Source organism: Gluconobacter albidus (assembly GCF_002005485.1).
GTDB classification, from domain to species: Bacteria; Pseudomonadota; Alphaproteobacteria; order Acetobacterales; family Acetobacteraceae; genus Gluconobacter; species Gluconobacter albidus.
On sequence record NZ_CP014689.1, the window covers coordinates 1,084,115 to 1,141,785 of the forward strand.

The window sequence follows — 57,671 nt, forward strand, 5'->3', positions numbered from 1 at the left end:
CTGGATCTTTGCCGAAAGTGTGCACCGTCTGGCGGCAGTGATGAAAACAGTCTGTCCGAGAACATGGCTGCGACCAGCCATGGGCGGGATTGCGACCATTATTCTAGTCATGGTCGTTGGAAACAGGGATTATCTTGGGTTGGGGGTTCTTCCGGCAGAACCCGGCGGAGCGTCCATTGTCAGTTTTTTCGGACCTGCATTCTATCCGTGGTCCTGGCTCTGGAAGCTGGTGTTTACGGTCGTCGTTCTGGCGAGCGGGTTCAAGGGCGGCGAGGTGACGCCGTTGTTCTTTCTGGGGGCTGCGGCGGGCAATGTTCTGGCCCATGCACTGCATGTGCCGGTGGACCTGTTCGCTGCCGTGGGCTTTGTGTCGGTCTTTGCCGGAGCTGCGAACACGCCTTTGGCCTGTACCCTCATGGGCGTGGAGCTGTTTGGTGCCGCGGATATCGTCTATTTCGCGATCGGATGTTTCGTGGCCTGCGTCTGTTCGGGCAAAACCGGGATTTACCTCTCGCAGCGGGTCGGGACCATGACGCTGCGGGAGGCACGGAGCAGGATCAGAAACTGATTGTGGTCTGTGGGTCTATACTTTCCGTGAGCGCTGCGTGAGGGCCATGACAAGGGCTGCGATCCATCCGATGATCGTCCAGCCCAGCAGAACCGTTATTATCGCAATTTTTCGCTGATCGACAGTATCGCGTCTGTAGGCGATCAGCATTGGAAGAAAATAAAAAACCAGACCAAGACCTGCGAGAACAGGGAGCAGCACACTGGATTTCGTGGATCTGAGCGAGGGAGAGAAAGCCGTGTCCGTTTCTGGTGGTCGAGCCAGTGCGGATGATGAAGACGTCGGGTTCCCTGTTTCGGGGACTGTGGGAGGCAACGCTTGCGCCTGAGAAGCAGTGCTCGGGTCCTGAGATTTTCTGACCGAAGCAGCCTGTTCCGGCGTTATGTAGCCGCTCTGGACAAGAAACGCCGAAAGGGCCTCTGGAAACGGAAGCAGCTCTTTTTCTTTGATCGAACAGCCATGACCGTTCTGTTTTTCTGCGGCGGGTTTAAGGTCACAAAGGGAAAGACCAAATCCAGACTCTTTCGTGGATTGTGCATGAGCCAGCATATCGCGCCAGCCTTCGGGGAATTTGCCCAGATTGGCCATGGTCGCGACCTCATAGGCCAGAAAGCCGTTAGGCTCGAAACGGCCGGAGCGGGTCCAGTTACGGAGCCTGTCTGCAAGATCTTTTGCAAGATAGTCCCGATAAACGGGATCACGCGTCACGTTCTCCAGAACACCATCGTGATAGCGCGAAATTACAACAGGCGCTTCTGAGCCGGCATGGGATGCAAAAGCATAGAGAAAGGACTGGTCGGAAGTCAGGATTTCCTGCTGTCCATTTCCCACAAGATCCACGACCTCCGGTTCGCCATCGCCGTCCATCCCCCCCAGTTCGAGATGCTGCCAGTGTCCGTTGGAACGCAGATCAAAAATGGAGGTGAGAGAGCAGCAATGCGCGCCCCCCGTATAGGCGGAGACCATGACTTGGGGAAACGGTGAAGACGCGTCGAGCTGCCGGAAGGACATCCTGAGTTGCGCCATGCCGTCATCTTCCGTCCCGTAGGGCGTCAGGGGAAAAGAAGATGCATGAGCCTGTGTGTTGCCGGGCGTGCGCAGGGTCAGGAATGCCATGCTGCAGGGAGATGTCGGGCTGGAATCCGCATCGGTCCAGACGATCGGCACAGTGCATCGTGTCGTATGTCTGACATCCAGCTCTGCGACAATTCCGTGCGTGGAAAGGGCAGCGTGAGCTCCCTTTTCCAGTTCGGCATGCGCAAGGGGAGGGAGCGCAGGTGGCGCAGCTTCCGCTCGGGGTAAAATTCCGGTTAAGGCGGCCCCCATCAAGGCGCTTGCGAACAGGCGGACGGTCATGGTGGCAGGTCGTTTCCTTGTCGTATTGTGCAATGTTTGGTTATCCCCTCAGCCAGACAGTCCTGAAGTATTGCCAGTAACGTTCTCAAACAGTTGCAGTTTTTCGCAGATATTCTCTCAACAGCAAGGAAACGTGATCAGTCACAAAAGAAATAACAAGAACCTGTTGCTGAAAATAGCCTTCTGAATCCGGTTTAGGGCGTCTGGATGGTTCTCCATTCCGGAAGGGAGGCGGTAAAGATGTCGATCAGAACAGAAATACTCAGGTTGCTGGGGGCAGTCACATCAGCCTCCTCCCGTTTCCCGGGGGCGTCGGCAGTGGGAGCACATTCGCGAAGCTGCTGGGCGGATGAAAACCCCATTCGGGCAGATCTGTTTGGACTGGACCGGATGCGTGCGCATGCTTGCAGTCTGGCAGTTTCCCATGCCCGGACCATTTTTGGCACTCATGGCAGCCCGCTGATTGCCCGTCTGAACGACAATGCGCGGGTGTTGCAGGATATCAATATCGTTCTGTCCCACGCCTCGGAGCAGGGAAAGCAGCTGACGCCAGCGGCTGAATGGCTGATCGACAACTATTATCTGATGGATATGCAGATCCAGACCATCAAGGTCGAACTGCCTGTCGGATATTACCGTGATCTTCCAAAACTGGTGGATGGTGCATTTTCCGGCCTGCCTCGCGTGTTTGAAATCGCCTGGGCGCTGGTGGCGCATACTGATAGTCATATCAGCACGGAAACGATCCGGGAGTTTCTCGAGACCTATCAGCAGACCCAGCCTCTTCTGATCCGGGAACTCTGGGCGGTCCCGATCAATATGCGCATCGTCCTGATCGAAAATCTGCGGCGCATTTCACAAAAGATCAGTGATGACCTGAAGGCACGGGAGAAGGCCGACACTCTTGTTGATGCACTGACGGAAAACGGGGGTGCCAATGGTCCACAGACCATGCAGGTTCTCGCCAGGGTCGAGACCCCCATGCTCTCCCGCGCTTTTCTCGTTCAGTTTGCCCATCGCCTGCGCGGGCATGATCCACAGAAAGACCCCGCTTTTCTGTGGCTTGATGGGGTGCTTCAGGAAAAAGGAACGGATCTCGAAACGATCGTTCATGAGGAGATGCAGGAACAGGGGGCCCTGAACGCGACAATCCGCAACATCATCAACAGTATCAGGCTGATGACGACGACGGACTGGAACGATCTGGTCGAGGATGTCAGCCTAGTCAGCAGGACGCTGGCGGCCCATGGCGAATTTTCCGGGATGGATCTGACAACCCGCCATCTGTACTGCCGGGCTGTCGAAAAGCTTGCGAAAGGATCGCAGTTTTCAGAATGCGACATTGCCAGTCTGGCGGTCGCAAAAGCACAGAACGCACGGATTGAGCAGTCTGCAGAACCGCGGCGCGCGGACCCCGGATATTATCTGATTGCGGAAGGACGCCCGACTCTGGAGAAAGAGCTGGGCTTTCGCGCACCCTTGCGGGTCCAGGTCGGGAGGATCTGCCGACAGCTTGGCATTACCGGATACAGTATTGCCGTAACGCTGCTGACGCTGCTTCTGCTGTCAGGGTTTCTGTCGCTCATGAACGGCTATTTGCCGGGCCGTGCGTTTCTGCTGCTGCTTTTTCTGGGATTTATTCCGGCCTCTGATGCCGTGGTTTCCGGAATGAACCGTTTTCTGATGTGGGCCATTACGGTTTCGGAACTTCCGTCACTGGAACTCAAGCAGGGCATTCCAACGGATCTGCGGACGATGGTCGTAGTGCCGACCTTGCTGACGCATCGTCAGGCCGTTGGAGAAATGGTTGACCGGCTTGAAAAACATTATCTCGCCAGCCGGGACGGGGATATCAGTTTTGCGCTGCTGACGGACTGGACGGACTGGTCTTCCGAACATCGTGCGGGAGACGAGGACCTGCTGGAGCAGGCCGTGCAGGGCATTGCGCGGCTGAACCGTATGTACGGGCGAACTGATGGAGCGGCTGATGGGGCTTCGGAGCGTTTCCTGCTGCTGCATCGCTGCCGGAAATGGTCGGAAGGTGAAGGGAAGTGGATCGGCTGGGAGCGCAAGCGCGGCAAGCTGCATGAGTTGAACCGCCTTCTGCGCGGAGCACAAGACACGAGCTTCATGCTGCTTCCGGGGCAGCGGATTCCAGAAGGCGTACGATATGTCGTGACGCTCGATAGCGACACGCGGCTGCCTTACGAAGTGGTACGGCGCCTGGTCGGTAAACTGGCCCATCCCCTGAACAGGGCGAGCTTCGATCCAGGACGTGGTGCCGTCGTGGAAGGCTATGGGATCCTCCAGCCGCGCGTGACGCCCTCTCTGCCCAAGACGCGGAGTAGTACACTGTTTCAGCGCGTCTTTTCCAGCCCGAATGGTATCGAGCCTTACACGGCCGCTGTTTCGGACCTGTATCAGGACATGTTTTCCGAAGGATCGTTTGCCGGCAAGGGAATTTACGACATTGATGCCTTCGAGGCTGCGCTGGCCGGTCGTGTACCTGAAGGAACGCTGCTGAGTCACGATCTGTTCGAAGGTGTTTTCGCCCGTGCCGGACTTGTGACCGATATCGAAGTCATCGAGGAATTCCCGACGGACTATCTCGTTTCGGCATCCCGCCTGCATAGATGGGCGCGAGGGGACTGGCAGCTTCTGCCATGGATTTTTTCATGGATGGGACGTTTGCCGACGATCGGCATACGCTCGACACCCATGACAGGCATTGCGCGCTGGAAAATGCTGGATAACCTGCGGCGCAGTCTGTCCGCGCCCATGGCTGTGGCGGCATTGTTCGCAGGATGGATGCTGGGAGGGCATGATGCCTTTGTCTGGACGGCATGTATCGTTGCAACCGTCGCCATTCCAGCCGTTCTTCCTCTACTGATTGACGCGTTTCGCTTCCGGCAGGGGGAGACGCTTGACAGTTACCTTGCCCTGCTCGGAACGGATCTGAAACGGACTGTTCTGACGACCGCGCTCTGTCTGGTGTTTCTGGCCGATCAAGCCTGCCTGATGGGCGATGCGATCGTCCGCACGTTTGCGAGAGTGTTCGTTACCCGAAGGCATCTCCTGCAATGGGTGACAGCGGCGCAGGCCGCCGAGGCGCCGCGTGAAAGTCTGATGGGATACGTACGTCAGATGGGAGGGGCCATTCTCCTCGGTGCTTTCGCATTTGCTCTGATGTCTCTGATGGCACCTCTGGTGTGGCTTGTGATGCTGCCCTTTGCATGTGTCTGGGTGCTGTCGCCGGTCTTCGCGTGGAAGGCGAGCCAATACAGTGTTTCCGCGCGCAGACTTGAGGCAACAGTGGACGAAACAATGGTCCTGCGCCTTCAGGGAAGAAGGACATGGAAATATTTCGAGACCTTCGTCACGGAATCGGATCATTTCCTGCCGCCTGACAACTTTCAGGAAGAGCCCGCCGCCCTCTTGGCACGCAGAACGTCGCTTACAAATATGGGGCTGTATCTCCTGTGCGTTGTCGCCGCGCATGATTTTGGCTGGATCGGTATGGCCGAGGCTGTGGAGCGGGTACAGGAAACGCTCGCGACGATGGCCCGGCTGCCACGCTACCGGGGACATTTCTACAATTGGTACAGCACGGAAGACCTGTCCGTTCTCACGCCGGTGTATGTCTCGACCGTCGATAGCGGCAATCTGGCAGGGCATCTGATTGCGCTGGGCCGGACCTTTATGGAATGGGAACACAAGGGCCGCTCGCCTGACGGCTGGAGACGGGGCGTGCAGGATGCGCTGGCTCTGGCGCAGGCAGACCTGACCGCAGCTGGCGACGCTTTTCGCTCGGTCAGCATCGCGCAGGATATCCGGTCGCTGTTGCACGAATTGCTGGAGAATGCTGCCGGGCAGATTTTTGTCGAGCAAAGACTGATGGCTCTCGTTGCCCGTGCCGGTGAGGCCGTGCAGTCCCTGAACGGAACGAGAGCACGGAAGGCCGGTGACAGGGATAGCGTTCCGGCAGGAGGAGCGGAAAGTGTCCTGTTCTGGCTGCACGCTGCCCAAAATGCCATTCGCAGCGACCAGAGAGACGGCGCTGCCGGCCTGCAGACAGCCAGACTGCTGAAGGAACTGGCAGAACAGGCCCGGACCATGGCGCTTGATATGGAATTCGGCTTCCTGCGTAACCGTGAGCGCGGTCTGCTTTCGATTGGGTATGTCGTCAATGACGGCGTTCTGGACGATAACTGCTACGATCTTCTGGCGTCTGAAGCGCGCCTCGCCTCATTTTTTGCAATTGCGAAAGGCGATGTTCCTGCCCGGGACTGGTTCCGGCTGGGGCGGCCTGTCGCTGCTGTGGCGCGTGGTGAGGCGCTCGTATCGTGGTCAGGTTCCATGTTCGAATATCTGATGCCATCTTTGGTGATGGCGGCGCCATTCGACAGTCTGCTGGAAGGAACCAGCCGACAGATCGTCAGACGCCAGATCGAATATGGGCAGGCGCGTGAAACGCCCTGGGGCATCTCGGAATCAGCCTATAATGCCCGGGATCTGGACTATAATTACCAGTATTCCAATTTCGGCGTCCCGGGTCTGGGAATGAAGCGGGGCCTTGCACAGAACCTCGTAATTGCGCCTTATGCGACGGCGCTGGCCGCCATGGTGAATGCCCGCAAGGCCGTGGCGAATTTTGCCCGTCTGGAGGCACTCGGCGCACAGGGAGCATTCGGCTTTTACGAGGCCCTGGACTACACGAAAGAGCGCCTGCGGCCGGGAGAAAATCCTGCGATCATCCGCTCCTACATGGCGCATCATCAGGGTATGTCCATTCTGGCTTTCGCAGATACCATTCTGGATGGGATCATGCGCAGACGGTTTCATGCGGAACCCATGATGGGCGCTGCCGAGCTTCTGCTTCAGGAGCGCGCGCCGATCGGAGGGGCCATAACGCGCCCGCTGAAGGAAGAAAAACTGCTTCCGCCTCCGGCTTCGACGGGACAGGCTCCCGGAGGGCGGCAGGTCATGCTGGATGTGGATGCCCCTCCGGTGACGCATCTTCTCTCCAATGGTCGTTACAGCGTCATGCTGACCGCCGCAGGGTCGGGTTACAGCCGCTGGAACGGGCAGGCGGTAACGCGCTGGCGGGAGGATGGGACGCTCGATAACTGGGGATCTTATGTCTATCTGAGGGATACTGGACGTGGCCGTGTGTGGTCCGCCGGTTTCCAGCCCTGCGGGGTTCCGGCGGATCATTGCAGCGTCGAGTTCCGCGAAGACCGCGCCACCTATCTGCGTCAGGATGGTGAACTGACGACGATGATGGATGTCCTGGTCTCTGCGGAGGATGATGCGGAACTGCGTCGTGTCTCGGTCAGGAATACAGGTCTGGCGACTGTTGAGATCGAAGTGACTTCCTATGTCGAACTGGCGCTTTGCCCGCCGGAGACGGACCTTGCCCATCCCGCTTTCGCCCGGATGTTCGTACAGACGGAATATCTTCCATCGCAGCGCGCCATTATCGCCACGCGCCGTCGCCGCAGTCCGGGGGAGCAGGAAATCTGGGCCGCCTGTCTGGTCGTCGGGGGAGGACCTCTTTCCATAGAAACTGACCGCGCCCGGTTCGTTGGACGGGGCCGTGATCTTCGGGCACCACTCGCGTTGCAGGGAGCTGCGGAACTTTCAGGGAGCACCGGTACGGTTCTGGATGCGGCCTTTGCCTTGCGGTGCAGACTGGCTGTCCCGCCACGGGCCACACGTCGGCTGTCGTTCTGGACGATTGTGGCCTCAACGCGAGCCGCTCTGATGGACAGCATCGAGCGGCATCAGGATGCAGCGGATCTTGACCGCGCCCTGACGCTGGCATGGACGCATGCACAGGTTCAGTTGCGGCATCTCGACATCCGCCCCACTCAGGCTGATCTGTTTCAGAAGCTGGCGGGGTTCCTGCTTTACGCGGGTCCGACGCTGCGGGCCTCTCCTGAGCAGATCAGGCGCGGAGCGGGGCGCCAGACCGATCTGTGGGGGCAGGGCCTGTCGGGCGATCTGCCGATCCTGCTTCTTGTCGTGAGCGAAAGCGAGGACTTTGAGCTTGCCCGCACGGTTCTGAGGGCACAGGAATATTTCCGGATCAAGGCGCTGGCCGTGGATGTGGTCATCCTGAATGAACACCCGACATCGTATGCGCAGGATCTTCAACAGGCACTTGAAACGCTCGTCAGGTCGTCTTCGATGGGAAGCGGTGCCGGGGGTGTTCATCTGCTGCGGGGCAGCCTGATGTCGGGGGGCGTGAAGGAGCTTCTGTTTTCTGCTGCGCGCGTGGTTCTTCCCGGGAAGGGCGGGAGTCTGCAATATCAGATCACCCGGGCGGAAACGATCCGGCTGGACAGGGCAGGTTTGGGGAAGGAAACGTTCTTCCGGCCTTACCGGGCTTCAGGAGAAACTCCAGAACTTCCGGAACTCGAACTTTCAAACGGGTATGGAGGATTCACGGCGGAGGGAACAGAATATGCCGTAATTCTGCGGGGACGTCGCACCACGCCGGCGCCGTGGATCAACGTGATCTCAAATCCACATTTTGGGTTTCAGGTTTCAGCGGAAGGCAGCAGCTATACATGGTCTGAAAACAGCCGTGAGAACCAGCTCACGCCCTGGAGCAACGACCCTGTCAGCAATCCGCCGGGAGAGGCTTTTTATCTGTGCGATGAGGAGAGCCGGGTTTTCTGGTCGCCCTTGGCGGCGGTCTGCCCTGATGAAACGGCGGTCCATGTTGCTTATCACGGGCGCGGTTACAGTCGGTTCGAGCGGGTTGCGGACGGGATTGCCAGTACACTGGTGCAGTATGTGCCGCAGGAAGATCCGATCAGGATTTCAAGGCTGCGTCTGGTGAACCAAACCTTCCGCACACGGACTTTGCGTGCGACAGCCTATGTGGAATGGGTTCTCGGGCGCTCCCGGATGTCTGCGGCGCCCTTTGTGTTCTCGGAAACCGATGCTGAAACGGGTGCCGTATTCGCCCGGAATGTATGGGGAGATACGTTCGGCGATCGTGTGGCATTTGCGGATTTCGGCGGGCATCCGGTTTCGGGTATGGATGACCGGACGGCATTTTTGGGACGTTACGGGAGCCTGTCCGCGCCTCGGGCGATTGTTCGGGGTGGTGATCTTGCGGGTTTTGTCGGCGCAGGTGTCGATCCCTGCGCGGCCTTGCAGACGGTCCTCAGTCTGGCGCCGGGTGAAGAGACGGAAATCGTCTTCCTTCTGGGGCAGGGACAGAATGTCGAGCACGCCCGGAAATTGATTGCGCAATACCGGGCCGCGGATCTCGATGTTGTTCTGGAGGACGTGAAGCAGGGCTGGCGTTCTGTTACGGAAGCCCTTCAGGTCCGCACTCCGGACCGGTCGATGGACATCATGCTCAACGGGTGGCTCCTGTATCAGTCCCTGTCGAGCCGCATCTGGTCGCGGGCCGGCTTCTATCAGGCCAGCGGTGCGTACGGGTTCCGTGACCAGCTTCAGGACGGGATGTCGCTTGTAACCTCCGCGCCTGCACTGGTCCGCGAGCATCTGTTGCGCGCCGCGTCGCGGCAGTTTGTAGAAGGCGATGTCCAGCACTGGTGGCTGCCCCAGAAGGGCAACGGCGTGCGGACGCGCATTTCCGACGACTGCGCATGGCTGGCATTTACAGTCGCGCAATATGTGCGTGTCAGCGGGGACCGCAGCGTCCTGGATGAGGAATTATCCTTCCTTGCGGCGCCTGTGCTGGCGAATGACGAGCATGAACGCTTCCTTCAGCCCTCAATGACGGAACAGCGCGCTTCGCTTTACGAACACTGTGCTTTAGCGCTCGACCACAGCCTGACATGGGGGGCTCATGGCCTGCCGCTCATGGGGACTGGCGACTGGAATGACGGGATGAACCGCGTCGGCGAGGCCGGTCGGGGAGAAAGCGTTTGGCTTGGCTGGTTCCTGTCCTCGGCGTTGAAGGCGTTTATCTCTCATGCGGAGGCGCGGGGCGACCAGGCCCGTCTTGAGAAGTGGCATCGTGCGCTTACGGATCTCAAGGCAGGACTTGAAAATGCCTGGGACGGGGAGTGGTACTGCCGAGCCTATTTTGATGACGGGTCGCCGCTGGGCAGTCATCTCAACAGGGAAGGGCGGATTGATGCGATCGCGCAGTCCTGGGCCGTGATTTCCGGGATTGGAGACCCTGAGCGAGGCCGCCTGGCCATGCAGGCAGTGCGGGAGCAGCTCGTGCGGCTTGACGACGGCATTATCATGGTCCTGACGCCGCCCTTTGATAAATCCGAGCCTGACCCGGGCTATATTCGCGGCTACCCGCCCGGCGTTCGGGAAAATGGCGGTCAGTATACCCATGCTGCTCTCTGGACCGTCATGGCGACGGCCCTGCTGGGGGACGGAGCTGCGGCCCATGCAATGTTTGCCACCATCAACCCCGTTCATCATGCCCGGAACGAAGCTGCTGCCGGGCGGTACAGGCTGGAGCCTTATGTGGTGGCGGCGGATGTCTATTCCGCAGCACCCCATGTCGGGCGTGGCGGTTGGTCCTGGTATACTGGTTCGGCAGGATGGATGCAGCGTGTTGGTACTGAGATTTTGCTGGGTGTGCGGATCGAGGACGGCGAACTATTTCTCTCGCCCTGCATTCCGCCGGAATGGCCGGGGTTTGACGTGGTGCTCCGCTGGAAAACAGCGACCTACCGGGTTGAGGTGAGAAATCCGGATCAGATCAGCCGGGGCGTGGTGGACGTCTGGGAAAACGGAAGCCACCTCGAAAATGAAGCGCCGGTTGTGCTCAAGGATGACGGAGCGGTACACCTGATCAAGGCTGTCATGAAAAGAAATTGAAAAATCAGTCAGTTGCGCGGAGCGTCCTGATCCATTAACACCGGGCGCTCCCGGAACTGACCCCGTGAGACCGGGCGTGCGAGACGCTGTTGAAATATTTTCTGTATTTTCCTGTATTGGCCCTGATCTTTTCCACCTCGGCTCTGGCGGAGACATGTCCAGCCCTTTTTGCGGAGGGCCAGCCCCCCGCGATCCTGCGGGAAACCGCGCGGATCGGCACGGTTCAGCTCTGTAATTCCGGTTATGCCGTTCTTGTCTCGGAAGCGAGTAAAGGCCCACTCTGGTCTGCCGAGGACCTGACGGAAGAAAACCTGGAAATTGCAGACCGGACGCGCCGGCAGGGGAGTTTTTCCGCTGATGGGCGTCTTCTTTTCCGTATGCAGGCTACTCTGAACGATTACAGGGCATCGGGTTATGACCGGGGACATATGACGCCCAGCGGAGACGAGGCGGGCCTGAGGGCGCAGCAGGAGTCATTCCTGCTGTCCAACATTATCCCTCAGACAGCGGAGTTGAATCGTGGTCCGTGGGAAGGTGTGGAAAGTGCTGTCAGGGGCTGGGCGCGTCAGGAAGGCGAAATCTTCGTCGTAACCGGGCCGGGTTACGACCCGGATGACGTCCGGACGATCGGGAAGGGCCGTATTCCGGTTCCTGCGGTGACCTGGAAGGCTATTTATGATCCCGCAGTCAACGGCACAGGGGCGTATGTGTGTCTGAATACACATCGGCCGACCTGTCGCATTACGAGCGTGGCGCTGCTGACGCAGTTGGTAAATATTGATCCTTTCCCGGCACTTCCGTCCAGCATCAAGGATCATGTGAGTGCCATGCCACCAATCAGGGAAACGCCTGAAGCGCTTTCGAAACAGCCACAGGCTCGTGAACTGTTGCGGGAATGGGGCTCCAAAGCCGCACAGAAGGCTCTCAAGGCGCTCATAAAAGCACTTGTGCCCTGAGGAATGCGATACAGGCCGATAGAAGGCTGATGGCGCATCTTATACTTTATGTGTCTTATGCTGTTACTATGAAAGTTTTATGAAAAGCAGAAACGTCATAACTAAAAATTTATTAAATGGATTAAGGCAGGAGGCAGAATAACGGAATCCGGGATTTATGTTTCATTTTGACCCCTCCTCGGCTGTATCGCTTGTCGCGTTATGCCTCTGCTTCGTTCTGGTCTGTGTGTTTGAATTTGCCAATGGCTTTCATGACACGGCCAATGCTGTTGCAACTGTCATCTATACCAATTCGCTGAAGCCGACCGCGCGGTCGTCTGGTCCGGATTGATGAATCTTCTGGGCGTAATTCTGGGCGGCATTTCCGTCGCTTACGCGCTGGTGGAACTTCTTCCGCCGGATGTGCTTTCGCCGCCGAGCGGTAATCCGGCTGTCCCTATGCTGGTTGCTCTTTTCGGAACGGCTCTCGCCTGGAACCTGATGACATGGTGGTTCGGGATCCCGAACTCTTCCTCCCATTGCGTTATCGGCTCGCTGGTCGGCATTGCCATTGGTGACTCCTTCGTTCACGCCCGTGAACTGGGGCACAGCGTGGACTGGAGCCAGATCTGGAAAGTGCTCCGTGCCCTGGCCGTGTCGCCTCTGCTGGGTTTTGTAGGCGCGCTTTTGCTGTATTTCCTCATCCGTTCGCTCGTGAAAATGCCGGAAATGTATAAGGCGCCGACGCCGGAGCAGAAGCCGAACCCGATCGTACGCGGTGTTCTGGTTCTGACCTGCACGCTCGTCAGCTTCTCGCATGGCAGCAACGACGGTCAGAAGAGCATCGGCCTGATCATGCTGACGATTATCGGCATCATGCCCGCGACTTTCGCACTGAATCCGGCCGCTCCTGTCAGCATTCAGCAGATCCGTCAGGACGCACAGCAGGCGCTCCCGCTGGTGACGCAGTATGACCGGTATTCCTTCAAGGAAGATGCCATCGCATCAATCAACCGCCTTTCGCAGACGGACGGCCCTTCAGAGGTACCGGCTGAACTGCGTGGCGATGTGTATCAGGTTCTGTCCGGCCTGCGGTCTGTTGCCGCAAATCCCGCTGCTTCCGATGCCGAGAAAAAGCAGGCTTCCCGCCTTGCATCCGAACTGCGGCCGACTGTTGAATACGCTCCCGGCTGGGTACGTCTTCTGAGTGCGCTCTGCCTCGGCATCGGAACGATGGTCGGCTACAAGCGCATCGTCCGGACGCTGGGGGAAGGCATTGGAACGACGCATCTGACACCGGCACAGGGTGCGGCGTCGGAAGTCGTGGGGGCGGGCCTCATTATGACGGCAGGTTATACTGGCCTTCCGGTTTCCACGACGCATATCATCACATCCGGCGTGGCCGGAACGATGGTGGCTGCGGGCTCTGGCATTAACAAAAAGATGCTGAGCAAGATCGTGATGGCCTGGCTTCTAACGCTGCCTGTGACGGTCTGTGTTGCGGCGACGGTATTCTACCTTCTCGCCTGAGACATCTTTATCAGAGGCTGGAGCGTGTTTACGCTTTGGCCAAGACGACAAAGGGACGCGGTGTCATCGCGTCCCTTTGTCGTTTTAGGAGTGCTGTTTTACAGCACCCGTTCCGGCATCGAGAAACAGGGGCTCCGGTCTGGGTGCGTGACTGAAATCGAACAGGTCCTCGAGAGAATTGGCATCCGCATCGAAAGAGCCTTTGCCTAGTCTGTCGCCCTGAAGCCAGTTGTCTTCGATGAAGCGGGGGATGGAGGACTGGGTCAGGAAAACATGGCTGACATAATTCGTCCGTGCCCAGGGTGACAGCACCAGAAGGGGGATCCGTGTCCCCGGTCCGCACCGGCCGTTCACTTCAGAGCCGCCCACACCTTTCGGACGCGCTGCGGTTCCGCAATGTCCCGGTCCGTCCAGCTGATCGACTTCGGGATCGGCGGACCCATGACGGGGAGGGACGAAGGCGTGATCGTACCACCCGTCTGAATCGTCATAAGCAATGAAAATGGCGGTATCGCGCCATTCCGGGCGGGTCTGGATAAAATTGACGAGTTCAACTACGCCCTTCTGTTCATCCAGCGGGTCCGAATACCCCGCATGGGCGTCCTGCCAGGCGGGCATTTTTACAAAAGAAACGGCGGGGAGATTTCCTGCTTTTGTCGCAGCAAAGAAGTCCTGAAGATCGTATTCGTGGTTGGCGGGGTCCGGCTGGCCGTTGTCCGGGCGCATACTGTGTCCGATGGCGGCTGCGGAAGACGGCCGTGCATGTGTCGGATTGGCCGTGCTGGCGTAATACTGGAACCAGTTATGATGGGGGATGTAGTCCGCCACGGTCTGGCTGACGGTCGGGGAGAGCGTCTGGCGCTGGCATCCTGTCGAGCCATCGGGATTGTGGATTGAAAGGTTGAATCCCCCCATGAAGCCACCCCAGGTGATTCCATGTCTGTTGAGCAGATCCCCGATATTCGGCCCGGTCATCCGCACCTGATTGTTGGGCGTGGAGCAAACGTCGTCTGCGGGATCAATGTCATTGATCATGGTCCAACCGCCCTGTCCGTCTCCGACATAAGGCGATGCGGCATGCAGTGTTGAAGGCTTCTGGGTCGTGGTTTTGATCTGCAGACCGTTGGTCTGGCCGGAAACCACTTCCAGTGCGCCGGGCGTGGAGGGGCCGTATGTGTCTGTATAGGTCGCATCGCTCATGGCGAAACGTTGTGCATAGCGCCATATTGCCGTGACGGTATTGCCGTCGAAATAACCCATGACCTCCCCTCTGGTGCCGAACGCACCGACCCCGCCGGGCAGCCCGCGACCGGTATAGCGTGGGAACAGGTCGGATCGTCCGTGGTCATAGGCCCGCTGTTCGGCTGTATAGCCATGGTTCTGGTCAGCGGTGGCGGCCTGTGTGCGATCCAGCCTGAAGGGCAGAGAGGCGTCCCGGCCATTGGCCAGGATCGTGTTGGGGTTGTGCCTCAGCAGGTCTGCCGTAGCGAGCGTATCCACGCGCGGTGTGTCTGCTGACGGGTGGAATTCAGGCTCGCCGGCAAGGTTGGCAGCTTTCGGATATGTTCCGAAATAGTGATCGAACGAGACATTCTCCTGATAGATCACCACCAGATGTTTGATCGGGGTTCTGGTCGGAGGGGTCGTGTCGGCTGCGTGAGCTGCGAGAGGCCACATCAGGCACAGACCGATCGCCGCAACAGGAAGACGCAAAGGGAGGTTCGTCATCAAAGTGGTCCGCCGCTGAGAAATCCGGAATTCGGAGCTTTCCTAGCGGCAACACCGACTTCCGATGAAGAAATTTATTTGAAGATCAAGGCCCTGAGTTGAGACGTTTCGTCTCAGACCCCGGCGATCTGCAGAGCCAGCTGGGCCATGCGGATGGCCCCTTCGCGGCTCATTGCACCACAGATGAAGCGGGCAGGATGGGCAAATACGGCGTCGGAAACGCCAGAGACGGAAGCCAGCGTGTCCCGCTCCAGGCCGCCCCAGGCTTCCGGCAAGGAGACGCGCTGCCCAAAATCGCCACGCACAGGCGGAACGGCTTTGACGTTCCACTGCTCCGGCCCTGCCGGAGAGACGACATACACCACCGGCAGGTCACGCTCGAAAATGACCTTTTCCGTCGGCATGCCCGTTTCCATGACGAGAATGCGCTTGTCTTTGGCGCTCTCATACGCCGCGATCACGCGGTTCGTCGCTTTGAGGCTGGCACGGATGCGGTCCACGACATTGAGCAGATGCGAGGCGACGGCTGTGGCGGCATTGGCGAAACCGAGGGATTCCCGTGCGCGGGCTTCCTGCGGTCCGTAAAGTTCAGCCGTATCCCATGGCGGGCTGCACGCCGAGACGATGTCCGCCAGCGAGAGCTTGCCCATCTTGACCACACCATTGTCATCCTGGTCGATTGGCAGGATCAGGGACTTGTCGAGGCTCTGCCAGATCAGGTCCACGGTGGCGTCATCGGCCGGCGTGTTCAGGATGTTGCGAATGGCCGCGTGACCATAATCCTTCCACAGGAGGCCAGCCGCGCTGTAGGGCGTGCCGTCTTCACGAAGGGGCTTGTCCTTCATGTGGTGGTCGTAACGGCCATGCGGCGGATCGTAGAGGCCACCGACGTCGAAAACGATATCGGCCGACTTGATGATATCCGGATTGCGCGTCCGGATGAAGGTCAGGCGGTCGGCGGATTTTCCTTCGAGAACACGCGCACGAAGATCTCCCTGCGGCGCAAGGGCATAGTGCAGGATGACATAACCCATGGTCTCGTCGACATGAAAGTTTCCCGAATGGGTGAGGGCCGTGACAGGCGCCGAGCCGTTTTCGAGACCAATGGGGGTATGGTTAGACATCTTGGGAACCTGCCGACAGGGAAAAGGGACGTGTTGGCCCCTTTCATGCCGCAGGCCAGCCCGGCAGACAACCTCGCTGCCGGGATTGGTTTCTCAGCCGACCCGGTGCAGGGCGCAGAGCTTGTTGCCGTCCGGATCGCGCAGATAGGCGAGGTAGAGGTCGCCCATTCCGGTGTGGCGGATGCCTGGCGGGTTTTCGATGGCTTCACCACCGTTTTCAACGCCGGCTTTGTGCCAGGCGTCCGCCTGTTCGGGGCTGCTCATGGCAAACCCGACAGTCCCGCCATTCGCACCAGTGGCAGGTTCGCCGTTCAGGGGCTTCGTGATGATAAGACGACCGCCGGAATGGGCATAGACAAGCCGACCCTTGGCGTCGGGTTCGGCGGCCGTACAGCCGATGACACCAAGCGTTGCATCATAGAATGCCTTGGAACGGGCAATGTCGTTGCTACCCAGCATGATGTGGCTGAACATGAAAAGACCTTCCTTTGTGAGGGGCTGCGGGAATACGAAACTGTTTCCGCGACGGATCAGTCGATATTGATGTTGCGGATGCCGCCGGGAATTTTCGTCCTGGAATCGCGCGGCACGAATGCAAGTCCGGCGGTATTGTAATCCGGGTTTTCCGCCATGGCCTGAAGGGTCATGTCGTCACGCACGTCCAGCGGGCGCCCATGTCCCTTGTTTTCCCTGCGGATGGCGGCGGCACAGAAGCCTGCGGCCGCTGCGAAGGGGCGGGCATTGCCAGTGGCCCCACTCACAATCTGTTCGCGGATGCATTTGCTGTCGGTATGTCCTGTGACCCACGGGGCAGAAGAACAGGACGCAAGCAGAAGAACACTGGAAAGAATGACGTAACGCATGAAGCAGAGCCTACTCGTGGCAGGGAACGGGATAAAGCATAGGCCCGGTAGAACCTGGGTGCTTATTGGAGCGCTCCTTGCGGAAAGGTCAATGCCCTGTTTTGCCCTGACCCGTTTGACATCGGTCAGGGCAAAATATTCGTTCACCGTGTCGCTGGCAGGCCAGTCGTCAGGTTTTCGAACTGTTCGGGATGCTGTGACGTCGTGACGTCCCCGACGGGTTTGGGATGGTGCAGATTGTCGTACTGCAACGGCGTAATGGACAGGGTCTGGTCCATTGTCGGCAGGTCGCGGATGGTCCAGCCGCCGCCAAGGCTGCGGATCAGGTCCACGTCCGCGTGGTACAGACGGGTTGCGATCTCGACCTGGTGGATGCGGCTTTCCAGCGTGTTTTCCTGACTGAAAATGGCCTCAAGATAGGTTCCGACGCCGCCCTGATAGAGCGTCATGGTCATGTTCTGCGTGGCGAGATTGGCTTTGACAGCCTGTTCCAGCGCCGCGTTTTCCTTGGTCAGACGTTCGGTCAGGGACAGCCCGTCTTCCACTTCGCGGAAGGCCGACAGAACTTTCATACGATAGTCGTCACGCGTTTCACGATAGGCCGACCATGTTCTCTGAAGTTCCGCCCGGCGAAGTCCGCCATCAAAGAGCGGCATGTCGAGCGTCGCGCCATAGGTCCACAGCGAGTTGGCCAGATTGGCCAGATCGAAGCCATTGGCGGAGAACCCACCATTCAGGCGCAGGGCGATATGCGGATAGAAAGCCGCACGTGCGATGCCGATTTCACGATTGGCCTGTGCCATTTCGCGCTCGGATGATGCGATGTCCGGACGACGCTGGAGCAGGGTGGAGGGAACGTCCGTAGGGATCGTCGGCTGAACAAAATGAAACTGCGGACTGGCCGGGATGTGGAAGCTTGACGGCGAACTGTTGGTCAGCACCGCGATGGCATGTTCCGTAACCTGCCTTGCGGCCTGAATGTCCAGACGCGCCGCCTGTGTGGTGTAGAGCTGCGCCTGTGCCCGTGCCAGATCGAGGCGGGGAGCAGCCTGGTTCTGGACCTGATTTTCGGTGATATGAACGGCACGCTCATAGTAGCCGATGGACTGCGCATAGATCGCATCTTGCGCGTCATAGCCGCGAAGCTGGATGTAGTCGCGCGCAAGCTCGGCCTGCGTGCTGAGGCGGGCCATCGCGAAATCGGCCGCACGCTGCTGGGCGAACTGTTTCTGTTCGCGGACGCGGTTGCGGATGGACGACCAGAAGTCAGGTTCCCACGATGCCAGACCGCCGTATTCCTCTTCGGTCTGGGTCAGGGTTGCACCGTTGCGGAACAGGCGGTCAGCGGACTGCTTGTTGTCCGAGGCACCGGCTTCGAGGCTGACATGCGGGAGCAGTTCCGAACGCGCGGCCACGACGAGGGCGCGCGCCTGAATGAAGCGTTCGGCAGCGGCCTGGATGTCGCCGTTATCCGAGGTGGCGCGGGCTTCGAGATCGTTCAGCAGCGGGTCCTGAAACATGGTCCACCAGTTGGTGGGCAGTGCTGTATCCGCGGGGGTAGCCACGGCGAACGGCGCCTGTCCCTGCCATGAAGCAGGGACGACGAGATTGGGGGCCTTGTAGCCCGGCGCCAGATCACATGCGGACAGGCCGAGCAGCGACAGGGCGGTGCCGCAGACCAGACCGGTGCGGCGGAGGCGGGAGAAGGATGGGATCATCTTACTCGTTCTCTTTTCCAAAGCCGGACTGGTTGTAGCCGCGCTGCGGTACCGTCACGTTAACCTTGTCGCCTTCGAGTACGTCCGCTGGAGGGTTGGCAATCACGCGGTCGTTCGGGCCGATGCCAGCCTGAATTTCCGTTGCCGTATCGGCCATGCGTCCGACCGTCACGTTCTGGAAATGGACCGTGTTGTCGTCCCGGACCACGGCGAGCTGCATGCCCTTCTCCTGAAAGACCAGAGCACTCGTGGGCACTTCGTAGAGATGGGCATTCTCATTGTTTGCCTTGAGCTCCACCGAAGCAAAGGTGCCGGGCCACAGGACTTCGTTCGGGTTGTCCATCTCGAATTCCGTGGTGGAGGTCCGGGTGTTCGGATCATAGCCGCGCGCCGTCGTCAGGAAGTTCGCCGTGAACTTGCGGTCTTTGAACTGTGGGACGGTGACTTCGGCCGTGATGTCCGGTTTGAGGACATACTGGAAGACTTCAGGCACAGAGACGAACAGACGCAGTTTGTGCACGTCCGCGACGGTGAAGAGTTCGGAGGCCGCCCCCGCAGCGTTGAGGTTGCCACCACCGTCATGGACGTAGTCGCCGACGTTGATGTCACGAGAGGTTACGATGCCATCGAAGGGGGCGACGATCGTCTTGAAGCGTTCGAGCGCCTCGAAATGCGCAACGTTCCGTTCGGCGGCTTCCACCTGCGCCTTGGCGGACTGCTGGTCAGCCTGTGCGACCGAGACGGACTGCCCGGAGACGGACTGTGAGCGGCCCATGGCCTGCCAGCGCTGGAGCGTGACATTGGAAAGGTTGTATTTTGCCATGATCGACGCAAGGTCGGCTTTCGCCTGCGCGTATTGTGCGTCCAGCGCCGGGGCGTTGATCTCGGCCAGAACGTCGCCCTGCTTCACGCGGGCACCGTAGTCCTTGTACCACATCTTCACGTAGCCCGAGACCTGCGGATAAATCGGCGCCTGATACCAGGCGTCAATATTGCCGGGCAGCGTCAGGGCGACCTTCTTGGGTGACTGGATCGGCTTGACGACGGCTACGTCGGGAAGAGCATTTTCCCTGGTCTCGGCCGCGAGGGCGGTAGAGACATGAATGCGGTCCACGACGATATAGCCGACATAGAGCGCGAGGAGGCACCCTCCCGCAGCGGCGATGAGTTTGGGGGAGGTAGCCATCAGGCGATTTCCTTCTGACGCGATGTGCGGTTGTGGAGGATTGCGTAGACGCAGGGAACAAAGAGGAGGGTCGAGATCGTTGCGACGATCAGGCCACCAATCACGGCTCGGCCGAGGGGGGCGTTGGTCGAGTTCGATGTCGCCATCGGGATCATACCCACGACCATGGCCAGCGCGGTCATGATGACCGGGCGGATACGGCCGTAACCGGCTTCGATAGCGGCCCTGAGCGCATCGCCGTGGATTTCGAGACGTTCACGGGCAAAGGACACCACGAGGATCGAGTTCGCGGTTGCGGTGCCCATGCACATGATGGCGCCTGTCAGAGCCGGGACGGACAGGCGTGTCTGTGTGAGAAACAGGGCCCATGCGATGCCGCCGAGTGCACCCGGAAGGGCTGTGATGATAATGAACGGGTCCAGCCAGGACTGGAAGTTCACCACGATCAGCAGATAGATCAGGACGATCGAGATCGCGAGACCGATGATGAGCTGCTTGTAGGCGCTTGCCATCGTCGTGGCCTGACCGTGAATATCGACTTCGGCGGAAGTCGGCTTGTTATGACCGTCCTGGGTGACGACCTGACGCACCTTGTCCAGCACGGAACCCATGTCGGTTCCTTCGATGTTCACATAGATGTCGATTTCGGACATCGAGTTGTAGTGCGAGACTTCGCCCGGGGTGCCGGCTGCCACGACATTGGCAATGGCGCCCAGAAGCTGGGTCTTGTCGTTGGGATCGCCGTCTCCCTTGTCGACCGGGATGGTCAGCAGGTCATTGAGATGGGTGAGCTGGTCCTGTGACGTGTAGACGTTGAGCGGGAAGGTGACGTTGTCGACAGGGTCGAGCCAGAACTGCGGATCGACGACGCCTGAACCGGCAAGCGTCAGCAGTTCGTTGGTTGCCAGATCGTTTTCCGTCACGCCCGTTGCCTGACTGAATGTCCGGTTACCGTTCACCATCAGTGTTGGCGTGGACATCGTCTGCTGGATGTTCACGTCTGCCGTGCCGGGGATCTGGCGGATCAGCCCGATCAGGTGCTTGGCGTAGTTGTAGTTCTCCATGGCATCCGGGCCGGAGAGCTGGATGTCGATGGGGGCGGCGGAGCCGAAGTTCAGGATCTTGTTCGTCAGGTCCGCAGGCTGGAAGGTGAAGACCGTTCCGGGGAAGCGTCTGGAGAGATCCTTGCGCAGGAGGGCGCGGTAATCCCAGACGGGGGACTGGGCATTTTTCAGTGCGATCGTCAGGTCGCAGTCCTGGGTCCCGATGGACGGGGTCGGGATGAAGGCCTGGTTATGCGGTCCTTCGGGAAGGCCGCAGTTCGAGATGATGTTCTCGATTTTGCCCGGCAGAAGCTGGTTGATGCGGTCATCCACGAGGGCGGCGATACGGCCTGCAACTTCAATACGCGTTCCGAGCGGGGCGCGCATGTGCATCTGAAGGGCATCGGATTTCACTTCGGGGAAGAAGTCCCGCCCTGCGACGAAATAGAGCCCCATGGACGCAATGGAGAGCACCATGAAGATGCCGACAAAGGCGCCACGGCGTGCCACGCAGCGTGTGAGGATCGTGTTGTATCCTTCACGGAAGCTGGTGAAACGTGCTTCGAAACCTTTCTGGAAACGGCTGAAGAAGCCCGATGGCGGACGCTGGGTCGCATGCGGGTTCGGGATGTCGATCGCAGAGTCATGGATGCCGTGCGGGTCTTCATCGGGGCCGGGCGCGCCGACGGGATGATGCACATGGCCTGCGAGAAGGTACTTCGCCATGGTCGGAACGAGGGTTCGCGACAGGATGAAGGACGCGATCATCGCGAACATGATGGCAAGGGCCATCGGCATGAAGAGGTAGCCTGCGACGCCATCCAGCTCAAACAGCGGCAGCCAGACGATGCAGATGCAGGTCGTGGAGACGAAAGTCGCGATGACGATCTGGTTTGCCGCATCAATAATGGCGGTTTCGAGATCCTTGCCCATTTCGAGGTGAACGTCGATGTTCTCGATCATCACCGTGGCATCATCGACAAGGATGCCGACTGCAAGGGCCAGACCACCGAGCGTCATGACGTTGATCGACTGGCCGGCCCATCCAAGGGCTATGATCGAGCACAGAATGGCGAGCGGAATTGAGGTCGCGATGATGACCGTGGAGCGCCAGGAGCCGAGGAAGAGCAGAACCACGATACCGGTCAGGAACGACGCGGTGATCATTTCCTGAACCACATCCTTGATCTGATCCTTCACCATGATGGAGGCGTCGGACAGGATGGAGATATGGACGTCAGGAGGCAGGATTGCTTTCAGGCGCGGGAGCAGGGCCTTGGTGGCCGCGACCACATCGAGCGTGGAGGCCGTACCGCCCTTCTGGGTGATCATCTCGACGCCCTGGCGGCCTTTGACCAGAACGAGGTTCGTCTGGGGATGGCCGCCGCGATAGACTGACGCCACATCGCGCACATAAATGACCGCATTGCCAACCCGCTTGACCGGAATATTGGCGATATCGTCCATAGATTCCGGGGCGGCGTTGGTCTGGACCATCCAGTCCGTTGCGTCGATCTTCTGGTCGCCTGCCGGCAGAACGATGTTCTGGGCGGTCAGGGCTGCCTGAACGTCTGCGGCGGAGAGGTGGTGGGCCTGAAGCTGCTTCTGGTCCAGGGAGACCATGACGAAGCTGTCCATGCCGCCGTAAGGATGGGCGACGATGGCGCCGGGAACCGTGGCAAGGAGCGGACGAACGCGAATGACACCGAGCTTGAAGAGATCGGAGGGCGTCTGTTTGTCAGACGTCATCTGAAGGGCAATGACCGGAACCTGTGACGGGTTTAGGGCCACGATCATGGGCGCCGGGACTTTGGGCGGGAGCCCGAGCAGCACGGTCTGTGCGATGGCCGATACTTCGGCTTCGGCGGTACCGACCGATGTTCCGGGCTGGAAATAGATATTGACGATCGAGCGGCCGTAATAGGAGCTGGACTCCATGTGCTCGATGTTCTGAACGGTCGTGGTAACGGCCAGTTCGAAGTTATAGGTGATACGACCGGCAAATTCCTGGGGCAGAAGTCCCGGGTAAGTCCAGATTGCCGCGACTACCGGAACCTTGATGTTTGGAAAAACATCGGTTGGCGTCTTGAAGATCGACATCACGCCAAGCAGCACGATCATGATCGACAGGACGACAAAGGTGAGCGGTCGCCTTAGCGCGGTGACGACGATGGCATTCATTCAGCTCGGTTCCCAACAGATTTTGAGCAAGGAAGGGAAACCGGGACAATAGGTGGGATGAAATACAACGTCTTTTAAATCGTGGTTTATGGAAGTTTTTTTATTTTTAGTTCTGTTAAAAAATTTTTATGATTTGAACAGATGAATCTGTATTTGTAAAAATTAATACAGATTTCTGTTACTTTTCGATATTCCGGGAGATGATGATTTTTTCCGGAGATGATATGTCCCGTGCGAGAGGGAAAACCCTCCCCGAAAGTCTTGCCGGAGACGAATGATGACGCTGAATCCTTTTCCCTCGCTGAATGATCCTCAGGTTCTTGCAGACGTGACTGCGATGTCCGACCGCTATGAAAAGGCGCTGGGCGAGAACATCCTGCATGAACTGGATGCTCTTTTTTACAACGGTGCGGAAACGGTTCGTTACGGTGTGGGGGAAAACCTCTACGGGTTTGAGGAAATCCAGGCCTTCCGCCGGGCGCGGACGGGAGGGTCGCCGCCGCGGGAGGTTCTGCGGCGTGTCGTTACGGCTGTCGGGCAGGACGTGGCGACGGTGGATCTGGAGTTCCGGCGCATCGGGGCTGAGAAGATCGGGCGTCAGAGCCAGACCTGGTTCCGCACGCCCGATGGATGGAAGATTATTGCCGCACATGTGTCGCTGATGGGTGCCGGGTCTTAAACCCCGCCGTCAGCTTCCGCTGGAAACATATCCGGCAACGGCCCGGTGCCAGATCAGGACCATGACGCCCAGAAAGGCAAAACCTGCCAGTGGCGAGAGGCTGCCGATCCATGTCGGTATGCCCAGCGGGTCGGGATGGTTGAGGCTGAACAGGGCAGGATAGTAGCAGACTGCTGCGAGCGGCAGGACAAAAGTGATGAACCGCCGGAGCCAGCGTCCGAACATGGTCAGAGGATACTGTCCAGCCTCGACGCCGCCATAGGTCAGGACGTTCACGACTTCCAGCCCCTCGACCGTGATGAAGCACAGTGCGGCCTGTCCGATCAGGACGCCGAGGAACATGGCTGCACCGCCTGCGATGGCGAGCGGCAGAACCAGAACCGCGCTCCACTGGACATGAGGCGCAAGCCATAATCCCGCGATGAGAACGAACGCGCCCTGAAGGAAACGTCCAATGGGGCGCAGGCGCAGTTCGTGGCCCAGAAGCAGAAGCAGGGTCGAGCGTGGCCGCAGGAGCAGGCGGTCGAAGCTACCTGTACGGACATATTCGCCGCCAAAGACCTCGAAACCGCGCCCCAGTGTTTCGGCGACCGCAAAGGCCACGTTCACAAGGCCATAAAGAACGGCGACCGTACCGATATCCCAGCCTGCGATACTGCCGAAGCGGCGAAAGAGGCTCCAGATGCCGAAGAAGCCGAGCAGGGTCGTGACGAAATTCCCGATGGCCTGAATGGCGAATGTGCCGGGGTAGCGGAGTTGTGCGACGATCGAAGCGCCCGCCATGCGGCGGTAGAGACCAAGGGCGCTGAGCGTGCGGGTCGGAGATGACATCGTTTCAGGCACCCTGCACCTCCAGCCGGTTGACCGTCTGGCGCATCCACAGGCGTCCGAGCAGGGTCAGGGTGGTCAGCCAAAAAAGCTGAAGACCCAGTCCGGTTGCGACGCCGCCCGGAATGGGTGTGCCCAGATAGATCCGGATGGGAATGTCGGTAATTCCGGCAAAGGGCTGTGCGAGCAGGAAGGGGCGGATCCAGTCGGGATAGAGCGGCAGCGGCAGGAGCATTCCCGACAGCAGCACGGCCAGCGGTGTGCCGACGGCGTAGCTGCCAAGCGGTGAGAGCGTGCGGGCCGTCAGGATATTCCACCACATGACGATGGTGGCCGAGAGCAGTGCGCCGAGCGTGATAGAGAGCAGCGACAGAACTGCTGCTGTCAGATCCGCTGGTGGCGCGAGGCTCCATGCGCCGAGACCGACCAGCATGGCCAGCGGACCCGCCACGCAGGCCAGCAGGACTGCACGGGGTACGGCATTGCCCAGCAGACGCGCCAGACTGGCCGACAGCCACCAGTTCCACATATCGACCGGGCGCAGCAGATCATAGACGATCGCGCCTGTTTTGGCGGCGTCTCCAACAGCGGGCAGGCAGCCCAGCGGTAAAAGCGTGAAGAGGGACTGCTGAATCCAGGTGTAGGTCATGGTCTGTCGCAGCGAGAGCGGGGCCTGGACGTCGGGGGCTGCGTGGTAAACGGAGGCATAGGCCATCAACGTCACGGCGCCGAACCACATCTGCGCCACCAGTCCGGCCACGACCGCGATACGGTATCGCAGACCGATCTTCCATTGCAGCCCGAAGGCCGTGAGATAGGGGCGGAGCGTCATGCGGCGTGGTCCGCATAAAAGCGTGTGATGATCTCGTCGATTGAGGGGCGGCTGATCCTCAGATCGTCCAGTCCGGGCAGATGTCCCACATGGGCGACGAGGGCGGGGGCCGGAATCTGGCGCGGATCGAACGTGATGGTGAGGCTGTGTGGCGCGCGGGCGGTTTCGACCGCTCCGGCCGGGAGCGCCAGTTCGGGTGGCGTACCGTGAAAATCCAGTTCGAGAATGCGTTCGGACAGGGTTGTCATGCGCAGATCCTCGAACGGGCTGTCCGCGAGGATGCGGCCATGCCCGATGACGATCACGCGTTCGGCCAGCGCCTCGATATCATGCATGTCGTGGGTGGTGAGCAGGACGGTCGTGCCGTGGTCCCGGCAGAGTTCATGGACAAATGCCCGGACGGCGAGCTTGGACGGTGCGTCCAGACCGATGGTGGGCTCATCGAGAATCAAAATGTCGGGGTCGTGGATGAGGGAAGCGGCGATTTCGGCGCGCATTCTCTGTCCGAGCGAAAGCTGACGGACGGACTGGTCCATGATCTCGCCCAGATCAAGCGCATCGGCCAGACGGGCGCGGTTGCGGGCGAAGCGTTCGGGCTCGACGCCGTAAATGTCGCGCAGGAGCGCCAGACCTTCACCGACCGACAGATCCCACCAGAGCTGGGTGCGTTGACCGAAGACGACCCCGATCCGTGCGACGTGAGCGACGCGGCTGGTCCAGGGCACAAGTCCGTTAACCTGCACTTCGCCAGAGGTGGGGCGCAGGATTCCGGACAGGATTTTGATGGCCGTCGATTTTCCCGCGCCGTTCGGACCGATAAAACCGGCGATCTGGCCTTTGGGGACGGAAAAGGAAATTCCGTCCAGCGCCACGATCTCGCGCGTCTTCCCGCGCCAGCTTCCTCCTTCGCGGATCCGGTAGGTTTTCCGGAGATTATTGACGGTAATGGCGTCAGGAACGGGGAAGGGAGACTGCATCGGGATTCCGGGATGGGAGGATAATAAAAACTAACGTGATCTTTTTTCCAAAATAAAGTCTTATTGTTTCAATTGTATCACTGTTTTGTGCCTTCCTGCAGCAAGGCTCTTTCTGTAAAGAGAACTGTAAAGAGAATTTTACTAAAGGTGTCCGATCATGGCATCGGTGTATTTCGCGTTTTTTGGCTCTGCAAGGGGATGTTGGTTTGAGGCATGTGAGTAAATTCCTGACGTTGGTTTCTTCTGGTACGGCTTATCGTCGATCCGGTTCCGCTCTGTCGTTCGCTTTCGCCTGCGGGCTGGGGGTGCTGACGATGGGGTCTGGTACCGCTGAGGCGCAGAGCAGCAAGAGCAAGGCCAGTTCGGAAGATCTGACGAATCCTGCCCCCATGGGGTCAGAGACGCAGCCGGTTCCTCCGCTGTCCACGACCATTCCGGGTTTTCTCCAGTCTCCTTATGGACCACCGTCCTTTGGTGCGCCCTACGGCACGACCCATATGTTCGGGACCTGGGGAGGGGTACAGCCCTGGCTCCAGAAGCATGGCATCTATGTTGCGGTGGATGTGTATGAAAGTCTTATGGGCAATGTGACGGGTGGTCGTCACCAGACCGAGACGAATGCCGGGCAGGTCGGCGTGACGGTTGATCTGGACTGGCACCAGATTCTGGGTGGCGACTGGTCGAAGGATCTGTGGCTGCATACGCTCATGGTCAACGGGCATGGCCGGAACCTGAGCGGTGATATCGGGGATAATGTCACGCAGGCCCAGCAGATCTATGGTGCGCGTGGCAATGTCGTGGCGCATCTCGTCTGGGCTTATGCGGAAAAAGCGTGGTTCAACCGGAAGGTGGATCTGGCGGCAGGGTGGATCCCGACGGGGACGTTCTTCAACAACTCCCCCTGGCTTTGCAGCTTCACGAACGTTTCCATGTGCGGAAACGTGACGCCGACCAAGTACCTCAATGGCGGACGTGACTGGCCGTCGGGCAATATGGGCACGGTTCTGCGTCTGATGCCGAACCCGCATCTCTATCTGATGGGCGGGCTGTTTGCCGTGTCTCCCCATTCCTATAATGGCGGTATTTCCGGCTGGTCCTGGGCGCAGAGCGGGCTTGGAAAGCTTTCTACCGAGGTTGAACTGGGCTGGATTCCGGAGTTCGGCAAGGACAAGCTGATCGGCCATTACAAGGTCGGCGCCATGTACGACAATTCGCGCTATCACGATCTGTATGATGACGGTTCGGGGCAGGCCTGGGTGTTGAGTGGCCGGAGTCCGCGCTATCAGAGTGGTCAGACGTCCGTCTGGGTGCTGATGGATCAGATGCTGATCCGGCATGGGGATGGCCCGATGAACGGCCTCATGCTGGCAGGATACTATTCCTATGCCTCTGGCCAGACCTCGGCGATGAACCATCATTTGGTCGGCTCTCTGCTTGATACCGGAAAGCTTTGGGGGCGTCCGCTGGATACGTGGGGTATTGCGTATCAGTGGATGAACTTCAGCCGGGCTGCGACCCTTCAGCAGGAAGCGTCGTTTGATAATGGGCTGCCGTTCCAGTCCACCAATTTCGGTGTTCCGCACGGCATTCAGTCCCATGAGAACATTTACGAATTCTTCTACAGCTATCACATCATGAATGGTCTGACGCTTCAGCCGGACTTTCAATATTTCAACCGTCTTGGCGGAACCACCCGCTACAAGGATGCTGCGGTTCTGGGACTGGTGTTCAACGCCGCTCTCTGAGGGATCAGTTCCCTTTACGGAAGCGTGTGGAGAGGATGATGGCGGACACCGTCCTCTCTACGCCTTCCATCTGGCCGATGTCGTCAATGGCACGGTTGATGCCCTCCGTCGTTGCGGCGCCGAGCAGGGCGATCAGATCCGAGGCGCCGCTGACTGCGTGTAATTCGCGGAGTTCGGGTAGCGTTTTCAGGTCGCGCTCCACCTTCTGGCTGTGACGGGGCGTGATGACGATCGAGACATGTGCACGCAGCAGGTCGTCGTCAGTATTTTCCACAAGCGTATAGCCACGGATATGGCCCTGCCGCTCCAGGCGTTCCATGCGTCCCTGAAGGGTAGTGCGTGAAATCCCCAGCCTGCGCGCCAGCGCAGCTGTGGGCGTGCGCGCATTGCGTCGCAGGATGTCGAGCAGGGCCTGATCTAGTGAATCCGTCATTCTGCCAGTTATAACCGGCAATCTGCCGATGGAAACTGTATTTCATCGTCGGGATGCCGCTTGAGATCCGTCTGCCCTGATCGTGATGCTGTCATAACACTTCCGGAACAGGATATGATTATGAAGCAGGTTACGGTTGCAGGCGCGGGAAAGATCGGTTCAGCCATTGCAGAACTCCTTCATCACGGAGGCTATGGCGTCACGCTGCTGGACTGCCATGCTGATCATCTTCAGGGACTGAGTTTGCCGGAAGGCATCAGGCGCAGGACAGTGGACATCGCAAAAGGGCTGGATCCGGCGCTGCTGGACGGTCAGTTCGCCGTACTGTCGGCACTCCCCTTTCATCTGACGCGGAATATTGCAAAAGCGGCTGCGGCGGCCGGCACGCATTACCTCGATCTGACGGAGGACGTGGCCTCCACGAAAGATGTGCGGGCACTGGCCGAAGGGGCGTCCAGCGCATTCATTCCACAATGTGGTCTGGCGCCGGGCTTTGTTTCCATTGCTGCACATGATCTGGCGCAGCATTTCGACGAGGTGGAGACAATCCGGTTGCGGGTCGGGGCGCTGCCGCGGTTTCCGTCCAACGCGCTGGGTTATAACCTGACCTGGAGCACGGAAGGTCTGATCAACGAATATATCGAGCCGTGCGAAGCGATCGTAGACGGGCGGCGGGTTGTGGTTCCCGCTCTGGACGGGGTCGAGACGCTGGGTGTTGATGGCGTGACCTATGAAGCCTTCAACACGTCAGGCGGGCTCGGGTCTCTGTGCGAGACCTATGAGGGCAAGGTTCGGGAACTCAATTATCGCACCATGCGCTATCCGGGCCATCGGGATATCATGAAGGTTCTGCTGTCGGATCTGCGTCTGTCGGAGCGGCGGCATATCCTTCAGGATATTTTCACGCATGCCATTCCGGGGACTGCACAGGATTTGGTTGTGCTTTCCGTTATCGTGACAGGTCTGAAGAACGGAAAGCTCCAGCAGGAAACTGTGGCCCGTTCCATTGAGGCGCAGGATTTCATGGGAGGGTTCCGCACGGCGATCCAGCTTACGACGGCCGGGTCCATCTGTGCCGTTCTGGATCTGCTGGCGGAAGGAAAAATTCCGACTCAGGGTTTTGTCCGGCAGGAAGATATTCCCCTAGCTGATTATCTGGCCAACCGTTACGGGAAAATCTACCAGTAGGATTGTGTCAGGTCAGGATCTTCATCAGCGCCAGACTGGCGCTGACGAGGCCGGCCAGAGACAGGGCGACCGTGAGCATCAACGGCCCGCTGGCCTTGAAGACGGAGCGGATATCGATGCTCATTCCCAATGCGGCCATCGCCATGACGGTCAGGGTCGTGGCGAGGGTGTTGAGGACGGGAAGAAGCGCTTCAGGGATTATGTTGAAAGACCGGCAGGTTATCATCAGCAGAAATCCCGTGATGTACCACGGGATAAGACGACGTGACGTTTGATGCGTTCCTGTCTGACGGTTTTTGCGGGCGTACAGAAGCGACAGGACAATGCACACGGGTCCCAGCGTCAGGACACGCATGAGCTTGACCAGTGTTCCGGTATGCAGGGCAGCGGTCCCGAATGGTGACGCTGCCGCCATGACCTGTGGGACGGCATAGACGGTCAGTCCGGCAACGCTGCCTTCCGCGATATCGGACAGATGCAGGAATGGCAGAAGAAGTGGCAGGCCCAGAACAATGGCAAGACCGCCTGTGGCGGTGAAGGCAAGAGCGGCGCCAATATCTTCTTCACGGGCATGAATGACGGGTGCGACGGCCATGATGGCGGAGTTTCCGCAGATCGAATTGCCGCAGGCGACGAGGAGGGTCTGTGAGTGGGACAGGCCGGTGAGGCGTCCGATCAGTATGGTGAGGGCAAGGCTGAAAGCGACAATGCCGAAAACACAGACGAGAATCCCGGGGCCTGCCGAGACAATTCCCGTCATGCTAAATCCGGTTCCAAGAAGAACGATTGCCACATCCAGAAGGGATTTTGAACAGAACCTGATCCCTGGATCGAAAACGCGGCTTCGACTGGAGACCATTCGGAGGCAGATCCCGATGACAAGGGCCAGATTAAGCATTTCAAGCCATGATTTCTGAAGGAATGCGCGTTCGATTTTTTCTGCTTCAAAAGCCAGCAGGGCCGTGCTCACGCAAAGAGCGATGCCGGGAAATTTTGTGACCAAAATTTCGGGCAATCTGAAAGCAGGCCGGTTTCTGAAGCAGGATATGTGCATGATGATCTCCCTTGCCGGAGATATCTAGGCTGAGGCCGATATATCATTCCAACGAATAACTTTTTTGATTCCAATCGGAAAATCAGATGGAATCTGTTAGAAAGACGGCATGACACTCGACCAGCTTCGTCTTTTCATCGCCGTTGCAGAACGTGAGCACGTCACAGCCGCAAGCCAGGCGATGAACGTGACCCAGTCCGCAGTTTCGGCCGCTATTGCGGCGCTGGAAGCGCGTTATGGGATCAAGCTTTTCCATCGGGTTGGGCGGGGGATCGGTCTGACGGATGCCGGACGGCTGTTTCTGCCGGAGGCACGGGCGGTGGTGGCGCAGGCAACGGCCGCTGAGAATATTCTGAAGGATATCAGCGGTTTGAGGCGGGGGACGCTGAAGGCTGTCGCCAGTCAGACCATTGCCGCATACTGGTTGCCCGCGATCCTTGTCGCCTTCCGGAAGAGATATCCAGATATCGAGGTCGAGCTGGCGATCAGCAATACGGAAGAAGCGGCCCGAATGGTCCGGGAGGGCGAGGCCGAGGTCGGGATTGTGGAGGCCGTTGTCGATGACCCCGCATTGGCGCAATGGCCGGTCGGCGAGGACCATATGATTCTCGTGCAGGCAAGTTCCCTGATTCCACCCCGGATCGACGCCGTCTGGTTACGTCAACAGGATTGGGTCATGCGAGAGGCGGGCTCCGGGACACGCTCAGCGTTGGAGCTCTATCTGGGAAGATATCACATCGGCATCGAAGATCTGAATATCAGTCTTGTTCTGCCTTCAAATGAGGGTGTGCAGACGGGCATAGAAGCGGGGGCCGGGATCGGCGCATTGTCGTCTCTGGTTGTTGGTCCGGCGTTGCGCGCAGGCACGTTGCATGCCGTACTTCAGGTCCCTGAAAGTCGTTTTTTCTATGGTCTGCGTCACAAGGAGCGTTATCAGAGCCCGGCTGCCACGGCCCTGCTTGGTATGAGCGAATTTACCGCAGTTTCCCGGGGTATGCAGACATGAAAAAAGCCGCCCGTAAAGGCGGCTTTCTGCACATCAGAATGTACATCGGGGCAATCAGATTGCCTTGATGCTCACTGCTGAGGTCTTGCCGTTGCGACCAGCTTCGAGCTCGTAAGAGACGTGCTGACCTTCGTTGAGGGTGTGCATTCCGGCGCGCTCGAGTTCAGAGATATGAACGAACGCGTCCTGTCCACCGTTGTCAGGCTGGATGAAGCCAAAGCCCTTGGTGGAGTTAAACCATTTTACGGTGCCTGTTGCCATAACGAGGCTCCTTTTTAACAATAGCAGTCGTGTACAAGATACACACGAAATCATAACACTTAAGGAGAACGAATGGCGCAACACGCGCCGAAAACTCGCCTAAGAGCACCTGCCGGATCAATGTAGACGGCATATTTCGTCATAATGCAAGAAAAAAATCTCTGGAAAGAAATTCAAACTGTGACGTCGGGTAATATCGAAGGTGGTTCTCCTGTGAATTTATTTTCAGATAATCGTGATTTCATTCTCGGTGTGAAATATGAGCCCCTCTGAAAATTACGGATTCCACCGAAGTTTTACTGGAATCATGGAAATTGAGTGTGACCAGGCTAGTGGGCGAAACCTCACGTGCAAGAGGACAGACAGGAACTGACAATGATGTTTCAGGATCGCACGTTTCTGACGGGACTTTTCGAGGCAGCCGTTGGAGCGGCAGAACCCGATCGCATTCTGGGGGCGTATCTTCCCGATCCCCCTAAAGGACGAACGGTCGTTATCGGTGCGGGGAAAGGGGCTGCCCAGCTTGCGGCGGCTTTTGAGCGTGTCTGGACCGGGCCGCTGAGCGGTGTAGTGGTCACCCGTTACGGCAATGTGTGTTCAACGCAGTTCATTCGTGTGCTGGAGGCGTCGCACCCGGTGCCAGACGAGGCCGGCCTGAGGGCAACAGACGCACTGTTTGACGCCGTGAGAGGACTTGGGCCGGATGATCTTGTGGTGGCGCTGATCTGTGGCGGCGGATCTGCCCTGCTGCCCTGTCCGCCAGCGGGACTGACGCTTGCGGATGAGTCTGAACTCAATCGTGTGCTGCTGGCATCAGGGGTGCCGATTTCGGTTATGAACAGCATCCGCAAGCAGGTCTCCGGTATCAAGGGCGGCCGTCTTGCAGCGGCGGCCAGTCCGGCGAAGGTGGTGTCTCTCGTGGTGTCCGACGTTCCGTTCGATGATCCGGCACAGGTGGCTTCAGGGCCTACCGTGCCGGACATGGGAACCCGCGAAGACGCCCGGCGCCTTGTGAAAAGCTGGAAAATACAGCTTCCGGCGAAGGTCCGCTTATGGCTCGATGGGGAGGAAAGCCGGGCCCCACTGGCAACCGATCCGGTGTTCAGCGGGAACACTGTCCGCGTGATCGCCTCCGCGCATCTGTCTCTGGAAGCTGCGGCGGAAAAGGCGCGGCAGGCTGGAATTCAGCCTGTGATCCTGTCCGATGCGATTGAAGGGGAAGCCAGAGATGTCGGAAAGGTTCATGCCGCTCTGGTGCGGGAGATCGTTCTGAGAGATCGGCCTTTCCGGCGGCCGGTCGTGGTCCTGTCAGGCGGCGAAACCACAGTAACGATGCGCGGGCAGGGGCGGGGCGGCCGGAACACAGAGTTTCTTCTGGCTTTTGCGCTTGCGGCGGAGGGCTTCCCGTTTGTGGCTCTGGCGGCGGATACCGATGGCATTGACGGGTCAGAAGACAATGCGGGAGCGTTCGCCGATGGGGCCAGCATGGAGCGTTTGCGGGAGAGAGGGATCAGTCCCATTGATCTTCTGATGGAAAATGACGCCTATACCGCGTTCGAGGCTTTGGGTGACCTGTTTGTGCCCGGGCCGACCGGGACGAACGTCAATGATTTCAGGGCGATCCTGATACGTCAGGAATAGGACGGAAGCCCTGTACGGATCTGGTTTCCGCACAGGGCGTCAGGGTTTCTTCAGAAAATCTGGCGGAACAGGACATACAGGATGCCTGCGATTGCCATGGCGGCGGGCAGGGTGGTGACCCATGCAAGAGCCATGGAGCGGAGGGTTGAGATCTGAATACCTGATCCGTTGGCCGCCATTGTTCCAGCCACGCCGCTCGACAGGATGTGCGTCGTCGAGACGGGGAGGCCGTATCTTTCGGCCAGACCAATGGTCGTCATCGCCACGAGTTCAGCCGAGGCTCCTTCGGCATAGGTCATGTGGGTCTTGCCGATCTTTTCACCGACCGTCACCACAATGCGCTTCCATCCGACCATTGTTCCAAGACCCAGCGCAATGGCGACGGAAATCTTGACCCAAAGCGGAATGAAACGTGTGCCGTGATAGAGTTCTGACTGGAAGGATTTCAGCGCATCCTTTTCCACCGGTGTGAAGTCCTTTGCTTCTCCCATGACGCGGATGGCGTCTGCGACCAGATACATGTCCGTACGGACGTTTGGCACGGCCGCGGCAGGGACGGCCTTCATGGAACCATAGGTTTTGACCGAGGTGGAGATGTCGTTGCTGAGAACGGCCAGCGCATCATAAGTCTGCGGAGAGGCCACGGACTTGGCGCGCAGGCCGGCGCCCACGATTTCGCGGGCGTTTTCTGCCGTCAGGGTGGTGGAAGGGGCCGGAGTATGGCTCAGGAAGATCTTTTCGGCTTCCGCGGAGGTCTGGAAAAAGGCCGGCATGGCGCTTTCCGGCATGGCGCGGTTCAGGGCATAGGCGGTGGGAGCCGCGCCGATCAGGATCAGCATGATCAGGCCCATGCCTTTCTGCCCGTCATTGCCCCCATGCGAGAACGAGACGCCTGTGCAGGTAAAGATCAGCAGTGCGCGGATCCACAGAGGCGGCGGGGTATCGCCCTTGGGGGCCTGATAGAGTGCCTTGTTGCGGATCAGCAGCTTCATGACGAGCAGCAGAAGTCCGGCCATGACGAACCCGCAGATGGGGCTGAACAGCAGGGCGGAGAACACCTTTCCGACCTGGCTCCAGTCAACACCCTGGGTCGCAGCTCCGGTCGGCGACATCAGCTGGTTGGCCAGGCCGACGCCCATGATCGACCCCACGAGGGCATGGGACGAACTATTGGGGATGCCGAATGCCCATGTCACGAGATTCCACACGATGGCAGCGATCAGAAGGGCGAAAATCATGGCGTAGCCCGCGCCACTTCCGGCCTGCAGGATCAGTTCCACCGGCAGAAGTGTGACGATGCTGTAGGCGACTGCGCCAGTTGACAGCGCAACCCCAAGAAAATTCCAGAATCCGGACCAGATGACGGCAATCAGCGGTGGCAGGCTGCGGGTATAGATGACGGTTGCGACGGCGTTGGCCGTGTCGTGGAAGCCGTTAACGAACTCGAAAGCCAGAGCAATGATCAGTGCGATGCCGAGCATCACGAAGGTTCCCGTTGCGAGGGCCCCTTCGCCGACCGAATGCATGTCCCGAAGGATACTGAATGCGGCGAAGCCCAGTGCGCCGATCAAGACTGCGAAAAAGAGGACAACATGAAGAGGCTTGTTGCCTCCGCTCATGTCGGGGCGCGAAGAGGACTGGATTTCCGCGCGGGAACCTATCGTCGTTTCAGACATCACCGATCCATGGGTTGTTTACCTTTTTTCAATTTATGGCAGCCCGCAAAGGGATGCGACCATTGAAACATGACTGTTTTGCGACAGTCGATATACCTTAAAAATCTGCGGGTTTATTTTAATTAGAAAAATATAGTGTCATATTATGAAGATAGTGATTTTTGATTTACTGGTTCCGATTGGGGTGGATGGGAATTTTATTTCGGGAATGACTGTATTTTTTGGTGGGCGGCATGATGAAAGGGCAGGCCTGTCCGGGTACAGACTGAAAATCGTTTCGGATTTCTGAAAGAAACCGGAGAAAGCCTGCGGCGTTTTACCGTGTCGAAACGTTTTTTGAAGGAACACTCCCATGCGAAAATCAATCCTGCTTCTTCTTGCTCTTTCTGTGTCGTGCGTTACGCTGACGGCCTGCGAACATCATCGGACGTTTGGCGAGAAGGTTCGCGATACTGTTGATCCGCCGAAGGGGCCGGTCGAGCGCGCAGGACGCTCTGTTGACCGCTCGCTTGGGAACTGATCCTCGCCACGGTTGCGGGTGGTGAAACCTTTATTAAATTGTAAAAACGGGGGGTGAACCGGTTCTGCGAAGTGTCTAGGACTGTCCTGATATACCTTTTCTGGCGTTACAAACGCCTTCCGGTTTCAGGCAAAGATCAACATGTCCTCTCGCAGAACCTTTCTCAAATATGCCCTGTTCGGCGGAGCGGCCGCAGCAACGCAGGGGCTGCCGGCCGCCATTCGCCGCGCTTACGCCATAGCGCCCGATCCGGGAACGACATATCTGAATGCCGAGCATGTGGTGATCCTCATGCAGGAAAACCGGTCTTTCGATCATATGTTCGGAACACTTGCCGGTGTTCGCGGGTTCAATGACAGGCGGGCCATCCGGCAGAAAAATGGTAATTCCGTTTTCGTGCAGTCGGGGAAGGGGGGCGAGACCTATGCACCCTGGCGCCTCAACATTCATGATACCAGAGTCACATGGATGGGCTCGATCCCGCATTCACGGGACAGTCAGGTCGATGCCTGGAATGGGGGGCATCATGATGACTGGATTGATGCCAAGCGTCCTCACAAAAAGGAATACAAACAGTATCCTTTGACGATGGGTTATTATACGCGCGAGGATCTTCCGTTTTATTACGCGCTGGCCGATGCCTTTACGGTCTGTGACCAGAATTATTGTGGGGCGATGACAAGCACGACGCCCAATCGCCTGATCTTCTGGACGGGAACCGTCCGTGACAAGCAGAACACGACGTCCAGCGTCTATATGCGGAACCCGGAAATTCTCGAAGGCGGGATGACCTGGACGACTTTTCCGGAGCGGCTGGAAAAGATCGGGGTTTCCTGGAAGTTCTATCAGAACGAACTCAGTCAGACGGGAGGGATGTCCGGGGCGGAACGATCCTGGCTGTCGAACTTCGGATGTAACGTTCTGGAGTGTTTTGACAGCTTCAATGTCGGTTCCAATCCAGGCTTCGGAGACTGGATTGACGAGCGGATCCAGGAATGTTCCGAGCATATCAACCGGCTTGAAAAACTTGAGATGCTGGTTTCGGGTGAGCGTGGTGAGCAGCTTGTGGAAGCCAGGGCTCTGATGGACGTTCTGCGCCGGCGGCAGAAATCAGCAAAGGGTTATGAAGAGCTGACCCCGGCGGAGCGCGCACTTTTCACCAGGGCGTTCGTGACGAACAAGGCTGATCCGGATTATCATTCGCTTGAAGATCTGGCGTTTGAGGATGATCCGGAAGCGAAGGGAATGAAAGCGCCCAAGGGCGATGTGCTCTACCAGTTCCGCAAGGACGCGAGGACAGGGACTCTTCCGGCCGTTTCATGGCTGGCCGCTCCGGAGCATTTCTCGGACCACCCGACATCGGCCTGGTACGGGGCGTGGTATGTCTCGGAGGTCATGAATATTCTGACTGAAAATCCCGAGGTCTGGAAAAAGACCATTTTCATCCTGACCTATGATGAAAATGACGGGTATTTCGATCATTGCTGTTCTTACGCTGCCCCCGATCCCCAGCGTCCGGAGACGGGGCGGTCTTCCGGGACAATTGGAGCGGACGGACTGGAGTATACGGTCGCTGAAGATGAAGTCCGACTGGGTGTTCCCGAGCGACTGGCCCGGAGCGGCCCGATTGGCCTCGGGTTCCGGGTGCCGATGGTGGTTGCGTCCCCGTGGAGCCGGGGCGGACGGGTCAATTCAGAGCTTTTCGACCACAGTTCGACGTTGCAGTTTCTCGAGCATTTTGTGGAACGGAAGTTCGGAACGTCTGTTCGGGAGACGAATATTTCTCCCTGGCGTCGTGCGATCTGTGGCGATCTGACGTCCTGCTTTCATTCTTCCGAAGAGGCTGCACCGTCTCTGAGTTATCTGGATCGCGACACGCATCTGCGGGTGATTGAGGATGCACGGAACCGTCCCATGCCGGGCGGTTTTCGCTCTCTGTCCGCTTCCGAGATGGCGACACTGAGGGCACAGCCGGATCTGTTGCGGGAAACCGTGCGGCAGGAACCGGGAACACGTCCGGCCTGTGCGCTGCCGTATGAACTTTATTGCGACGGGGGCGTGCAGGCTGGAGAGGGGCGCGTGCATCTGAAGCTCCGCGCAGGCCGGAGTGTTCATGGGGAACGCTCTGCGGGTGCGCCGTTCAATGTCTATGATTATCGCAATGATGGTAGGGACATGCAGGCGGGCACCTATGCTGTTGCGGCTGGTGACGACACGGATGTGACGCTTCCGGTCGTAGAAGGGCTGTATGATGTGGCGGTTCATGCGCCCAATGGCTTTTACCGGGCCTATCGGGGGCATATTGACCGTGTTCTGTTGCGCTCCGCATGTCGCTATGAAAGCAGTGCAAAGGGGAGGGGCGCAGCACTTCTTCTCTCCCTTAGCAATGGCGGCAGGGCTCCGGTGACTGTCCAGTACCGGACGGGAGATGCTGCGCCGTTGCAAACGGTTGTTCTGAAATCCGGTGGGCATAAAGACATCAGGCTGGATCTGTCAGCCACGCATCAGTGGTATGATGTGACGCTGACTTCTCCGGAGGACCCGGACTTCAGGCATGTGCTGGGCGGGCGGATGGAGACCGGGCAGCCCACGATTACGGATCCGGCTGCGGCGGTGGCGTTTTCCGGCTAACCGTTTTTGACGGTCATGATCGCGAACGCTGTTCCCGCCACGAGCAGAGCAGCGTTGCGATCATGATTTCCGGACCTGCGAGCAGCATCCATTCAAGGGTATTCAGAATGATGAAATCGCTGGACGTGGCCTGAAGAACGAAGCTGGTGGTCAGACCCACGGCAGCGCAGCATTTCAGGATATTCCGTTGCAGATCGGTAAGGCTGTCGCGACACAGGACGCGATTTCCGCGTATCGAGGCCATAACCAAGAGTAGCATTGCACCCTGCCCAAGAAACAGCGAGATGATCCAGTTCATCCCGAGAGAGCCGTTTTTTGCAGGGTGCGCAATGTTGCAAAGGCGAATGACACAGACAGGAGCGCGGACGTTGCGCTGACACCCGCCAGAACGGATGTGTGCCATGGCAGGCTGAGCAGTGAGACCACAAGGCACGCAACCGCGCTGCCGCCCAGCAGTTCCGGCCAGGCCCGTTCCGGACGGCGGGCCAGTGCGTAAAGCAGGGTAAGGCCCCACACGGCGAAGAGAGTTGTCACTTCATAGCCGGCCCGGTGCGGAACTGTTGGGCCGATGAGGCGATTGGCGATGAAAAAGGATGCAAAAGCGAGCGGTGTTCCGCCAAGCACGCCCACATTCAGGCGCGCGACAATCCGGTGTCCCCGATGGTGGGGGCGGCGCAGGCGTTTGATTGCCCACAAATGCATGCCACTGCCGATCACTGCTGCGAGTGCGAGGCCGGAGAGGAAATAGAGCCAGCGCGTGACGGTGGGGGCAAAGCGGGCGACATGCAGTCCGTACAGGAAGCCATAGGTTTTGATGATGGGGCGGTGTTCGATGTGTTGTCTGATGATGCGGCCAGAGGGACCATCGAATGTGATGATCTGAGAGGACGTGCTGACCGTATGGCCGTTACCGGCGATCATGGTCACGAGAGAGGCCTGATCGGACGGATTGAACACATAGATCTGCTCCAGCCCGGCACCCCCGAATTTGCTTTCGGCCTCGCGCAGCATCGGCAGAAAAGGGGCGAGATGGGCAGGATGGCCCGTGGCGGGACGGGAATAGAGAGCAGGGTTGAGCTCGGTATAATACGCCGTCAGATCATTGCGGTAGAGCGCCTGTGTGCTCCACGGAAGTAGCAGCGTGCCGAGCGTGACGGCACCGGTGAAAGAAATCATCAGATGAAAGGGCAGGGCTGCAACACCGAGCAGGTTGTGCATGTCCAGCCAGCTTCTCTGCCCGCGTGAGGGCCGGAAGGTAAAGAAATCCGCAAAAATGCGCCGGTGGATGACAACGCCGGTCATCAGCCCGACAACCAGTGCGAGCGCAGCAAGGGCGGCGATCAGACGGCCGAGAGGATAGGGAAGCTGAAGCTCGAAATGAAAGCGGTAGAAAAATTCGCCGCCGAGCGTGTCGCGGATGCCGTCAGGGCTGCCGGTAGTGGGGTCAAGGGCGCGCTGGATGTAGTTCCCCTTCGCATCCGGCCACAGGGCTGTTGCAAAAGGCTGAAAGGCGTTTGCACTTGCGACATACCATGCGCTGGCGGCAGGGGCGTTGTGGCTCAGCCAGTCCAGCGCATGGGCGTTCACGGTGAGGGGGGCGGAGGCGCCAGCAGGCAATTCGGGTCTGGCCCAGAGATTGATATCCTGTCGGAACACGCTCAGGGCGCCGGACAGGGCAATGGCGAACAGGACCCATCCCGTCACGAGGCCCAGTGTGGTGTGGACCAGTGCCATTGAGGCGCGGAAAGTGTTTTTCATGAGTGCCAGCCGCCGCCGAAAACACAGGCGCTCAGGACAAGGGCCAGAACACCGGTCATTGCTGCCAGTCGCCTGATATTTGTGATCCCGAAAGACATCATGAAGACGAGCGGCCAGAGCAGCAGGCTGAGCAGGATCCCGGCCATGGCGTTATCGGCCCTGGAAAGCGGCAGCCAGAATGCGAGGCACACGCCTGCCAGCGCGGACACCACGTATCCGGCCGGCAGGGCTACGACAAGACGCAGGATCGTGTCGTAGCGCCGGGTGTGTCTGCTCAGCGGTTTACCAGCTGAAGCCAATATTGGCCTGCGCGTTGCGGCGCTCTCCGTAATAGCAGAATTCCTGACCGTAAGAGGCGTAGCTCAGGCAGTTTGCGACAAAGTTCTTGTCAAAGAGATTGCGGACGCTGGCGCCCACGTTCCAGCCATGAAGGCTGTGCGACAGGTTGGAAAGGTCGTAGCGCACCGAAGCATCGAACACGGCATATTGTGGCACCCAGACACTCCCGTAAGACGCTTCGCCGCCATAGGATTTGTTGGAATAGCGCATGCCGCCGCCGAAGCCGAGACCCTTCGCCGGGCCGGAGGGCATTGTATAGAATGCGAACAGCGAGGCATTGCCTTTTCCGGACTGGATCAGGGGCTTGCCGGTTGAGTCGTTATGGACATTCTGGATACTGACAGCGGCTGTCAGAACGAGGTTGTGGAACGGCTCGGCATGGGCTTCGAACTCGAAACCATCTGAATGGACCAGTCCGCTTTCGGCGCTGTAGCCCGTGTTGCCGATCCCGACGAGAACGTTCGTCTGCTCGATATGGAACCCTGCGGCGGTGAGAAGCAGGGATGTGCCCGGGAGCTGGTATTTCAGGCCGCCTTCAAGCTGTTTGCCGATGGACGGGTTGGCCTGACGTACAGTCCTTCCGCCATCTGTCGACACGCTTCCGGACTGGGGCTGAAAGGACGTGGAATAGCTGATGTAGGGGGAGAGGCCGAAATCGAAGTGATAGAGGCCCGAAGCGCGCCATGTGATCTGGCTGGGGCTTTGGTTGGTGGTGGTGTGGTACATGTTGTCGGTCTGGTGGGAGCGGTACCAGTCGTTACGCAGGCTCCCCGTCAGGATCAGGCGCTTCCAGTGGATCTCGTCCTGACCATAAATACCGGCCTGATGGGAGTCGGTATTGTAGTTCACCCAGGGGCTCAGGGGAGCAATGGCCATCTGATAGTCGGGATGGAAGACGTTCATGGACGGAGCGTCGCCGTAGAAGCCGACTTCGGAGGCACTCTGCTGCATGTAGTCGAAGCCGAACATCATGGTGTGACGCAGGGGGCCGGTGCGAACCTTGCCTTTGAACTGGCTGTCGAATGTCAGGTTGTGCGTATGTTCGTTGGTCGCAATGGCCGAGCGGGCCAGTGTGTCATCCGAAACATAATAGCCGCTGTCATAGACGCTGCGATACTGGGTCTTGATGTCGTCGTAACGGCCACGGGTGCTGAAGCTCCAATTGTCGTTGAAACGGTGATTGAAAATGTAGGTGATGGCACCGTGGCGGCGGTTGTATTTTTCGAACGAGGTGTCGCCGTCGTAGAAATTGCGCGGCAGAAAGCCGAACGGCGCGCGTTTGAGCGAACCGACCAGCGGGACGCCGCCATAGGTGCCGTTTTCGGGATCGTATTGGTAATTGCCGAGGATTGTCAGCGTGGTCGGGCCATCGCCGCCGAATGTGAAGGACGGGCTGATCGAGAAGCGGCGGCTGCCGGTCCGGGCGAGCTGGCTGTGCTGGCCGTTGATGGTGCCATCGAGGCGGTAGCGGACAAAGCCGTTCTTCGTCACGAAACCGCCGACATCGGCATCCACGCGATACAGGTCGAACATGCCGCCGGTCGCGTTCACGCTGCCATAAGAGCGCTGATCCGTGGGCAGTCTGCTGGAGAGGGCGACAAGGCCACCGGGGCTCGACTGGCCATAAAGGGCCGAGGCCGGGCCTTTGAGAATTTCGATACGATCCAGACGTGACGTGTCGGTCTGGGCGACGGCGTAACCGGTCGGGCTGTCCTGAAGTTTCAGGCCATCGAGGAATGTCGGTGCCGAAAATCCACGCAGGGCGAACTGGTCATAGCGCGTCCCGACGCCGCCGCCGCGAAGATCCGGCGTAATGCCTGCGGTATATCGGACGGCCTGATTGAGGTTCAAGACGTTGCGGATATCCATTTCGTTGCGGGTGATGACCGTGACCGACTGGGCGGTTTCGACGAGCGGCGTGTCCGACTTGGTGGCGGAAGATGCGATCGTCGAGGCGCGGCGGGCGCGGACCTTGAGCGTCTCGACCGTTTTGGCCTGTGTTCCGGCAGTCTCGGTTTTTCTGGTCCCGGAGCGCTGGGTTTGTTCGGGTGTAACATTCTGGTCGGCTGCGAAGACTTCTCCACTCATGACGAGGGAGAGGGGTATCGCGTAAAAAATCCTGTTGCGGTGCATACCCGACCTCAAATGACTGTTCATGCTGATGCGTGGTCAGAGGCTGGTATCGCTATTGAGAGTTAGTTGCAAGTAGAGGTCTGGAAAATAAAACTTTGAAAGATTTCTTTCATGGAAACGAAGTGTTTCGGTCTGTTGCGAAGGGGGAATCCGGGCAGTTTTCTGCTGCCCGGACCAGCGGATTCACCAGACGGTAAATCCTGCGTCCACGTTCACGATCGCGCCCGTCATGAGGCTTGCGGCGTCGGAGGCCAGGAACTGTACGACCGAGGCGACTTCGTCGGGCTGGCCGACACGTCCCATCGGGGTTCCGGCAATCCAGGCGTCGTAAAGTTCCGGTTTTTCCATGCCGAAGCGCGTGAGGGTGGTTTCGATATAGGTCGGGGCGACGGCATTGGCGCGGATGCCGTGAGGCGCCCATTCTGCGGCCAGCGAACGGATATACTGGTGAACACCTGCCTTTGACGCATTATAGGCAGCCTGTTGCTGGGGACGGTTCACGATCAGGCCGGACATGGAGCCGATCGCGACGATGACGCCCTTCTTCTGCTCGAGCATGATGCGTCCTGCGGCCTGACAGGAGCGGAACATCCCGTTCAGGTTGATATCCACCTGCTTGAGCCACTGACCATCCGTCATGTCCTCTGCCTTGATCTCGGAAATGCAGATCCCCGCGCAGGCGACCAGAATGTCCAGACGGCCTTCCTTTTCATGAACGCTGCGCACGGCGTTCTGTACGCTGTCCGTCTTTGTGACGTCCATGAGAACGCTGCTGACGTCATGACCCTGATCGCGCAGGTCTCGGACGGCCTGGCCTGCGAGCGCTTCGTCGAGGTCCGCAATAACGACGCGTGCGCCCGCTTCGGCAAGGGCCGTTACGCAGGCCAGACCGATGTTCTGTGCGCCACCGGTGACGATGGCGACGCGGTTATCGAGGCGGAGTTTTTCCATGTACATGATGTGTGGTTCCTAAAATCAGGCAGCGAGCGGGTGACGGTGACAGGCCTCGAAGGCCAGGCCGTCAGGAGCAAAAAGGTGACAGTTGCGCGGGGGCAGGGTCAGGCTGACGCGGGTATCCACATCCGTGAGAACGGCGCCATCCGTCTGGACGACGATGATTTCCCCGTCTGGCATGCGGACATGAACGAGCGTGATGGCGCCGAGGCGCTCAATGACTTCCACGACGCCGCTGTTGGGGCCTGAAGATGCCAGTTCGACGTGTTCGGGGCGGATGCCGACCGTCACTTTGGTTCCGGGCAGAAGGCCCGGGGATGTGACGGGGACGTAGAGGTTCGATCCATCCCGGAGTTGCACGCTCGATCCGGCGGCGTCTCCGCCCTGGAAAATGGCCGAGAAGAAGTTCATGGGCGGGGAGCCGATGAAGCGGGCCACGAACAGGTTACGCGGGTGATGGTACAGTTCGAGCGGGGAGCCGATCTGTTCGACCACGCCTTTCTGCAGGACGACGATCTTGTCGGCCATGGTCATGGCTTCGACTTGGTCGTGCGTTACATAGATCGTGGTGGCGCCGAGCTTGCGGTGCAGGGCTGAGAGTTCCACGCGCATCTGACCACGCAGGGCGGCGTCGAGGTTGGAAAGCGGTTCGTCGAACAGGAACACTTTCGGATTGCGTACAATGGCGCGCCCGATGGCGACACGCTGGCGCTGACCGCCGGAAAGCTGTCCGGGCTTGTGGTTCAGATAGGGTTCGAGCTGGAGCGTGCGTGCGACATGCTCGATTTTTGTACGCCGTTCCGCTTCCGGCATGCCGGACAGCTTCAGGCCGAATTCCATGTTTTTGTAAACGTTCATGTGCGGGTAGAGCGCATAGGACTGAAAGACCATAGCCAGACCGCGCTTGCCGGGTTCCACGTCGTTCATGCGCTGGCCGTCAATGAGCAGATCGCCGGATGTAATGTCCTCAAGCCCTGCGATCATACGCAGGAGCGTGGATTTTCCGCAGCCCGACGGGCCGACAAAGACCACGAATTCGCGCTCTTCGATCGACAGGGAGATACCCTTGATGATTTCTTCCGTAAGATACGTCTTGCGGAGGTTTTTGAGTTCGACAGTCGCCATGGGTCAGGCCCCGTTCGTGTAGAAAGAGTGAAGGGAGTGAGCCGGGATCAGAGTCATTTGACGGCTCCGAAGGTCAGGCCGCGGACGAGCTGTTTCTGGCTGATCCAGCCGAAAACGAGGATCGGGGCGACGGCAAGGGTGGAGGCGGCGGACAGTTTTCCGAAGAACAGGCCTTCTGGCGACGAGAACGACGCGATGAAGGCTGTCAGCGGGGCCGCGTGCGAGGACGTCAGGTTCAGGGACCAGAATGCCTCGTTCCAGCACAGGATAAGCGACAGCAGGGCTGTAGACGCGATGCCGGGCAGGGCAAGCGGCAGGAGCACCATCGTCATTTCCTGCCAGCGTGTGGCGCCGTCCATCCGGCCGGCTTCCAGGATGGGGGCCGGGACTTCCCGGAAGAACGTGTAGAGCATCCACACGATGATCGGCAGGTTCGTGAGCATGTCCACGATCGCAAGGCCCGTGCAGGTGTCGAGCAGATGCGTGTTGCGGGCCAGAATGTAGATCGGCACCAGAACGCCCACGGGGGGTAGCATCCGGGTCGAGAGCATCCAGAGCAGAGTCCCGCGGGTGCGCTTTGAAGGCATGAACGCCATTGAATACGCGGCGGGAACAGCCAGTGCGATGGCGATGGCTGTCGCTGCGACCGAGACTATCACTGTATTCAGCGCGAAGTGCCAGTAGTTGGCGCGTTCGAACACCTCGGCATAGCTGCTTAGTGTAGGCATGAAGAACAGCTTCGGCGGCGTAGAGATGGCCTGCACTTCGCTTTTAAAGCTTGTGAGGATCATCCAGAAAATCGGGAAGAACAGCCAGAGCGCTATTCCCCATCCAAGAATGGTTACGCCAATGTGGGTGCTGGTTTTTGTCTTGAGCGCCATGTCAGGCCTCCAGATTGCGGGCTACGGCGCGCACCAGAAAAATTGCGACGATATTGGCGATGACGATTGCGACCACGCCACCCGCTGAAGCACCGCCCACGTCGAACTGAAGCAGGGCGCGGGAATAGATCAGGTAGGCGAGATTGGTAGAGGCCACGCCGGGTCCGCCCGCCGTAGTGACGGAGATTTCGGCAAAGATCGTCAGCAGGTAGATCGTCTCGATCATGACCACGACGCTGATGGCGCGGCCCAGATGCGGCAGAATGATGTAGCGGAAACGCGCGATCGGCCCCGCGCCATCCATGCGGGCGGCTTCACGCTGCTCGCCGTCCAGAGACTGCACGGCCGTCAGCAGGATGAGAACCGCGAAGGGCAGCCATTCCCAGGCGACGATCATCATGACGGTCATGAGCGGAAACCGCGCCAGCCAGTCGATCGGGGTGAGGCCCACGGCCCGCATCATGGCGGAATAGACGCCATAGATCGGGTGCAGCATCAGGTTCTTCCACAACAGCGCGGAAACCGTCGGCATGATGAAGAATGGCGAAATGACCATGATGCGAGCGATGCCGCGTCCGAAGAATTCCTGATCGTACAGAACAGCCAGCAGTGTTCCACCGCCAATGCTGATCAGCAGGACGCCCGCAACGAGGACGAGCGTGTTCAGCAAAGCGTGCAGAAAATCGGGGTCGGTCAGCAGGTACCAGTAATTGTCGATGCCCGCGAAGCCGTGCAGCGTGGGATCAACGAGGTTATAATTCTGTAGCGAGTACCACAGCGTCATGACGAGTGGGACGATCGACCAGACCAGAAGGATCAGGACAGAAGGAGAGAGGAGCAGGAATCCTGTCCTCTTCGTGGTCCGGGCTGTCGCCCCTGCGGGCGGGCTGTGTTCGAGAACGGCCTGCATGGTATCTTGACCTTGATCTGGCGGCGTTATCGCGCGCGGCCGGACTGGCGGAGCGCGCGGGTGACCGAAGCCTGAGCGGATGTCAGCGCCTGATCGACCGTCATCTGGTCGGACAGGGTTGCTGCAACCGTCTGGCCGACCTGAGTGCCGATGGACTGGAATTCCGGGATCGCGACGAACTGGGCGCCTGTGTAGGGGCGGGGCTGTGCGGTCGGACCATTGGGATCAGCGGTCTTGATGGCGTTCAGGACGAAGGAGGCGAAGGGGGCGGCCTTGAGATATTCGGGCGCTGCATAGGTCGAGGCGCGTGTTCCCGGAGGGGCTGCGACCCAGCCCTTCCGGGCGGCGACCAGTTTCACGTAATCCTTGGATGTGGCCCATGTGATGAAGGTCTGGGCATCGGCGCTCTGATGGGAGCTGACGGGCACGGCGAGGCTCCAACTCCACAGCCAGGTCGGTCCTTTGCCGTAGGGGCCTTTGGGAGCGGGAGCAAAGCCGACTTTGTCTGCAACTTGCGACTGCTTCGGATCGAACAGCAGGCCGCCTGCGACCGTAGAATCAATCCAGATTCCGCAATGCCCGCTGGCAAACAGAGCCAAGTTTTCGTTGAAGCCATTGGACGTGGCACCCGGAGGGCCATCAGCCTTCAGGGCAGAGACATACCAGTTCAGGGTCGCTTTCCAGGCGTCGGATGTCAGGGTCGGTTTCCAGGACATGTCGAACCACTGCGCGCCGAACGTGTTGGCGAGCGAGGAAATATACGCCATGTTTTCGCCCCAGCCGGGCTTGCCGCGCAGACAGATGCCGTAGACCTGATTGGGCTTGTCCGTGATCTTGTCCGCGAACTGGCGGATCTGATCATAAGTCGGCTGTTCGGGCATTGTCAGCCCAGCTTTCTGGAACAGGTCCTTGCGGTAATAGGTGATGACGCTCTCGGCATAGAATGGCAGGGCGTAGAGCTTGCCGTCTGCTGTGAGGCTCTCACGCACGGAAGGCAGGATGTCATTCATGTCATAGGCGTCGTCAGGCTTGATTTCGGTGAGCCAGCCCTGCTTGGCCCAGATCGGCACTTCGTAATTGCCGATGGTGACGACATCGAACTGGCCGGTTTTCATGGCGATGTCGGTCGTTACGCGCTGACGCAGGACGTTTTCTTCAAGCGTGACCCAGTTCAGGTGAATGTCGGGATGGGCTTTTTCGAATTCCGTCGAAAGCTGCCGCATGACGATCATGTCGCCGTTGTTCACTGTGGCGATCGTCAGGGTTCCGGCGGCTTGTGCGCTGGAGAGGACCGAGCCTGCGAGCAGGGCGCCAAGGGCGCAGAGGGCTGTACGGGTGGATTTCAGGTGACGCATGGGATGACCTCTGGAAAAGGGGTTCTGGTTGGTAGAAAGGGTGGGTGGAGGAAGAGCGGCGGGGCAGCAGACCCTGCCTTCAGGCGGTGGCCTCCTTTTCCAGAACGTCGCGCATCTGCTGACGCCAGGTGATCTGGCTTTCGAGCATGCCGTGCGCGATGTTACATTTGGCGGCGTGATATGAGGTGGTGCGCCCGTCGGGGAGGATCTCGTCTCCCGCATGACTCATTCGCGCCATGGCCTGCCTCAGGTCGGTATAGGCTCCGCTTGCGACGGCCCCGAGAATGGCTGCTCCCAGAAGAACGGAGTCAGGTTCTGCGGGAAGCAGGATGCGGCACCCCGTTGCATTGGCGTGTTCCCGCAGGAAAACGGAGTTTTTGGTACTGCCACCGGTCGCGAGGATCGTGTCGATCCGGTAGCCCTTCGCGTTGAGAGCGTTAATGATGTCTTTTGTGCCGTAAGCCAGGCCCTGTACGGTGGCGAGGTAAAGCCGTGCCAGATCATCGAGCGTATCAGACAGGGTCAGTCCGCTGATCATGCCTCTCAGATCCGGATCGGCATGGGGCGAGCGGTTTCCGTGAAAATCCGGAAAGACATGCAGGTCGGGCGTGATCGTTCCCGGCAGCTTGTCGCCTTCAAGCGCTTCAATTCGCGCATTCAGCAGCGCATATACGCTTGCTCCGGCTTTTTCTGCCTCCTGCCTGAGCGAGGAGCCAAGCCTGTGGCTGGAGATGATGAAGTCGATCAATGATCCTGTTGAGGACTGGCCGGCCTCATTGAGCCACATTCCAGGGACCATCGCGTTCCAGTAGGGGCCCCAGACTCCCGGTACGAAGCGTGCTTCTTTCGAGACCGCCATATGACAGCTCGAAGTGCCACATATCAGTGATATTGAGCGCTCAAGTTGTTCATCGGACAGAGAATCTTCTGTGTTAAGGCCAAACAGGCCTATCCCTCCGGCATGGGCGTCAATTGCGGAGACACCGACGGGAATGCCGGGTGTCAGACCCATTTCCGAGGCCGCTTTAGCGCTCAAGTTGGTATCAAGAATACCGCCTAACGGACGAATATCATTCCCGATACGTTTGAAATTGTCAGCCGCGAGGTCTTCCAGTCCGACAGACTGAAAATACCCTTCATCCCAGCGGTTTTCGTGGGCGAGATAGGTCCATTTACAGGCTGTCGAACAGGCGGAACGGGACAGGCAGCCTGTCGCGCGCCACGTCAGAAAGTCCGGAAGATCAAAGAAATGAGCTGCCTGATCGTAGATATGGGGAAGGTGACGTTTCAGCCAGAGCAGCTTTGGCGTCTCCATTTCTAGGGAGATCGTACCACCGACGTAGCGAAGCACATCATGTCCGCCGCGATTGATGTCCCGCGCTTCTTCAAGGGCACGGTGATCCGCCCAGAGAATGATGTTCTGCTCAGGTGCCCCATCGGGGTCTATCGACAGGGCATGACCGTCTTCATCAAGCACGACGAGAGAGCAGGTTGCGTCAAAGCCGATCCCGGTGATTCTGTATGGTTCATCAAGCATTGCCAGTGCGTTGCGGGTCGCTTCGCAGATGGCGGACCAGATATCAGTAGACGATTGCTGGGCATAGCCGGCACGTGGTGTCCATGTCTGGATTTTATGGACGAAGGCCGCTTTCTTCTGCCCGTCAAGGGTGAAGAGACCAGCCCGGGCGCTCCCTGTCCCCACATCAATTCCAAGAACCAGATCCATAGACGACATCCAGACCATATGAAGCACAGAGCAGACATGACGGGTCAGTCATGCCCAGGGTTCCATCCGATCCGTTTTGTGATGGAATATCACACTTTGGCCGTAAGAACTATCTCTCATTATGTTACATATAACGATATGTGTGTCCATAAGGTTGTGAGATATTTTTCTCCTGTGGAGATAAGACTCATCAACAAGAGGTTATTTTCCGTGGGAAACGGGCTGGATGGGGCGCCTGATTTTCGGTTAGGAGCGTAAGCTACAAGCCGAGTATCCGTCGGGTTTCCTCGTCAACCGGGATGCCATTGACGGCTCTTCGTCTGGCTTCCTGCCATTCCCGGTCTCCGGGTGCCATAACCGGGTGTTGTCCGTCCGCCGAGGGGCTGTTGCGCAGAAGATCGAGATATTTACGCATTGCGAGGTCATAGGCGACGGATCCGATAAATTTTTCTGGATCTATTGCGATCGCAAAATGTCCGACATTCTGTCGCTTCAGGAAATTCTGCTCTTCATCTGTTCCGGTCATAACGGGGTCCAGTTCTGCGCCCGTCAGTGCGCCGGCCAGTACCGTAACCAATCCCGCCAGTGCAGCTCCCTTGAACCCGAAGCCTTCACCGCCAAGCGGCTGAAGAAAGGAGGCAGCCATCGCATCCTGCGTGGATAGACCCGAACTATCCGCCGCTACTCCGACAGGCAATGGAAGTCCCAGCGACTGGTAAAGTTTGACCCGGTTGAAGGGGATCGAAGATGTGGCGATATCCATAAGCCACGGATCCGAATTCTTCACGGGTGCTGCCATGGCTATGGGGTTTGTCCCATGAAACGGTTTGGCGCCCCCGAACAGAGACACGGCGGCGTCGGAATTGCTCATGATCAGGCCAATCATGCCTTGTCGCGCAGCTTCCAGCACATAAGCGCCAGCGGCTCCAAAATGGGAGGAATGATGTACGCCCACGGCTCCGATTCCTGCTTCCCGTGCCAGCAGGATGGCTTCGTTCATGGCCCTGTAGGCAGCAGGATGGGCAAGGCCGCCATCAGCATTCAGTTGACCGGTTGCAGGCCCGGTTCTCTTAAAGGTTGTGGACGGTCTGGGATTGATGCCGCCTGTTCCAAGAAGCCGGAGATAGTGGCCTATCAAACGGACGCCGTGACTGTCTACACCGATGCGAGAGGCGTGCAGAAGAGCGCATGTCGTCGCCTCTGCGTCCTTTTCCTGTGCGCCGGCTTGAAGCAGAAGGGTCTTGACCTGCTGAGAAAGGACAGATTCCCGATAATACTGAACGGTCGTCATAACATTCACCAGAGAAATCCATTTTTTACAGGGAAACCGGAATGTCGTGAACCCGCTCTGGGGGCGGGACGCGGCCTGTGCTGCGCAACTCGGCATACAGGTCGTCCCATCCCTGCCTCGAAACAGATGAACGATTAAAAAGCGAGAGGCTCAAGGCCTCCAGCCATCAATATGTTACGTTCATCTTTGCGCCTACAAAACGTGGCAGACCTGGCATGACGCCATAGAAAGTTGCCTGTGTTCCGCCTGAAAGCCAGTAGCGGCGATCAGCAAGATTCTGACCGTAAACCGTGACAGACCAATGTTGTTTCGGGGCGGCAAAGGTCAGAAAGGAGTTTACGAGAAAGTATGAAGGGGCGCGGTAGATGCCTCCGTCTCCAATATGCTGAGGCTGTGTCTGGGCGCCGCGGTAGTTATAGTCGACATCAAAAGTCATTTTGTAGTCGCGGAACATCGGCCATGAGTAAGTCGCGGCACCGGACAGTGTCAGGTTTGCCAGACCCATATTGTAGCCATTGTAGTTTGTATTGACCGGTGACCATATTCCTGTCGCTGCAAACTGGGCTGTAGTTGCACTGCGGTTCAGGCTTTGGAACTGGGAGTAGGAACCGTTCTGGTAGCCGAAATTCTGTGTCAGCACGAGCCCGTGGAATGGGTGGGCTTCCATGTCGAATTCGGCACCATAGATATTGGAGCGCGGAGCATTCACATAGCCGCCGAGCACGCCATACGGCGGTACAAGAATGGTGCCCAGAAGCTGCTGGTCGCGATAGTCATAGTAGAAACCAGCGGCATTGAACCGCAGGCGGCGGTTGAAGAACATGGTCTTGAAACCGCCTTCATAGGTCAGAACCTGTTCGGGCTTGAATGGCTTCAGCTGACTGGATTGCTGGGTGATATTGGCGGAGAATCCGCCTGGCTTGAAGCCGCGGGAGAACATCACGTAACCCATTATGTTCGGCTCGAACTGATACTGTGCCCCAACGCGTCCGGCAAACTGGTTGGTCAATGCGCCGGAATTTCCAAAATTCTGAAGACGTGTTCTTGCGCCCGTGTTGAGATCATAATCTGCACTGAGAACGTTCAGCATCTGACGGTCATCAGATTCATGGCTGATCGCCCCGATTACAGTCAGCTTTGGGAGTATCCGGTAGGAGAGCTGGACGTATTGATTGAAATTCTGCTGGTTCTGACGATACGATGTCTCATTGAGAGGTGTCGTATTGGGACGATCTGAAGAATCATACCAGAAATTCTGTGCCATCCGTGCCCGGCTGTAATACATCCCTGCTTCCCAATGAAATTTGGCATGCGGGTTCAGGGATTCAATCTTGAGTTCCTGAGAAAAGACATTGGTCTGATTGTTGCGGAACATGTTGCCATAGGAGGCGACAGAGTTGGTCTGATTGGTCAACTCATGTTCGTCCACAGTCTCAAACGCACTCAGCGTCCACAGGCGACCCCAGCTGAAATCCTTGGTATATTTGATGTTGGCGCCCCAGAACATGTTGTCTTCGCGCGGCTTTTTGTTGTTGCCGTCTATACCGATGATTTTTGCAAATCGTGGGTCAAGTCCCCATTCTGTTTCCATGATGTTGGATGTAATGGGGATGCCGTAGCTATTGTACAGATTGTGTCCAGACGATGCTTCAGATTGATCCGTCGTCCAGTGGCCGCCAACATCGAGTGTCGAAGTTTCGTCGATTTTCCAGCGAAGCTTTCCACGAAGAGCGCCGATATTGGCGTTGCCGTAACCCTCGCCTTTGGAATTGCGCTGAAAGCCGCCACCAGTCATGGACTGTCCGGCGAGCCGGAACGATACAGATCGGGAGATCGGCCCGGAAACGAACCCTTCAACTCGGTTACGCCCATAGCTGGCAATATCTTCCGTCAGACCCGCGTGAAATTCGGGCGTTGGGTCTGCCGTATGGAAATTGATTTCTCCACCGGTAGTGGATTGTCCATGCGTAAAGCCGGATGCGCCTGGGGCAACCGAGATGTCGTCCATGTCGAACAGTATGCCAGATGTCATGATGCTGACGGGATAGGCCACACCGTCTACATACGGCATGACGGATGGCGTATTGTTCTGTGTAAAATCCATCAGCCCGACACCACGCAGGGCAAAATTCAGTGCAGAGCTTCCAAAAGAAGGCTGAATGGTCAGGTTCGGTGCGACACGAACGATATCTGTCAGCTGCCGAACATTCCGGTTCTGAAGTTCCTGGCGGGACAATACAGTTTCGGAATGTGCTTCGTGCTGTCCTGCCCCTGTTACACCGCGCCGGGCATTGACACGAACAACCTCGTTACTTGTCGCAGAAACGTCGGTCGCATGATGTCGTGAGGAGGCAGACCCATGTTTGTTTGCGGAGTGTACTCCTCGTTTTGCTGCTATCGCAGCCGCATCAGCACTTCCTGCGCAGGACAGGAGAGCTGTGGATAAAAGCATTGTGCGCAGCGAAAAAACAGGGCGGAGGCGACAGGACGAAGCAAGGGACATCGGGCATTTCCAGATCGGCGATGTGAAGCAGTCAGGATGTGTCACAATTCACCAATCCGGCGAATCTTGTATACAAGATAGAATATAAAATTCTTTTGTTCCATATTAAAAACGATCTTTTCCGGAATATTCCTTTCACGGATCTACTGTCGTGCTTGTCCCTTCGGAAAAGGAAGCGCATACAAACTGTTATGAAAGCCTGGGAAAAACCGCTGCAGCCAGCCAGCAGCAATGTCATCGAGAACAGGATCATACAGGCCGTTCTTTCTGCGGAAATCTCGCCAGGAGAACGGCTCGGAGAGAAAGATCTGGGCGAGATTTTCGGTGTCTCGCGAACTTTGGTGCGAGAAGCGATGATGCGGCTCAGTAGCCGGGGCATTGTAGCTGTTTCGCCACGGAGAGGCTGGTTCGTTGTTGAACCCACTGCGGAAGAGGCCCGTGAAACGATAGAAGCGCGTCGATCGATTGAGGTCGGTCTTCTTATGACCCGAAAAAGCATCAGCACAGATGCGATTGATCACCTTGAGACGCATGTTCTCGAGCAGCAGCGTGCCATTGACGAGAATGATCTGGGACGCCGCAGCTATCTTCTGGGTCATTTCCACGTCCATTTGGCCACGGCACTCGGGAGTTCTATTATTGCCAATTTTCTTGAGGAATTGACGACCCGGACCGTGCTGATCGCAGCCCTCTATCAATCCAGGGCCGATGCACAGAAATCCTGCGACAACCACCGCCGATTGGTACATGCATTACGTGAAAACGATGTGGAGGGGGCCGTGAAAATCATGGATGATCATTTCACGCATCTCAACAAGGCACTCAAAACCAGGTCACGTTTACAAAGGACCTAATGCGGTCCCGATAGCTTTTCCAGTCTGCTGGCTGGGAGCGCCACGGCCTTTTCGTGAGGGAATAACCGGCAGGATCCCGTGGATCAGCAGGTCCTGGCGGCGGCTGTCGCTGTCATTGCCCCCGATCGGCCAGCATGGCTTTGTTATTCGAGAGCTGGCCAGTGGTAAGGACAAAGCCGGGAGTGCGTCCCTGACTGTCGCATGGAGCGTGGATTTTGCTCATAAAGCTGCTGCATGGTCGACCAGAAGCCTCCGAATGAGCTTCCCTTCTCCAGCCGGATACTGTGAATAGGCACGGACTACGGTGCTGTTGATCATATGCTGCCCGTTATCGCCCATTCCTGATCCGTCAGATTACCTCGTGCCATATCTGCTCCATTACGCTGCCTAGCCATAGCAATTAGCAAAACAGATCTTACCCAACACAAACCGGTCTTTTGGTAACGCGACCCAGGTCTATTCGGCATACTCCCAGCCTCCACCGAGTGCGCGGTAGAGGCCAACAAGTGTGGTCTCAGTTCGCGTCTGGCTAATGGAGAGAGCAGACTGGCTGGAAAGCAGAGCTGCCTGTGTTGCCACAACGTTCAGATAATCCGACGCGCCTTGCCGGTAACGCTCATGCGCGGCGTTGAAGGCGGCCTTGTTCTGAAGAAGTGCCTGTTGCGTCAGATTATAAGTTGACTGTGCCTTGGTATAGGCCGTCATGGCATCATCGACTTCGCGCCAGGCATTCAAAACCGTATTGTGCCATGTCAGGATGGCTTCACGCTGCGCGGCTTTCCGAAACTGAAGCGTAGAGATCAGCCTTCCGCCCTCGAAAACAGGGATGTTGAGGGTGGGACCAATGCTGAACTGCTTTGCTGGCAGCGAAAAGAAATCAACAGCGGAAAAGGATTCCGTTCCCATATTTCCAGCGAGCGTAATGTCCGGATAAAAGGCCGCCGTGGCAACACCGACTTCTGCGGTCGCAGCATGGAGACGCGCTTCTGCCTGAAGGATGTCCGGACGGCGACGTGTCAGATCTGACGGAAAACCCACGGGAACGCGGGCTGGCAAGGGCGGCTGGACAGAGTATGGTCGCAGTTCGGCCTCAAGGGCGCGGGGTGGCTCTGCCAGAAGCAGGCTGATAGCATTGATGAGGGCTGCTTCGGAGTTCTCGAGGCCGGGTAAATCGGCGCTCATGCTGGCAAGCTGTGCAGAGGCCTGTGAGACGTCCAGATTTGTGGCAACGCCATTGGCGAAACGCTCCTTCACCAGCTTCAGGCTGGTCCGGGCCAGTGCGATATTTGATTTGAGAATGGCTTGCTGCTGCTGGACGCCGCGCAGTTGCATGTAGCTGGTTGCGAGGTCGCTGACCGCCGCGAGGGCTGTGGCACGGCGTCCCGCGAGCATGGCTGTTGCGTTGGCATGTTGCGCTTCAACGCTGCGACGGATGGTGCCAAACAGATCCAGATCCCAACTGGTGCTCAGGACGTTTTCGTAAAGATTGAAGTTCATACTCGAACCGGGGCGTGGTTCCGCGAGTGAGAAAATGCCTTCAGAGCTGAGCTGACGGTAGGCATAGGAGCCGGACCAGCTGGCCTGTGGCAGCCCAGCGGATGCGGCAGCTTTCATCTGCGATCGGGCCTCGCTGATGCGTTCTGCGGCGATCTGCAGGTTGAGGTTCTGTTTTCCGAGCCGATTGGCAAGGCTGGTCAGTTCAGGGTCATGGAAGTTTTGCCACCAGCGCGTATCGACAGCACCCGCATAGGTCTGACTGACACTCTGGGGTTCAGGCCCCCAACTGGCGGGAGTATTCATGGTCGGACGCTGGAAGTTCGGCCCCATGGTGCAGGCCGAAAGTACGAGGCTGCCGGTCAGCAATACGGAAATGGAACGGCACTTCATGGTGCAGCTGCAGGCGTGGGAGATGATAGGGAGGGCGTAACGCTTCTCGGGTTTTGAAGCTGTTCGACGGTGACATTGTCGAGGTTGGTATCAACCGTGGTCTCCACGGAAAAGCCAAGGCGCAGCAGACGGGCCAGGGGCTGGTTCGGTGCAAGGATAATCTTGACCGGCAGGCGCTGGACGATCTTGGTGAAGTTTCCAGTCGCGTTTTCCGGCGCAATAGGGGCGAAGACAGCTCCCGAGGCCGGGGGAATGCTGTCCACGATCCCGTCCAGAGTCACGTCGTAGGCATCCACATGGATTTTGACAGCTTGACCAGGACGCATGTGACGGAGCGCGAGCTCACGGTAGTTGGCGCGGATCCAGATCTGGTCGAGCGGGACGAGCGCCATAAGAGCGGTGCCCGGATCAACATAATTTCCGGTCTGGACGCTGCGTTCGCCGATCATGCCGTCTTCCAGCGCGCGGACTTTGGTATAGGACAGGTTCAACTCGGCCTGGCGGACATGGGCACGGTCCATATCCACGGTCGCCAGTGCAGATTTGTGTCGGGCCTGAAGAACGGGAATCTGGGCGCGTGCGGCGGCAATGCGTGCTTCAAGGGACTGGAGCGTTGCTTCCATTTCGCGCAGGCTCGCCGCGGACTGCTGATGTTCCTGCGTCGAACCGGCACCTGTACGGGCCAGGTTGGTATAACGCTGGTCATTCTGACGGGCAAAAACGAGCTGGGCACGGATGCGGGCGGCTTCCCCGACATTCTCATCAATAATGGAGGGCTGGCGTGACACGCTGGCTGCGGCATCCTGCACGAGCGCTTCGTCCCGCGCGAGCGTCGCACGGCTCTGGTCCAGTGTGGTCTGGTAATCGTGGGGGTCAAGTTCGACAAGAACCTGTCCGGCTTTCACTGGCTGGTTGTCGGTGACGTCAACAGCGATCACCTGCCCGGCAATTCGGGGGGCAACGACGGTATAATGGGCTGTAACATAGGCATCGTCGGTCCAGACATGGCGGTTGGGAACAAAAATAATGGCCAGAACGACAGCGACGAAGACGAGGATGACAAGGCCGCCACCAATGAAAAGCCAGCGGGTGATGGTTTGGTGTTTGCGGTCCTGCTTTTTTTTCTGCTCTTCTTCACGGGGATCCTGGGAAGACTTGTCGTGCTGATCTGCCATCCTGCGGCAATTCCTTTCAAGTCCTGCTGCATGGCAGGATGGCTTCGGGAGTTATTTCGACTGAAACACGATACGTGGGGGATAGGTTCGAACGGGAAGTACGCAGACCCAGATCATCAGGAAAACCACGAGACCACCGAGTACGACCCAGTCATCGCTGAACGTCAGTGTTGCGGTCTGTCGGGCCATCTGGGCATGCAAGGCGCCCATACTGCCGGGAGAGGCAGCCTGGCCTGAGGGCGTGAGAGGAG

Annotated in this window: 41 protein-coding genes and 1 pseudogene (2 of these 42 running past the window's edge); 12 read left to right on the forward strand and 30 right to left on the reverse strand. The window is 58.4% G+C overall.

What is annotated here, in order from left to right; all coding sequences use genetic code 11:
• Nucleotides 1-568, forward strand: the 3' end of a protein-coding gene (locus A0U94_RS04810) for a voltage-gated chloride channel family protein (RefSeq protein WP_077802606.1). 731 nt of this gene lie to the left of the window's left edge; 568 of the gene's 1,299 nt are visible here — the last part of the coding sequence; its start codon lies off the left edge, out of view; the stop codon is at nucleotides 566-568.
• A gap of 15 nt (nucleotides 569-583) precedes the next feature.
• Here A0U94_RS04810 and A0U94_RS04815 read toward each other — a convergent pair whose 3' ends face one another.
• The gene (locus tag A0U94_RS04815) at nucleotides 584-1,924 is read right to left on the reverse strand and encodes a superinfection immunity protein (RefSeq protein WP_077802607.1); all 1,341 of its coding nucleotides are present in this window, start codon (nucleotides 1,922-1,924) and stop codon (nucleotides 584-586) included.
• 390 nt (nucleotides 1,925-2,314) lie between these two features.
• Between A0U94_RS04815 and A0U94_RS04820 the strand changes: the two genes are divergently transcribed.
• From A0U94_RS04820 to A0U94_RS04830, 3 genes and pseudogenes are all read left to right on the forward strand, one after another.
• Complete coding sequence (locus A0U94_RS04820; RefSeq protein WP_244178071.1) at nucleotides 2,315-10,750, forward strand: glycoside hydrolase family 94 protein; 8,436 nt, start codon at nucleotides 2,315-2,317, stop codon at nucleotides 10,748-10,750.
• Nucleotides 10,751-10,839: 89 nt separating this feature from the next.
• Nucleotides 10,840-11,706, forward strand: coding sequence for a DNA/RNA non-specific endonuclease (locus A0U94_RS04825; protein WP_077802609.1), 867 nt, complete (start codon nucleotides 10,840-10,842; stop codon nucleotides 11,704-11,706).
• Between the two features lie 157 nt (nucleotides 11,707-11,863).
• Nucleotides 11,864-13,215: pseudogene (locus A0U94_RS04830) on the forward strand (inorganic phosphate transporter).
• A gap of 84 nt (nucleotides 13,216-13,299) precedes the next feature.
• On the opposite strand, the gene A0U94_RS04835 reads toward A0U94_RS04830, so the two are convergent.
• From A0U94_RS04835 to A0U94_RS04865, 7 genes are all read right to left on the reverse strand, one after another.
• Nucleotides 13,300-14,892 carry a phospholipase C gene (locus tag A0U94_RS04835; protein ID WP_244178114.1) on the reverse strand — a complete coding sequence of 531 codons (1,593 nt, stop codon included), beginning with the start codon at nucleotides 14,890-14,892 and terminating at the stop codon, nucleotides 13,300-13,302.
• Nucleotides 14,893-15,056: 164 nt separating this feature from the next.
• A complete protein-coding gene (locus A0U94_RS04840) occupies nucleotides 15,057-16,067 on the reverse strand; it encodes an MYG1 family protein (RefSeq protein ID WP_077802611.1) in 1,011 nt (336 codons plus the stop codon).
• Nucleotides 16,068-16,160: 93 nt separating this feature from the next.
• Nucleotides 16,161-16,541, reverse strand: coding sequence for a VOC family protein (locus A0U94_RS04845; RefSeq protein ID WP_062107645.1), 381 nt, complete (start codon nucleotides 16,539-16,541; stop codon nucleotides 16,161-16,163).
• 56 nt (nucleotides 16,542-16,597) lie between these two features.
• The gene (locus tag A0U94_RS04850) at nucleotides 16,598-16,930 is read right to left on the reverse strand and encodes a hypothetical protein (protein ID WP_077802612.1); all 333 of its coding nucleotides are present in this window, start codon (nucleotides 16,928-16,930) and stop codon (nucleotides 16,598-16,600) included.
• A gap of 143 nt (nucleotides 16,931-17,073) precedes the next feature.
• The gene (locus A0U94_RS04855; RefSeq protein ID WP_077802613.1) at nucleotides 17,074-18,648 is read right to left on the reverse strand and encodes an efflux transporter outer membrane subunit; all 1,575 of its coding nucleotides are present in this window, start codon (nucleotides 18,646-18,648) and stop codon (nucleotides 17,074-17,076) included.
• Nucleotide 18,649: 1 nt separating this feature from the next.
• Nucleotides 18,650-19,834 (reverse strand): efflux RND transporter periplasmic adaptor subunit, encoded by a 1,185-nt coding sequence (locus tag A0U94_RS04860; RefSeq protein WP_062028920.1) that lies wholly within the window; start codon nucleotides 19,832-19,834, stop codon nucleotides 18,650-18,652.
• The gene (locus A0U94_RS04865; RefSeq protein WP_077802614.1) at nucleotides 19,834-23,058 is read right to left on the reverse strand and encodes an efflux RND transporter permease subunit; all 3,225 of its coding nucleotides are present in this window, start codon (nucleotides 23,056-23,058) and stop codon (nucleotides 19,834-19,836) included. Before A0U94_RS04865 ends, A0U94_RS04860 begins: the two co-directional genes overlap by 1 nt.
• 277 nt (nucleotides 23,059-23,335) lie before the next feature.
• Between A0U94_RS04865 and hpxZ the strand changes: the two genes are divergently transcribed.
• On the forward strand, nucleotides 23,336-23,737 hold the full coding sequence (gene hpxZ / locus A0U94_RS04870; protein WP_077803852.1) for an oxalurate catabolism protein HpxZ: 402 nt from the start codon (nucleotides 23,336-23,338) through the stop codon (nucleotides 23,735-23,737).
• Between the two features lie 9 nt (nucleotides 23,738-23,746).
• Here hpxZ and A0U94_RS04875 read toward each other — a convergent pair whose 3' ends face one another.
• Genes A0U94_RS04875 through A0U94_RS04885 form a run of 3 tightly spaced genes read right to left on the reverse strand, consistent with a single transcriptional unit; the run spans nucleotide 23,747 to nucleotide 26,374 of the window.
• Nucleotides 23,747-24,580 (reverse strand): ABC transporter permease, encoded by an 834-nt coding sequence (locus A0U94_RS04875; protein ID WP_244178074.1) that lies wholly within the window; start codon nucleotides 24,578-24,580, stop codon nucleotides 23,747-23,749.
• Complete coding sequence (locus A0U94_RS04880) at nucleotides 24,573-25,397, reverse strand: ABC transporter permease (RefSeq protein WP_077802615.1); 825 nt, start codon at nucleotides 25,395-25,397, stop codon at nucleotides 24,573-24,575. The genes A0U94_RS04875 and A0U94_RS04880 overlap by 8 nt, the downstream gene beginning before the upstream one ends.
• Nucleotides 25,394-26,374, reverse strand: coding sequence for an ABC transporter ATP-binding protein (locus A0U94_RS04885; RefSeq protein ID WP_077802616.1), 981 nt, complete (start codon nucleotides 26,372-26,374; stop codon nucleotides 25,394-25,396). Before A0U94_RS04885 ends, A0U94_RS04880 begins: the two co-directional genes overlap by 4 nt.
• A gap of 389 nt (nucleotides 26,375-26,763) precedes the next feature.
• Between A0U94_RS04885 and A0U94_RS04890 the strand changes: the two genes are divergently transcribed.
• Nucleotides 26,764-28,119, forward strand: coding sequence for a carbohydrate porin (locus A0U94_RS04890; protein ID WP_249208412.1), 1,356 nt, complete (start codon nucleotides 26,764-26,766; stop codon nucleotides 28,117-28,119).
• Nucleotides 28,120-28,123: 4 nt separating this feature from the next.
• On the opposite strand, the gene A0U94_RS04895 is transcribed toward A0U94_RS04890, so the two are convergent.
• On the reverse strand, nucleotides 28,124-28,552 hold the full coding sequence (locus A0U94_RS04895) for an Lrp/AsnC family transcriptional regulator (protein WP_062027508.1): 429 nt from the start codon (nucleotides 28,550-28,552) through the stop codon (nucleotides 28,124-28,126).
• 120 nt (nucleotides 28,553-28,672) lie between these two features.
• On the opposite strand from A0U94_RS04895, the gene A0U94_RS04900 reads away from it, so the two are divergent.
• The gene (locus tag A0U94_RS04900; protein ID WP_077803855.1) at nucleotides 28,673-29,740 is read left to right on the forward strand and encodes a saccharopine dehydrogenase family protein; all 1,068 of its coding nucleotides are present in this window, start codon (nucleotides 28,673-28,675) and stop codon (nucleotides 29,738-29,740) included.
• Between the two features lie 7 nt (nucleotides 29,741-29,747).
• On the opposite strand, the gene A0U94_RS04905 is transcribed toward A0U94_RS04900, so the two are convergent.
• The gene (locus A0U94_RS04905; RefSeq protein WP_077802617.1) at nucleotides 29,748-30,794 is read right to left on the reverse strand and encodes a YeiH family protein; all 1,047 of its coding nucleotides are present in this window, start codon (nucleotides 30,792-30,794) and stop codon (nucleotides 29,748-29,750) included.
• 109 nt (nucleotides 30,795-30,903) lie between these two features.
• On the opposite strand from A0U94_RS04905, the gene A0U94_RS04910 reads away from it, so the two are divergent.
• Entirely contained in the window at nucleotides 30,904-31,800 is an 897-nt protein-coding gene (locus A0U94_RS04910; RefSeq protein WP_077802618.1) for a LysR substrate-binding domain-containing protein, read from the forward strand.
• Between the two features lie 54 nt (nucleotides 31,801-31,854).
• On the opposite strand, the gene A0U94_RS04915 is transcribed toward A0U94_RS04910, so the two are convergent.
• Entirely contained in the window at nucleotides 31,855-32,061 is a 207-nt protein-coding gene (locus tag A0U94_RS04915) for a cold-shock protein (RefSeq protein ID WP_062027513.1), read from the reverse strand.
• A 375-nt stretch (nucleotides 32,062-32,436) separates the two neighbouring features.
• Between A0U94_RS04915 and A0U94_RS04920 the strand changes: the two genes are divergently transcribed.
• On the forward strand, nucleotides 32,437-33,702 hold the full coding sequence (locus A0U94_RS04920) for a glycerate kinase type-2 family protein (protein ID WP_077802619.1): 1,266 nt from the start codon (nucleotides 32,437-32,439) through the stop codon (nucleotides 33,700-33,702).
• Nucleotides 33,703-33,752: 50 nt separating this feature from the next.
• Here A0U94_RS04920 and A0U94_RS04925 read toward each other — a convergent pair whose 3' ends face one another.
• Entirely contained in the window at nucleotides 33,753-35,378 is a 1,626-nt protein-coding gene (locus A0U94_RS04925; RefSeq protein WP_077802620.1) for an inorganic phosphate transporter, read from the reverse strand.
• Nucleotides 35,379-35,730: 352 nt separating this feature from the next.
• Between A0U94_RS04925 and A0U94_RS15850 the strand changes: the two genes are divergently transcribed.
• Together A0U94_RS15850 and A0U94_RS04930 are read left to right on the forward strand one after the other, a co-directional pair.
• A complete protein-coding gene (locus tag A0U94_RS15850; protein ID WP_165919968.1) occupies nucleotides 35,731-35,898 on the forward strand; it encodes a hypothetical protein in 168 nt (55 codons plus the stop codon).
• A 141-nt stretch (nucleotides 35,899-36,039) separates the two neighbouring features.
• Nucleotides 36,040-38,529: a phosphocholine-specific phospholipase C gene (locus A0U94_RS04930; RefSeq protein WP_077802621.1), complete on the forward strand. Its 2,490-nt coding sequence runs from the start codon at nucleotides 36,040-36,042 to the stop codon at nucleotides 38,527-38,529.
• 13 nt (nucleotides 38,530-38,542) lie between these two features.
• Here A0U94_RS04930 and A0U94_RS04935 read toward each other — a convergent pair whose 3' ends face one another.
• The 12 genes from A0U94_RS04935 to A0U94_RS04990 all read right to left on the reverse strand — a co-directional run bounded on the left by A0U94_RS04935 (nucleotide 38,543) and on the right by A0U94_RS04990 (nucleotide 53,504).
• Entirely contained in the window at nucleotides 38,543-38,827 is a 285-nt protein-coding gene (locus A0U94_RS04935) for a hypothetical protein (RefSeq protein WP_077802622.1), read from the reverse strand.
• Nucleotides 38,824-40,287: a PepSY-associated TM helix domain-containing protein gene (locus tag A0U94_RS04940; RefSeq protein ID WP_077802623.1), complete on the reverse strand. Its 1,464-nt coding sequence runs from the start codon at nucleotides 40,285-40,287 to the stop codon at nucleotides 38,824-38,826. The genes A0U94_RS04935 and A0U94_RS04940 overlap by 4 nt, the downstream gene beginning before the upstream one ends.
• Nucleotides 40,284-40,586: a hypothetical protein gene (locus A0U94_RS04945; protein ID WP_077802624.1), complete on the reverse strand. Its 303-nt coding sequence runs from the start codon at nucleotides 40,584-40,586 to the stop codon at nucleotides 40,284-40,286. The genes A0U94_RS04940 and A0U94_RS04945 overlap by 4 nt, the downstream gene beginning before the upstream one ends.
• Complete coding sequence (locus A0U94_RS04950) at nucleotides 40,570-42,759, reverse strand: TonB-dependent siderophore receptor (RefSeq protein WP_077802625.1); 2,190 nt, start codon at nucleotides 42,757-42,759, stop codon at nucleotides 40,570-40,572. The genes A0U94_RS04945 and A0U94_RS04950 overlap by 17 nt, the downstream gene beginning before the upstream one ends.
• Before the next feature lie 183 nt (nucleotides 42,760-42,942).
• The gene (locus A0U94_RS04955) at nucleotides 42,943-43,716 is read right to left on the reverse strand and encodes an SDR family NAD(P)-dependent oxidoreductase (RefSeq protein ID WP_077802626.1); all 774 of its coding nucleotides are present in this window, start codon (nucleotides 43,714-43,716) and stop codon (nucleotides 42,943-42,945) included.
• An 18-nt stretch (nucleotides 43,717-43,734) separates the two neighbouring features.
• A complete protein-coding gene (locus tag A0U94_RS04960) occupies nucleotides 43,735-44,838 on the reverse strand; it encodes an ABC transporter ATP-binding protein (RefSeq protein ID WP_077802627.1) in 1,104 nt (367 codons plus the stop codon).
• Between the two features lie 53 nt (nucleotides 44,839-44,891).
• Nucleotides 44,892-45,719, reverse strand: a complete 828-nt coding sequence (locus A0U94_RS04965; RefSeq protein WP_077802628.1) for a carbohydrate ABC transporter permease — start codon at nucleotides 45,717-45,719, stop codon at nucleotides 44,892-44,894.
• A 1-nt stretch (nucleotide 45,720) separates the two neighbouring features.
• Nucleotides 45,721-46,629 (reverse strand): carbohydrate ABC transporter permease, encoded by a 909-nt coding sequence (locus A0U94_RS04970; RefSeq protein WP_077802629.1) that lies wholly within the window; start codon nucleotides 46,627-46,629, stop codon nucleotides 45,721-45,723.
• Between the two features lie 26 nt (nucleotides 46,630-46,655).
• On the reverse strand, nucleotides 46,656-47,984 hold the full coding sequence (locus A0U94_RS04975; RefSeq protein WP_062029604.1) for an ABC transporter substrate-binding protein: 1,329 nt from the start codon (nucleotides 47,982-47,984) through the stop codon (nucleotides 46,656-46,658).
• Between the two features lie 79 nt (nucleotides 47,985-48,063).
• Complete coding sequence (locus A0U94_RS04980; RefSeq protein ID WP_077802630.1) at nucleotides 48,064-49,710, reverse strand: FGGY-family carbohydrate kinase; 1,647 nt, start codon at nucleotides 49,708-49,710, stop codon at nucleotides 48,064-48,066.
• 259 nt (nucleotides 49,711-49,969) lie between these two features.
• A complete protein-coding gene (locus A0U94_RS04985) occupies nucleotides 49,970-51,001 on the reverse strand; it encodes an Ldh family oxidoreductase (RefSeq protein WP_077802631.1) in 1,032 nt (343 codons plus the stop codon).
• A 166-nt stretch (nucleotides 51,002-51,167) separates the two neighbouring features.
• Nucleotides 51,168-53,504, reverse strand: a complete 2,337-nt coding sequence (locus A0U94_RS04990; protein WP_077802632.1) for a TonB-dependent receptor domain-containing protein — start codon at nucleotides 53,502-53,504, stop codon at nucleotides 51,168-51,170.
• 191 nt (nucleotides 53,505-53,695) lie between these two features.
• Between A0U94_RS04990 and A0U94_RS04995 the strand changes: the two genes are divergently transcribed.
• Nucleotides 53,696-54,358 (forward strand): GntR family transcriptional regulator, encoded by a 663-nt coding sequence (locus A0U94_RS04995; protein ID WP_077802633.1) that lies wholly within the window; start codon nucleotides 53,696-53,698, stop codon nucleotides 54,356-54,358.
• 456 nt (nucleotides 54,359-54,814) lie between these two features.
• Here A0U94_RS04995 and A0U94_RS05000 read toward each other — a convergent pair whose 3' ends face one another.
• The 3 genes in view from A0U94_RS05000 to A0U94_RS05010 are tightly spaced (at most 51 nt apart) and all read right to left on the reverse strand, a layout consistent with a single transcriptional unit that may run on beyond the window.
• Nucleotides 54,815-56,245, reverse strand: coding sequence for an efflux transporter outer membrane subunit (locus A0U94_RS05000; protein WP_077802634.1), 1,431 nt, complete (start codon nucleotides 56,243-56,245; stop codon nucleotides 54,815-54,817).
• A complete protein-coding gene (locus A0U94_RS05005) occupies nucleotides 56,242-57,420 on the reverse strand; it encodes an HlyD family secretion protein (RefSeq protein ID WP_077802635.1) in 1,179 nt (392 codons plus the stop codon). The genes A0U94_RS05000 and A0U94_RS05005 overlap by 4 nt, the downstream gene beginning before the upstream one ends.
• Nucleotides 57,421-57,471: 51 nt before the next feature.
• Nucleotides 57,472-57,671 carry the 3' end of an MFS transporter gene (locus tag A0U94_RS05010; protein WP_077802636.1) on the reverse strand. Its footprint extends 1,354 nt past the window's final position, so only the last 200 of its 1,554 coding nucleotides appear in the window; its start codon lies off the right edge, out of view; it ends in the stop codon at nucleotides 57,472-57,474.

Bases quoted from the DNA above. Each gene is read 5' to 3' on its own strand.
- A0U94_RS04930 (WP_077802621.1), top strand. From the start codon at position 36,040: ATGTCCTCTCGCAGAACCTTTCTCAAATATGCCCTGTTCGGCGGAGCG.
- A0U94_RS04895 (WP_062027508.1), bottom strand. From the start codon at position 28,552: ATGACGGATTCACTAGATCAGGCCCTGCTCGACATCCTGCGACGCAAT.
- A0U94_RS04940 (WP_077802623.1), bottom strand. From the start codon at position 40,287: ATGAAAAACACTTTCCGCGCCTCAATGGCACTGGTCCACACCACACTG.
- A0U94_RS04925 (WP_077802620.1), bottom strand. From the start codon at position 35,378: ATGTCTGAAACGACGATAGGTTCCCGCGCGGAAATCCAGTCCTCTTCG.
- A0U94_RS04850 (WP_077802612.1), bottom strand. From the start codon at position 16,930: ATGCGTTACGTCATTCTTTCCAGTGTTCTTCTGCTTGCGTCCTGTTCT.
- A0U94_RS04855 (WP_077802613.1), bottom strand. From the start codon at position 18,648: ATGATCCCATCCTTCTCCCGCCTCCGCCGCACCGGTCTGGTCTGCGGC.
- A0U94_RS04950 (WP_077802625.1), bottom strand. From the start codon at position 42,759: ATGCACCGCAACAGGATTTTTTACGCGATACCCCTCTCCCTCGTCATG.
- A0U94_RS05000 (WP_077802634.1), bottom strand. From the start codon at position 56,245: ATGAAGTGCCGTTCCATTTCCGTATTGCTGACCGGCAGCCTCGTACTT.
- A0U94_RS04890 (WP_249208412.1), top strand. From the start codon at position 26,764: ATGGGGTCAGAGACGCAGCCGGTTCCTCCGCTGTCCACGACCATTCCG.
- A0U94_RS04880 (WP_077802615.1), bottom strand. From the start codon at position 25,397: ATGACGCTCCGCCCCTATCTCACGGCCTTCGGGCTGCAATGGAAGATC.
- A0U94_RS04960 (WP_077802627.1), bottom strand. From the start codon at position 44,838: ATGGCGACTGTCGAACTCAAAAACCTCCGCAAGACGTATCTTACGGAA.
- A0U94_RS04865 (WP_077802614.1), bottom strand. From the start codon at position 23,058: ATGAATGCCATCGTCGTCACCGCGCTAAGGCGACCGCTCACCTTTGTC.
- A0U94_RS05005 (WP_077802635.1), bottom strand. From the start codon at position 57,420: ATGGCAGATCAGCACGACAAGTCTTCCCAGGATCCCCGTGAAGAAGAG.
- A0U94_RS04915 (WP_062027513.1), bottom strand. From the start codon at position 32,061: ATGGCAACAGGCACCGTAAAATGGTTTAACTCCACCAAGGGCTTTGGC.
- A0U94_RS04975 (WP_062029604.1), bottom strand. From the start codon at position 47,984: ATGCGTCACCTGAAATCCACCCGTACAGCCCTCTGCGCCCTTGGCGCC.
- A0U94_RS04955 (WP_077802626.1), bottom strand. From the start codon at position 43,716: ATGTACATGGAAAAACTCCGCCTCGATAACCGCGTCGCCATCGTCACC.
- A0U94_RS04985 (WP_077802631.1), bottom strand. From the start codon at position 51,001: ATGACGACCGTTCAGTATTATCGGGAATCTGTCCTTTCTCAGCAGGTC.
- A0U94_RS04900 (WP_077803855.1), top strand. From the start codon at position 28,673: ATGAAGCAGGTTACGGTTGCAGGCGCGGGAAAGATCGGTTCAGCCATT.
- A0U94_RS04835 (WP_244178114.1), bottom strand. From the start codon at position 14,892: ATGTGGCCTCTCGCAGCTCACGCAGCCGACACGACCCCTCCGACCAGA.
- A0U94_RS04905 (WP_077802617.1), bottom strand. From the start codon at position 30,794: ATGCACATATCCTGCTTCAGAAACCGGCCTGCTTTCAGATTGCCCGAA.
- A0U94_RS04920 (WP_077802619.1), top strand. From the start codon at position 32,437: ATGATGTTTCAGGATCGCACGTTTCTGACGGGACTTTTCGAGGCAGCC.
- A0U94_RS15850 (WP_165919968.1), top strand. From the start codon at position 35,731: ATGCGAAAATCAATCCTGCTTCTTCTTGCTCTTTCTGTGTCGTGCGTT.
- A0U94_RS04910 (WP_077802618.1), top strand. From the start codon at position 30,904: ATGACACTCGACCAGCTTCGTCTTTTCATCGCCGTTGCAGAACGTGAG.
- A0U94_RS04840 (WP_077802611.1), bottom strand. From the start codon at position 16,067: ATGTCTAACCATACCCCCATTGGTCTCGAAAACGGCTCGGCGCCTGTC.
- A0U94_RS04845 (WP_062107645.1), bottom strand. From the start codon at position 16,541: ATGTTCAGCCACATCATGCTGGGTAGCAACGACATTGCCCGTTCCAAG.
- A0U94_RS04815 (WP_077802607.1), bottom strand. From the start codon at position 1,924: ATGACCGTCCGCCTGTTCGCAAGCGCCTTGATGGGGGCCGCCTTAACC.
- A0U94_RS04965 (WP_077802628.1), bottom strand. From the start codon at position 45,719: ATGGCGCTCAAGACAAAAACCAGCACCCACATTGGCGTAACCATTCTT.
- A0U94_RS04990 (WP_077802632.1), bottom strand. From the start codon at position 53,504: ATGTCCCTTGCTTCGTCCTGTCGCCTCCGCCCTGTTTTTTCGCTGCGC.
- A0U94_RS04970 (WP_077802629.1), bottom strand. From the start codon at position 46,629: ATGCAGGCCGTTCTCGAACACAGCCCGCCCGCAGGGGCGACAGCCCGG.
- A0U94_RS04980 (WP_077802630.1), bottom strand. From the start codon at position 49,710: ATGGATCTGGTTCTTGGAATTGATGTGGGGACAGGGAGCGCCCGGGCT.
- hpxZ (WP_077803852.1), top strand. From the start codon at position 23,336: ATGACGCTGAATCCTTTTCCCTCGCTGAATGATCCTCAGGTTCTTGCA.
- A0U94_RS04995 (WP_077802633.1), top strand. From the start codon at position 53,696: ATGAAAGCCTGGGAAAAACCGCTGCAGCCAGCCAGCAGCAATGTCATC.
- A0U94_RS04820 (WP_244178071.1), top strand. From the start codon at position 2,315: ATGCGTGCGCATGCTTGCAGTCTGGCAGTTTCCCATGCCCGGACCATT.
- A0U94_RS04860 (WP_062028920.1), bottom strand. From the start codon at position 19,834: ATGGCTACCTCCCCCAAACTCATCGCCGCTGCGGGAGGGTGCCTCCTC.
- A0U94_RS04935 (WP_077802622.1), bottom strand. From the start codon at position 38,827: ATGAACTGGATCATCTCGCTGTTTCTTGGGCAGGGTGCAATGCTACTC.
- A0U94_RS04885 (WP_077802616.1), bottom strand. From the start codon at position 26,374: ATGCAGTCTCCCTTCCCCGTTCCTGACGCCATTACCGTCAATAATCTC.